The following is a 55,626-nucleotide window of genomic DNA, read 5'->3' on the forward strand; positions in this document are numbered from 1 at the left end:
GATCGACGCCCCGGGTCACCAGGGTGATCCCCTGCAGGGCATCGTCGACGGTGACCGCGAGGTGATAGGACGCCGGCGTTTCCTTGCGGGCGAGGACGACATCGCCCAATTCTTCCGGCCGCGCCTCCTGGCGGCCGGCCTTCTCGTCGTGCCAGCACAGCGCCGGGCCGACGATGCGGCGCGCCCCGGCGATATCGAGGCGAAGGGCATGGTCCTGCCCCCCGGCCAGGCGCCGGCCGCGGGCCGCCGCGGTCAGATGGCGGCAGGTGCCGGGATAGAGCGGGCCGGCCGGCCCCTGGGGCGCGCCCACCGCCTGGGCGATTTCGCTCCGGGTGCAGAAACAGGGATAGAGCACGCCCAGCGCCTCCAGCCGGGCCAGCGCCGCGCGGTAATCGTCGAAATGCGCCGACTGGCGGCGCACCGGCCCGTCGGACATGATGCCGAGCCAGGCGAGATCCTCGATGATGGCGGCATCGAAGGCGGGACGGCAGCGGGTCTGGTCGATATCCTCCATCCGCACCAGGAAGCGCCCGCCCGCCGCCCGGGCCCGGTCGTGGGCGATCCAGGCGGCATAGGCATGGCCCAGATGCAGGCCGCCGGTCGGGCTTGGTGCAAAACGGGTGGAAATGGGTGCAAATGGGACCAATGCGGTCTTTTCCTGTAACGATTCGTCTTCATGATTATGGCAGCCGTTTCAGGGGGCAGGAGTGTTTGCATGACCAGGCTTGATGGACCGCGCCTCGCGCCGCCGGAGGACCGCCCGGCGCGCCAATTGGTCGTGCTGCTTCACGGCTTCGGTGCCGACGGCGAGGACCTGATCGGCCTCGCGCCCTATTGGCGCCGCCTGCTGCCGGATGCCTATTTCGTCGCGCCCGACGGGCCGGAACCCTGCGCCATGGCGGGGTTCGGCCGGCAATGGTTCCCGCTGACCGATTTTTCCGAGACCGAGCGCTTGGCCGGGGCCCGGATCGCGGCGCCCCTGCTCGATCGTTTCCTCGACGACGAATTGACCCGCCTCGGTCTTGCCGACCGCGATCTCGCCCTCGTCGGCTTCAGCCAGGGCTGCATGATGGCGCTGCATGTCGGCCTGCGGCGGCGGGCGCCGGCGGCGGCGGTGATCGGCTATTCCGGCGCCCTGGCCGGGGCGGGCGAGGTGCTGGCGGCGGAATTGACGTCGCGTCCGCCGGTGCTTCTCGTCCATGGCGACCAGGATCCGATCGTGCCGGTCGCCGCCCTGCACCGCTCGGTCGCCGGCCTGGACGCGGCAGGGGTGACGGTCCAGCGCCACATCGAGCATGGCCTCGCCCATGGCATCGGGCCCGAGGGGCTGGCGCTCGGCGGCGAATTCCTGTGCCGCATGCTGCTGGACCAATAGGCACCGTCACGGCGGCGTAACACAGTATGTAGTATTTTACTGGCGCGGAACCGCAAGGCTTGACACTATTTCCTCGAGCCGCCGCGCGGCTCTGGAATGGTTCGGGGCCTTGACCTGAATGCGTCCGGTCGGGCTCCCGTTTACGGGTAGCCCGTTTACGGGTAGAAGGGCGAGGCGGTTCGATGAACGCGATGTCCCATCCGGTGGAGGCCTGTCCCGCGCTGGTCCTGAACGCGGATTACCGGCCTCTCAGCTATTTTCCTCTCAGCCTGTGGTCGTGGCAGGACACGATCAAGGCGGTCTTTCTCGGCCGGGTGAACATCCTGTCCGAATACGACCGCATGGTGCGCAGCCCCAGCTTCGAGATCCGCCTGCCGTCGGTCGTCTCGCTGAAAACCTATGTGCAGCCGGCCCGCCACCCGGCCTTCACCCGGTTCAACGTCTTCCTGCGCGATCGTTTCGCCTGCCAGTATTGCGGCGACGGCGACGACCTGACCTTCGACCATGTGGTGCCGCGCAGCCGGGGCGGGCGCACCACCTGGGACAATATCATCACCGCCTGCTCGCCCTGCAACCTGCGGAAGGGCGGGCGCCTGCTGAAGGAATCCGGCCTGCACCTGCGCTCGCATCCCTTCGTGCCGACGGTCGGGCAATTGCAGGAGAACGGCCGCTCGTTCCCGCCCAACTACCTGCATGAATCCTGGAACGACTTCCTCTACTGGGACGCCGAACTGGAGGCTTGAGAAAGCCGCAGGCCCAGGCGTTCGGCCAGCGCCGTGCCCATGGCCCGGCCGGACAGGAAGGCCCCCTCGATGCGGGCGCCCAGGCACCAGTCGCCGCAAGCCCCGATCGGCCGCCGCGGGTCGATCAGATAGGGCTGGCCCAGCGGCCGGGTGGTCTGGGCATGGCGCCAGCGGTGGGCGATCCTGGTCGCCGGCCACGCATCGATGCCGGTGACCGCGGCGAAGGCGGCGGCGAGGCGGGGGGCGATCGTCTCCGCCTCCTCGTCCAGATGGGCGGCGCTCCAGGCCGGGGCGGCGTGGACCACCCAGGTTTCCCGGTCCCGGGGCCGGCCCGGCTTGCTGCTGTCCCGGGCGATCCAGGCCAGCATGCCGCCGCCGAGGGCGGGATCGACGAAGGCGCCGTCGAAGGGCAGGGGCAGGGGCGCGTCGAAGGCCAGCATCAAGGCCCAGCAGGGCGCGATCTCGACCGCCGCGACCCGTGTCGCCAGGGCGGGTTCGAGGGCGAGCAGGGGGACCGCCTGGGGCGCCGGCGTCGCCACCACGATGCCGTCATAGGGGCCGAAATGTTCGCCCTGGCGGTCGGTGACCGTCAGTTTCGCGCCGCGGGTGACGATCTCGCGCAATTCGACGTCATAGACGGTGGCGCCGCTGCCCAGGGCGCCGACCAGCGCGCTCATGCGCGGGCAGCCGACGAAACGCGCCTCGCCGCCCTCGCCGGGCACGAAGCCCCCGGGGCCGAGGGTGCCGATCGTCCCGCCCCAGGGCGCGATGCTGCCTTGCGCGACCAGGGCGGCGACCCGCGCCTTCAGGGCCGGATCGCGGACGGTGAAATATTGCGCGCCATGGTCCCATTGGCGGGGGCCGTCGCGCCGGGTCGACAGGCGCCCGCCGGCGCCGCGCCCCTTGTCGAAGACGGTGACCAGGGCGCCCGCTTCCGACAGGGCCGCGGCGGCGCTTTGCCCGGCGATGCCGCCGCCGATGACCGCAACCAGGGGACCGTAGTGCATCGCCGCCTCCTCGCCTGTGCCGTGCGTCGGGATGTGGAGCGGAAAACCGATCGGACCAGAAGGGCCGGCCCGGCGTAGCGCGGGCGACCGCGACAGATGTACACCTTGCCGGGCGGCGGGGACAGACCCCTTGATTTTGATCACGCCGTCGCCAGATCATAGGGGCGCAGGTGGTGCCTTCGGGGCCCCTGCCGGGGTTTTCCCCGGTCGACGTAATCCCAGCGCGGCTGCCCGGGCTTTCGGGGGCCGCAGGTCGTGGGGCCAAGGCTTATGACTCGTCTGTCCGTCTTCAACAGTCCGCTCCTGCTCGGTTTCGACCATATGGAGCGGGTCCTCGACCGGGTCGCGAAATCGGCGACCGACGGCTATCCGCCCTATAATATCGAGCAGACGGGGCCGAACGCCCTGCGCATCACCCTGGCCGTCGCCGGTTTCGCCCGCGAGGACCTGGCGGTCACGGTGGAGGAAAACCAATTGATCGTGCGCGGCCGCCAGGCGGCCGAGGACGGCAAGCGCGTCTATATCCATCGCGGCATCGCCGCCCGCCAGTTCCAGAAGGCTTTCGTCCTGGCGGAAGGGATCGAGATCGTCCGCGCCGGCCTCGACAACGGCTTGCTCCATGTCGACCTGCGCCGGCCGGTGCCGGCCAGCGTGGTCCGCCATATCCCGATCGACGGCAGCGCCGAGGGCGGCGAAGTGCTGGAGACCGGCGAGGAAGGCTGAGCAAGGGGCGCCGGCCGGCGGTCGGCGGCGCCAGGCATACCAAGGGCGCCGGCGGCGCCAGGCATACGAGGCCGCAACGGCTCGTTAAGCAGGATGGGCCCATCATGGGGCATCCAGCGGAGGTGTGAGATGATTGGTGGAACCAAGGATACGGATATCCGGCTCATCACGCCGGAAGTGCTGGCCAACCTCGGCGGCGGGGTTCTGGTCTATGTTAAGCCGGTGACGGTCGAGGGCAAGGATGTGGTCGCCGTCCATGGCGCCGACGGCGCCCTGCTCGCCCTGCTCGAGACCCGCGACCTCGCCTTTGCCGCCGCCCTCCAGTACGAGATGCAGCCGCTCAGCGTGCACTGACCGGTCCCCGTCCCGGAAGCGGGGCGGGCGTGCTCAGGCCGCGTGGGGTCGGGCGTCGTCGGTCAGCAGGGCGTAGATCGCCTCGACCGAATCGCAATGGCGCAGCTTCTCGCAGGTTTCCTTGTCGCGCAGCAGGCGCGACACCCGGGCCAGCGCCTTCAGGTGATCGGCCCCGGCGCCCTGGGGCGCCAGCAGCAGGAACACGAGGTCGACCGGCTGCTCGTCGATCGATTCGAAGTCGATCGGTTCGGCCAGGCGGGCGAAGAGGCCGAACAGGCGGTCGATCTCGCCCAGCTTGCCGTGGGGGATGGCGATGCCCTGGCCGACCCCGGTGGTGCCCAGGCGCTCGCGTTCGAGAAGGATGTCGAAAATCGTCCGCTCGTGCACGCCGGTGATGGTGGCGGCACGCGCGGACAATTCCTGCAAGGCTTGCTTCTTGCCGTTGGCCCTGAGGTCGGCAATCACGCCCTCAGGGCTGATGATGGTGCTAAGCTCCAAGACGACTGCCTCACACCGTGGCGCCGACGGCGCGCTTGTTCGGCTCGATCCAGCCGATGTTTCCGTCAGGGCGACGGTAGACCACGTTCAGTCCGCCGTTCGCGCTGTTCCGGAACATCATCGCCGGATGGGCGCTGAGATCAAGGCGGAACACAGCCTCGGAAACGGTCAGGGTCTCGATCTCGGCTTCGTTTTCCGCGATCACCAGCGGGCCTTCGTTGCCGTTGTCGAGGGGGGCGTCGTCATCCGCATCGTCATGGGCGGGCGACAGCACATAGGCGAGCGCCGGCTCGAGGGTGCGCTGGGCGCCGTGATGGTGATTCTTCAGGCGCCGCTTGTGGCGGCGCAGGCGCTTCTCGACACGATCGGCAGCGGCTTCGAAGCCGGCGTAGATTTCGGTGCCGTCACCTTCCGCATTCACCGTAAGCCCGGCACCGAAATGCACGGTGATGTCGGTGCGGAACAGGTGCGCCTCCCGCGAGAAGGTCACCGATGCATCGATCGGCCGGTCGTAATACTTGCCGACGAGGCCCTTGAGCCGCTCGGTCACATGGGTGCGAAGGGCGTCGCCGACGTCGATCTGTTTGCCGGAAATGATCAGCTTCATGTCTTACCTGCGCTTGAGGGATGGGGCGCTTGGACGATGCTCAGGACCCGGCGGCGTCCTGTCATTGATGGGGGTCAATCTCCCCGAGGGCGCGACCGGGCCGGAGCCCCGTCCCATCATACTTACGATCTAACGCCCCGGGATTCCAGTGGTGACCGTCACCGTCACGTTTTTTCCGCAGGCGCGAAAGCCGCGTCAGCGCCCGCGCGCCGCCTTCTGACGCCGACGATCCGTGGAGGATCCGATGCCCATGGCCTCGCGGTACTTGGCGACAGTGCGGCGGGCGATGTCGATGCCGTCACGTTTCAGCAGTTCGACCAGCTTGTCGTCGGACAGGATGGCGGTGGCCGCCTCGCCGTCGATCAGCTGCTTCAGGCGGTGGCGCACCGCCTCGGCCGAATGGGCGTCGGAACCGTCGGTCGAGCCGATCGCGGCGGTGAAGAAGAATTTCATTTCGAACAGGCCGCGCGGCGTCCACACCCATTTGTTAGCGGTGACGCGGGACACGGTCGATTCGTGCATGCCGATCTCTTCGGCGATCGCCTTCAGGTTCATCGGCCGCAGGTGGGTGATGCCGAAGCGCAGGAACGCATCCTGCTGGCGCACCAGCGAGGTCGCGACCTTCAGGATGGTGCGGGCGCGCTGGTCCAGCGCCTTGACCAGCCAATTGGCCGAGGCGAGGCAATCCGAGAGATAGGCCTTGTCGTCCTTGCGCGCGCCGTCATGGGCGGACAGGCGGGCGGCATAGCGCCGGTCGATCAGCACCCGCGGCATGGTGTCGGCGTTCAGTTCGATCAGCCAGTCGCCGTCGGGCCCGCGCCGGATATAGACGTCCGGAATCACCGCATGCACCGGCGCCGTGTCGAAGGCGTGGCCGGGCTTGGGGTTCAGGGTGCGGATTTCCTTGATGATCTCGACGATCTCGTCCTCGTCGACCCCGGCAAGGCGCGACAGCTGGCCGAGATCGCGCCGCGCCACCAGGTCGAGATGGCGCAGGACCGCCGCCATGGCCGGGTCGAGGCGGTCCGCCTCGCGGCACTGGATTTCCAGGCATTCCTGGAGGCCGCGGGCGAAGACGCCGGGCGGGTCCAGGGCCTGGAGCTGGCGCAGCAGCACCTCCAGCCGGGCTTCGCCGATGCCGAGGCGGGCGGCGATATCGGCGGTCGATTCGCCGAGATAGCCGGCCTCGTCGAGGGAATCGACCAGATTGGCCGCGATCAGCCGGTCCGCCGCCGACAGCGGCAGTTCGGACAATTGCGCCATCAGGTGCTCGCGCAGCGACACGCCGGCGGCAAGACGCTCGTCGCCGGCGAAGTCGCTGTCCTCGAAATCGCTGCGCCCGCCGGCGCCGATGCCGCCCCAACTGGTCTCGGTCAATCCGTCCGGCCCCTGGGGGCCGGCGAATTCGGCCCGGTCGGTGACCGAATCGTCGCCGAAGACATTCTCGTAGCCGTCCTGCAGGCTGGCCGCCGGCTCGCCCATGTCGCGGCTGTCGCGAATGTCGCGGTCGATGCCCGCCGGGCCGTCGCCGGATGGCGCGGGTGCGTCCTCGGCCCGGGCGGCGCTCTCCGCCTCGGGTCGTTCCGCCTCGCCGCCATGGTCGTCCTGGGTGAGCAGGGGGTTGCGCTCAAGCTCCTGTTCGACGAAGGACGCCAGCTCGATCTGGCTCAATTGCAGCAGTTTGATCGCCTGCTGCAACTGGGGGGTCATCACCAGCGACTGGCCCTGCTTCAGCTCCAGCCGTTGTGTGATCGCCATGATCCTTACCTGTCAGAGACTGAATCTATCGCCAAGATAGACGCGGCGGACACCCTCGTGGGCGACCACCTCGTCGGGCGGTCCTTCCATCAGGACCTGTCCCTCGTGAATAATGTAGGCCCTGTCGATCATGTCCAGCGTTTCGCGGACATTGTGGTCCGTGATCAGCACGCCGATGCCCCGATCCTTGAGATGGGAGATCAGGTGGCGGATGTCGTCGACCGCGATCGGGTCGATGCCGGCCAGCGGTTCGTCCAGCAGGATGAAGCTGGGGCTGGTCGCCAGCGCCCGCGCGATCTCCACGCGCCGCCGCTCCCCGCCCGACAGCGCCACCGACGAGGTGTTGCGCAGGTGGGCGATGGAGAATTCCGCCAGCAGGTCGTCGAGAACAGCCTCGCGGCGGTCGCGCTCGGTCTCGACGATCTCGAGCACCGAGCGGATATTGTCCTCCACCGTCAGGCCCCGGAAGATCGAGGCTTCCTGCGGCAGATAGCCGATGCCGAGGCGGGCGCGCCGGTACATCGGCAGGGCGGTGACGTCGCGCCCGTCGAACAGGATGCTGCCGTAGTCGGGCGCGATCAGGCCTGAGATCATATAGAAGCAGGTGGTCTTGCCGGCGCCGTTCGGGCCGAGCAGGCCGACCACCTCGCCGCGCTGCAATTGCAGGCTGACGCCCCGGACCACCGGGCGCTTGCTGTAGATCTTGCCGAGCGAATGGGCGACCAGGCCGGTTTCGATCGCCGGCGGGGCGGCATCGGTCATGGGCCGGTCTTCTTCTCGGGCACGATCAGGCCCTTGACCCGGCCGTCGCCGTCGCCGGCACCGCCGGTCATGACGCTGCGGCCGGTGTTCAGGTTGACCACCAGTTCGCTGCCGCGGAGGACGTTCTCGCCCCGGGTCAGCACCACCTTGCCGGTCATGGTGACGATGCCCTTGTCGGGATCGTAGACGGCGGCGTCGCCCTGGGCCGTATCCTCGCCCGAGGTGACGAAGACATTGCCCTTCGCCGTGATCCGCTTGATCCCCGAAGGCCCGCCGCCCGCCCCATCGGCGACCGAACCGCCGGCATAGACCACTTCCAGCCGGTCGGCGCGCAGGATCATCCGGTCCTGGGTCACCTTCACGTTACCGACGAAGACGGCCGACGACGAACTGTCCGTCACTTCCAGGGAATCGGCCAGGATCTCGATCGGGGCGCCGGAATTGAAATTCAGGCGCGGGGGGCCGTTCTGGGCCGCCGCCGGCAGGCCCAGGGCCAGCCCGGCGACGAAACCAAGGGCGATCGCATGGCGCAGAACTCGTACCGCTTTCGTCATTGACCATCCCTCGGCAGGCCGGCGCCGGCGTCTTCGCTGCGTGTGATCACGGCCCTGACATTGCCGTTGAACCGCAGGCTGTGTCCACCGTCGCTGGCGCTCATGCTGTCCGCTTCGATCCGGCCGGTCGGGCCCGATCCCACCACCCGCTTGTCGCTCGAAGCCGTGCCTTTGGCAAGATCCAGGAGCACGCTTTCGAGCTTTACCACATGGCCGTCGGCCAGCGTGACCGTCACGCCGCCGTCGAGCGCCAGGGTTTCCTCCCTGATGCGGTAGATGCCGGTGGCGGCGACCACGGTCACCGGGCGGCCGTCCTCCATGGCGACGTCCGCCTCGATCTCGTGCAGGGTGACCATGGTCGGCTCCAGCCCGTCGGCGGTCGCGCCCTTGGCGGTCAGGACATAGGGCCGGCCGCGGTCGTCGGCGCCGGTCAACACCGGGGCGACCATTTCGAGGCCGTCCGCCCGGATCTCGACGTCGCTATAGGACAGGGCGATGTCGCGCCGGTTCTCGATCGAGGGCCAGATCAGCACGGCGGCCAAAAGGCCGACCGCGACCAGCGGCAGCACGATCTTCATCAGGCCGACGAAGCGGCTGTAGCTGCGCCCGGTGCGCGGCGCCGGCTTGGGCAGGGTGGCGCGGCGCGCCATCTCAGGCCACCCCGGCCCGCAGCAGGTCGTGGATGTGCAGGATGCCGACCGGCTTGCGGGCATCGTCGGCGACGAACAGGGCGGTGATCGCGTGCTTGTTCATCAGGAACAGGGCTTCGGCCGCCAGCGCGTTCGCCCGGGTCGTGCGCGGGCCCTGGGTCATGACGTCGCGGGCGGGCATGTTCAGGAGATCGGGGCCCATCTTGCGGCGCAGGTCGCCGTCGGTGATGGCCCCGACCAGATGGCCGGCCGAATCGACGATGCCGGCGCAGCCGAAACGCTTCGAGGTGATGGTCAGGATCACCTGTTCCATGCGGGCGTCGGCCGGGGCGAGGGGGACCTCGTCGCCGGTATGCATCAGGTCGCCGACCCGGATCAGCCGGCTGCCCAGCTTGCCGCCCGGGTGGAAGGACTTGAACTGCTCGGCGGTGAAGCCGCGCCGCGCCATCAGCGCGACCGCCAGCGCATCGCCGAGGGCGAGCTGCATGGTGGTCGAGGTGGTGGGCGCAAGGCCGAGCGGGCAGGCTTCCGCCGCACCCGCGGGCAGGGCGAGAAGAATGTCGCTGGCCTGGGCCAGCGTGCTCTTCGCGCCCGCGGTGATCGCGATCAGGGTGATCTGGTGGCGCCGGGTATAGGCGATGATGTCCGCCAGCTCATGGGTCTCGCCGGAATTGGACAGGCAGATCACCACGTCGTTCGGCGTGATCATGCCGAGGTCGCCGTGGCTGGCCTCCGCCGGGTGGACGAAGATGGCGGGCGTGCCGGTCGAGGCCAGGGTCGCGCTGATCTTCTTGCCCACCAGCCCGGACTTGCCCATGCCCGAGACGATGACCCGGCCCGCGGCCTCGGCGATGCGGCCGACGGCGGCGGAGAAGCGCCCGTCCAGCGACTCGGCCAGCAGGTTCAGACCGGCGACTTCGGTCGAAAGAACGCGGCGGGCTTCGGTCAGATCGGAGTCGACGGGATTCACGGTGCCTGGCTCATCATTTGGTCGTCATGCCGGAACGGGCCGGCGGGGGCCACCGGGCCCACAGGGTCCAAACGGGCAGGGCCGGGGCCGGTTCCGCGAACGACGGGGATCAGTGCGCGAATATGTCTACTTCAGGCCAGCCCGCCAGGTCGAGCAGGGCGCGGCTGGGCAGGAAGTCATAGCAGGCCTGCGCCAGCCCGGTCCGCCCCTCGCGGGCGAGCAGGACGTCGAGCTTGGCTTTCAGGGCATGAAGATAGAGAACGTCCGACGCGGCATAGGCCAGCTGCGCCTCGCTCAGGTCGTCGGCGCCCCAGTCGGACGACTGCTGTTGCTTCGAGATCTCGACCCCGGTCAATTCCTTGACCAGGTCCTTCAGGCCATGGCGGTCGGTGAAGGTGCGGATCAGCTTCGAGGCGATCTTGGTGCAATAGACCGGCGCCGTGACGACGCCGAGCCCGTGGTGAAGGGCGGCGATGTCGAAGCGGGCGAAATGGAACAGCTTCAGGACCTTGGGGTCCGCCAGCATGCGGGCGAGGTTGGGTGCCGACCCCTGGCCGAGGCCGATCTGGACCAGATGGGCGTTGCCGTCGCCCGACGACAGCTGCACGAGGCACAGCCGGTCGCGATGCGGGTTCAGCCCCATAGTCTCGGTATCGATGGCGACGACGGGACCGAGATCCAGCCCATCAGGAAGATCGCCCTTGTGGAGCGTCACGGTCACGATGGGACCTCGGTCATTACGGCGTCCGCCGCCTTGCGCGGGGATCGCGATGGTGCCCAGGAGAAGACTCGAACTTCCACGCCCTTACGGGCACTAGTACCTGAAACTAGCGCGTCTACCAATTCCGCCACCTGGGCAGGTGCGAGGCCGGTTAGATACTTTTCCCTGCCGGGGTTGTCAACGGCCTCGTCGAAAAAATTTAACGAAGGGCGGTCCGGCCGGATTCGGATGGCAGGCGGATTGCCAAGGCGGGGCGGCCCCGGCTAACGTCGCCGGCCATATCCCCTGTTTTCGAGAGAAGAGGTCCGTCATGGCCGAAGTCGTCGGCATCGCAGGCGAGCAGCTGCGCCAGTTCGTCGCCCGCATCGAGCGCCTGGAAGAAGAGAAGGCGGCACTGGCCGCCGATATCCGCGAAGTCTATGCCGAGGCCAAGGGCAACGGCTTCGACACCAAGGTGCTGCGCCAGGTCATCCGCCTGCGCAAGATCGACAAGGCGGAGCGCCAGGAGATGGATGCCATCCTCGAACTCTACCTCGAGGCGCTGGGCATGCACGAGGCCGCGCTCGGCTGATTCCCTTGGCAGCCGCGGCCCGGCACCCCATATCGGCAAAGATCAGACGTGGAAGGTTAGCCCGATGAGCGAAGCGAGCATGGCGACGAGCCTGGGGGTCCTGCCGGAATGGGACTTGAGCGACCTCTACCCCGGTCCCGATTCGCCGGAACTGGCCGAGGCTTTCGCCGCCGCCGAGGCTGCGGCCCGGCGCTTCGCCGAAGCCTATGAGGGCCGGCTCGCCGCCCTCGGGGGCGACGAGGTGGCCGCCGGCTTGCGCGAATACGAGGCGTTGCAGGATCTGCTCGGGCGGATCGGGTCCTACAGCGGCCTCGTCTATTCCGGGAACATGGCGGACAGCAGGATCGCCCAGTTCAGCCAGACCGCCCAGGAACGCCTGACCGAGATTTCCAGCCTGCTGCTCTTCTTCACGCTGGAACTGAACCGGCTGGAGGACGATGTCCTGGAGGCGAAGCTCGCCGCCTCGCCCGCCTTCGCCCATTACCGGCCCTGGCTGCGCGACCTGCGCGCCTATCGCCCGCACCAGCTGTCCGACCAGATGGAAAAGCTGCTGCACGAGAAATATGTCGCCGGCCGGGCCGCCTGGAACCGCCTGTTCGACGAGACCTTCGCCCAGCTGCGCTTTTCCATCGACGGCAAGGAACTGACCAGCGCCGAGGCGCTGCACCAGATGTCGGACCGCGACCCCGCCGTGCGCGAGCGGGCGGCCCAGGCCCTGGCGGAAGTCTTCAAGAAGAACATCCGCCTCTTCGCCCTGATCACCAATACGCTCGCCAAGGACAAGGAGATCGAGGACCGCTGGCGGAAGTATCCGGCGCCGGCCGCCTCGCGCCACCTTTCCAACGCCGTCGAGGCCGAGGTGGTGGATGCCCTGGTCACCGCCGTGCGCGACGCCTATCCCCGGCTGTCGCACCGCTATTACGCCCTGAAGGCGAAGTGGTTCGGGGTCGAGGCGCTGAACGCCTGGGACCGCAACGCGCCCCTGCCGAACGGCGACGACCGCACCATCCCGTGGGACGAGGCGCGTGACACCGTGCTCGGCGCCTATGGCGATTTCTCGCCCGATCTCGCGGCGATCGGCCGGCGCTTCTTCGACAATGCCTGGATCGATGCGCCGGTCCGCCCCGGCAAGTCGCCCGGCGCCTTCGCCCATCCGACCGTGCCCTCGGCCCATCCCTATCTGCTGCTGAACTACCAGGGCAAGACGCGGGACGTGATGACCCTGGCCCACGAGCTCGGCCATGGCGTGCATCAGGTGCTGGCGGCGGCCCAGGGCCCCCTGATGGCCGACACGCCCCTGACGCTGGCCGAGACCGCCTCGGTCTTCGGCGAGATGCTGACCTTCCAGGCCCTGCTGCGCAAGCAGAAGGACCCGGCGCTCCGCAAGATCCTGCTCGCCACCAAGGTGGAGGACATGATCAACACCGTGGTGCGTCAGACCGCCTTCTACCAGTTCGAATGCCGCGTCCACGCCGAACGGCGGACCAGCGAGCTGACGGCGGAGCGGATCGGCGAGATCTGGCTGGAGATCCAGGGCGAGAGCCTGGGCCCGGCGATCCGCCTCAATCCGGGCTATGAAACCTTCTGGTGTTACATCCCGCATTTCATCCATTCGCCGTTCTACGTCTATGCCTATGCCTTCGGCGACTGTCTGGTGAATTCGCTCTATGCCGTCTACGAGGGCGCGGAGGCGGGCTTCCAGCAGAAATATTTCGAGATGCTGAAGGCTGGCGGCACGCTGCGGCACAAGGAATTGCTGGCGCCCTTCAACCTCGACGCCAGCGATCCCGCCTTCTGGTCCAAGGGGCTCGGCGTCGTCTCCGGCTTTATCGACCAGCTGGAGGCGATGTAACATCATGGATGACGAGCGGGACGCGGAGGGAAATCGTTTCGCCAGCCGCGCCCGCCGTTACGCCAAGGTGACGGGGGCGGTCGGCGGCATGGCCCTGCGCGAGGCCGGGCGCCGCATCACCGGCACCGAAGCCGATTACGCCAAGATCGCGGGCGAATTGCGCCGCGCCCTCGGCGGGCTCAAGGGGCCCTTGATGAAGGTGGCCCAGATCCTGGCCACCGTGCCCGACGCGGTGCCCGAGGAATTCGCCAAGGAATTGGCGACGTTGCAATCCCAGGCGCCCGCCATGGGCTGGGTCTTCGTGCGCCGGCGCATGAGCGCCGAACTCGGCCCGGACTGGCGCGGCCGCTTCGCCGAATTCGCCCAGGAGGCGGTGGGGGCGGCCTCCCTCGGCCAGGTCCATCGCGCGGTCGCGCCGGACGGCACGGCGCTGGCGGTGAAATTACAGTATCCCGACATGCTGTCGGCGGTCGAGGCCGACCTGAAGCAGTTGAAGCTGGCCTTGTCCATCCACAAGCGCATGGACGGGGTGATCGACACCGCCGAGATCTACGAGGAAATCTCGGACCGCCTGCGGGAAGAGCTGGATTACACCCGCGAGGCGGCGCATATGCGGCTCTACGGGGCCGTGCTGGCCGACCAGCCGGACATTCATGTGCCGCGCCATTTTCCCGCCCTGTCCAGCCGCCGCCTGCTGGCCATGAGCTGGCTGGACGGCACCCCGATCCTCGACTGGAAGGGGGCGGCGGAAGAGGTGCGCAACCGGCTGGCCGATGTCCTGTTCCGGGCGTGGTGGCTGCCCTTCACCCGCATCGGCGTAATCCATGGCGATCCGCACCTCGGGAATTACACGGTGGCGGGCGAGGGGGCGGGGATCAACCTGCTCGACTACGGCTGCGTGCGCATCTTCCCGGCCGCCTTCGTCGCCGGCGTGATCGAGCTTTACCGCGCGCTGGAGACCGGCGACGAGGCCCGCGCGGTCCATGCCTATGAGACCTGGGGCTTCACCAACCTCAGCACCGACCTGATCGAGACCCTGAACATCTGGGCCCGCTTCATCTATGGCCCGATGCTGGACGACCGGCCGCGCACCATCGCCGACGGCATCGCCCCCGCCGAATACGGCCGGCGCGAAATGACCGAGGTCCATCGCCGGCTCAAGGCCCTGGGACCCCTGCGCCCGCCGCGCGAATTCGTCTTCATGGACCGGGCGGCGATCGGGCTCGGCGCCGTCTTCCTGCACCTCGGCGCGACGCGCAACTGGTGCGAGATGTTCAATGCCGCCCTGGACGGTTTCGACCCTGCCCTGATCACCGCGCGGCAGCAGGCGGCGCTCGATGCCGCCGGGATCCCGGGGGCTGCGGCGTCAGCCTGACGCGGCGCCTGCGATCCGCGCCGCGATCAGGGCGGCGTCGTCGCCCACCCCCAGGGCAAGGCCGGAGGCGCGGTTGCGCTGCCAGGGCCGGCCCAGGGTGTAGAGGCCGGGCACCGCCGTCTCGCCGCCACGCTGGCGGATACTGCCGTCGGCCTCCAAAAGCCCGTCGATCTCGATCCAGTCCGGCCGCTCCGGCAGCGGGCCGGTCGCCCAGATCACCGTCGCCGGGTGCCGGATGCGGCCGTCGTCCAGCCGGATCCCGCCGATGGCGGCGTCCGAAGCCCGGGGCAAGAGTTCGATGCCGCGCCGGGCCAGGGCCTTGGTCCCCCGGCCCCGGTCGGGAAACGGGTCGGCACGGCGCATGAAGCGGCCGAGCCGGCTGTCGGGCCCGACGCGCAGCAGGCCGAGGCGCGCCAGCCACCACCACAGGCTTTGCCCCAGCAGGCGTTCCGGCAGCAGCCGGCGCCGGCGCCCGCCCGCCAGCGCCACCGGCCGCGTGCCCGCAAGGTCGAGGGCGATGTCGCGCCCGGCCGCGCCGTCGCCGACGATCAGCACCGGCCCGGGGCCGAGGTCGGCAGGCCGGCGGTAGTCGTCGGCGGCGATCTGGCGGATCGCGAGGTCGAGGTCGGCGGCGAAGGCCGGCACGCGCGTGCCGGGAAAAGCCCCGGTCGCCAGTATCACGGCACGGGCCAGGATGATGCCGCCGCCCGCCCGTTCGGCCCGGAACAGGTCGCCGATCCGGGTCAGGCGCAGGATCCCGTCGCCCAGCGACAGCGGCAGGGCGAAATGGCGGGCATAGGTTTCCAGATAGGCGGCGAATTCGGCGCCGCTCGGGAAGCCTTGCGGGTCGCCCGCCAGGGCAAGGCCGGGCAGGGCGCTGAAGGCGCGCGGCGTGAACAGGCTGAGGCTGTCGTAGCGCCGATGCCAGCCGCCGCCCGCCCGCGCCGCGCCGTCGACGATCAGCACCTCCAGCCCGCGCCGTTGCAGGTGATAGCCGGCGGCAAGGCCGGCCTGCCCGGCGCCGACGACCAGAACCCCGGTCTCGACCGGCCCTGCCGCCGCCCGCGCCGCCCAAAGATCGCATAGGCCGTCCATCGCCCGCCCTCCGTCCTGTCACTGCCGGGCATCCTGATCTCTACAGTCACTGTAGGTTCAAGGGGGAATCGAGAGGGGGCGGCGCGCCCGGCCGAGCAGGTTCTAGTCCAGACGGACGGCGAGAATCGCCGGCGCCCGGCTAGAGTCGGCGGCGATGGGGGGATCGTCATGGCAATACCGGCATTGTTGCGGGGCAGGCTCACGGTGCCGGTGATCGGCGCGCCCATGTTCCTGGTGTCCTTTCCCGATTTGGTGAAGGCCCTGTGCAAGGCCGGGATCGTCGGCAGTTTTCCGCATCTGAACGCCCGCCCGGCGGCCCTGCTCGACGACTGGCTGACCGATATCCGCGAAGATCTGGCGGATTACGCGGCGGCGAACCCGGGGGCGCGGGTGGCGCCCTTCGCGGTCAACCTGGTGGTCCACCGCAGCAATGTCCGCTTCGAGCCCGATCTCGAAACCGTGGTCCGGCACCGGGTGCCGCTGGTCTTCACCTCCCTCGGCCATCCGGGCGAGGTGGTGCGCCGGGTCCATGGCTATGGCGGCCTCGTGTTCTGCGATGTCACCACTGCCGACCATGCCCGCAAGGCGGCGCAATCGGGCGTCGACGGCCTGATCTGCATCGGCGCCGGCGCCGGCGGCCATGCCTCGCAGCAGAGCGACTTTTCCCTGGTGCGCGAGATCCGGCAGTTCTGGGACGGCTGCCTCATCCTCGGCGGCGCCATCAACGACGGCTTCCAGGTGCGGGCGGCGGAAGTGCTGGGCGCCGATCTCGCCTATGTCGGGACCCGCTTCCTGGCGAGTGCGGAATCCGGGGCCGCGGCCGACTACAAGCAGATGATCGTCGATGGCGGCATCGCCGACCTGGTGAATTCCGACCGGCTGTCGGGCATTCCCTGCAACTGGCTGCGGCCGTCGCTGGAACGGGCCGGGGTCGATCTCGACAAGCTGCCGCCGAAGCGCCCGGATCTCAGTTCCCTGAACGACGGCGGCACCCGGCTCTGGCGCGATATCTGGACCGCCGGCCACGGCATCGTCACGATCCACGATACCCCGCCGGTCGCCGACCTTGCCGCCCGCCTGATCGCCGATTATGTAACCGCCTGCGGCCTGCCTGCCTCGCCGGCGCTGGGCTGACCGCCATGGCCGAACCGATCGACTTCTATTTCGACTTCGCCTCGCCCTATGCCTATTTCCTGGCGGAACCGCTGGCATCCCTGGCGGCCGCCCACGGGCGGGTGCTGAACTGGCGCCCCCTCATGCTCTGGGCCGTGCTGAAGGAGATCGGCCTGCCGCCGCCGCTCGACAATGCGGTGAAGCGCCGCTACGTCCTGGCCGACATGGCGCGCTCCGCCCGTCATGTCGGCAAGCCCTTCGCCCTGCCCGACCGTTTCCCGGTGTCGAGCCATCTGCCCGCGCGCCTGTTCCACGAACTGGCGGCGGACGACCCGGCCGGGGCGGTCCGCTTCGCCCACCGCGTGTTCAAGGCTTATTTCACCGAAGGCGCGGATCTCGGCGATGCCGCGGTGATCGAGGCGCTGGCGCTCGATTGCGGCATCGCCCGCGAACGGGCCCGGGCGGGCGAGGCCGGCCGGGCGCTGGTGCTGCGCGCCATTGATCAGGCGGTGGCCGCCGGGGTCTGGGGCTCGCCCTATGTCGTGATCGGGGCGGAGGCGTTCTTCGGCGCCGACCGCCTGCCCCAGATCGAGGCTTGCCTGCGCGGCGACCTCAGACCGTGACCCCCAGCCGGCGCAGATAGCTGACCAGATCCGCCTTCATGCCCTCGGCCTGTCCGGCCAGGGCATTGGCGGCCCCGACCATATGGGCGGAGGCATCGCCGGTGTGGCGGGCGGCGCCGTTCACGCCGTCGATATTCTGCGCCACCTCCTGGGTGCCGGCGGCCGCCTTGGCGGCGGAGCGGGCGATTTCCTGGGTGGTGGCGGATTGTTCCTCGACCGCGGCCGAGATCAGGTTGGTGATTTCCGAGGTCTTGGTGATCGTCTGGGTGATGCCGGTGATCGCGGTCATCGAGGTATTGGCCGCCTGCTGCATGGCGGCGATCTGGGCCGCGATATCCTCGGTCGCCTTGGCGGTCTGGTTGGCCAGGACCTTCACTTCCGAGGCGACGACGGCGAAGCCCTTGCCGGCCTCGCCCGAGCGGGCGGCCTCGATCGTCGCGTTGAGGGCGAGAAGATTGGTCTGGCTGGCGATATCGCTGATCAGCTTCACCACGTCGCCGATCTTCAGCGCCATCTGCTTCAGGTCGTTCATGGCGGCGGTGGTGACATCGGCCTCGGCGACCGCGCGGTTGGAGATGGCGGCGGATTCGACCACCTGCCGGGCGATCTCGTGGATCGAGGAACTCATTTCCTCGCCCGCGGCGGCGACGGTCTGGACATTGCCCGAGGCTTCGCCCGCCGCGGCGGTGACGGCCTCGGCCTGGCGGGTGGTCTCTTCGGCGGTGGCGGCGATCGCTTCCGAGGTCTGGCGCATGTCGGCGGCGGAACGGGCCACGGCCTCGGCCGCTTCGCGCATCTTGAGCGCGAGGGCGATCTGGTCGGTGATGTCGGTGGCGAATTTCACCACTTTCCACGGCCGGCCGTTCGGGTCGAGGATCGGGTTGTAGGACGCCTGGATCCAGATTTCCCGGCCGCCCTTGCCGATCCGGCGGTAACGCCCGGTGTCATATTCGCCGCGCCGCAGCTTTTCCCAGAAGGCGCGATAGGCGGTGCCGTGCACATCCTCGGGGGCGACGAACATCGAATGGTGGCGGCCCTGGATTTCCGCCAGCCGGTAGCCGACGGCATTCAGGAAATTCTCGTTCGCCGTCAGGATCTCGCCGTCGAGGGTGAATTCGATCACCGCCTGCGACTTGCCGATGGCGGCGAGCTGGCCGTCCGCGTTGGCGGCGCGCTGCTTTTCCGCGGTGATGTCGGCGGCGAATTTGATCACCCGCTCCGGCTGGCCGCGGGCATCCAGGATCGGGTTGTAGGTCGCCTGGATCCAGATTTCCCGGCCGCCCTTGGCAAGGCGGCGGTATTGGCCGGAATCATATTCGCCGCGTCGCAGCTTGGCCCAGAAGGCGAGATAGGCGGGCGCGTCGCGGTCCGCCGGCTCGACGAAGAGCGAATGATGGCGGCCCTGGACCTCGTCCAGCCGATAGCCCATGACGGCGAGGAAATTCTCGTTGGCCTTGAGGATGGTGCCGTCGAGCGCGAATTCGATCACCGCGAGCGAGCGGTTCAAGGCCGCCTCGATCGCGCTTTCGCGCGGCGCCTCGGCGGCTGGCGGGGGCGGCGCCGGTTCCCGGGCGGGCAGGATGGCAGGGGGTTTTTCTTTCGCGCGGATGCCGAACATGCACGCCTCCGGGGGGCAGGGTGGCGCCATTGTCGCCGGGGATTACTAAGGCCCGGTTAAGCCAGCGCATCGTCAGGCGAAATGGAAACCGGTTCGCCGTCCGACGATGCGCAAAACCTGGCTAGCCCCTGAAGTCGCCGGGTACCAGGCCGTGGCGGGCGAGCTTGTCGTAAAGCGTCTTGCGCGGCAGGCCGAGGTCGTCGAGCACGGCGGGGATATGGCCCTTGTGGCGTTCGAGGGCGGCGCGCAGCACGCCGGCCTCGAAGGCGGCGACCTGATCGGCAAGACTCTCCGGCGCGGCGGGGGCAGGCTCCGGCCCCGCCTCGTCCAGAAGGCCGAGGACGGCGCGTTCGGCGCAATGGGCGAGTTCGCGGACATTGCCCGGCCAGTCGTGCTCGGCGAAGCGGCGGCGGAGGTGGGGGGAAACCGCCGGCCTGCCGCGGCCGAAGCGTTCCGCCGCGCGGGCGGCGAAATGCTCGAACAGCAGGGGAATGTCGTCGCGCCGCTCGCGCAAGGGCGGAATGCGCAGGGTCACGACATCGAGGCGGAAGGCGAGGTCGGGGCGAAAGCCGCCCGCCTTGGCCGCCTGGGCGAGGTCGACCTTGGTCGCGGCGATCACCCGCATGTCGATGCGCCGCTGCTGGTTGCCGCCGAGCGGCGTCACTTGCCGGTCCTCGAGCACGCGCAGCAGCTTGGCCTGAAGGTTCAGCGGCATGCTCTCGATCTCGTCGAGGAACAGGGTGCCGCCGTCGGCCAGTTCGATCTGGCCGATGCGCTTCTTCTGGGCGCCGGTGAAGGCCCCGGCCTCGTGGCCGAACAATTCGCTGTCGATCACCGTCTCGGGCAGGGCGCCGCAATTGAGGGCGACGAGGCGCCTCGCCCGCCGCCGGCCCCATTGGTGCAGGGCCTGGGCGACCATTTCCTTGCCCGAGCCGGTCTCGCCATGGACGAGGACGTCGACATCGAGATCGGCAAGGCTGCGAATCCGTGCCCGCAGGCGTTCCATCGCCGGCGTCGCCCCCATCAGGGGGGCATCGCCCGCCGCCGCGTCGAGGGCGGCGCGGAGCGCGCGGTTTTCGAGCACGAGACGGCGCTTGTCGCCGGCGCGGCGCACGCTTTCGACCAGGCGGGCGGCGGCGAAGGGCTTGGCGATGAAGTCATAGGCGCCCTCGTGCAGGGCCGAGACCGCCATGTCGATATCGCCGTGGCCGGTGATCAGGATGACCGGCAGTTCCGGGTCGAGGGCCCGCAGGCGGCGGAACAATTCGATGCCGTCGATCCCGGGCATGCGGACATCGGTGACGACGACGCCCGCGAACCCGGCATCGAGGGCGGCCAGCGCCGCCGCAGCGCCGTCGAATTCCCGCACCGCGAAGCCGGCCAGGCCCAGGCTCTGCGCATTCGCGGCGCGCAGGTCCGGATCATCGTCGACGAAGGCGACCTCGATGCTCATGCCCGTTGCAACCTCAAGGTAAATTCGGCGCCGCCGGCGGGCCGGTTCAGCGCATGCAGCGTGCCGCCCAGATCCTTGACGATATCGCCGGAAATGACGAGGCCAAGGCCGAGTCCCGCCGCCTTGGTGGTGACGAAGGGGGTGAACAGGCGGGTCATCACCTCGGGCGGGATGCCGGGGCCGTTGTCGGCCACGGTGACCACCACCTCGTCGCCGGCGGCGCTCCCCGCGATCTCGATCGCAGCACCCTCGCCGGCGGCGTCGAGGGCATTCTGCAGCAGGTTGACCAGTACCTGTTCCAGGCGCACCGGATCGCCCTGCACCCGGGGCAGGCCGGGCGGCAGGGCCCGTTGCACCACCGCCCCCTGGCGGCGCAGCCGCGGCCCGAGCAGCAGCAAGGCGCCGTCGAGCACGGCGGCGAGATCGACCGCACTGCTGGCCCGGGGGCCGCGGCGGGCGAAATTGCGCAATTGTCCGGTGATGGCGCCCACGCGGTCGGTCAGGCGGGCGATCTGGCCAAGGTTGGCGGCGACCGCCTCCCGCTCCGCCCGGTCCAGGAAGACCGCGGCATTGTCGGCATAGGTGCGGATGGCGGCGACGGGCTGGTTGATCTCATGGGCGACGCTGGCGGCGATCTGGCCGAGAATGGCGAGGCGGTTGGCCTGGGCCAGTTCGTCCTGCAATTGCTGGCGTTCCGCGATCTCGGCCGACAGGCGGCCGTTGGCGGCGGTCAGGTCGCCGGTGCGGGCCGCCACTTCCGCCTCCAATTGCTGGCGCCTGGCCGCGTCTTCCGCCCGGTGTTCGGCCGCGCGGTGGCGCCGGCGCAGCAGCACGGCGGCGGCGGCCAGCAGCAGGGCGGCAGCAAGGCCGGCGGTCAGGGCGGCGCCGCTTTCCGCCTGGCGCAAGCCCGGTTGCAGGCCGCGCAGCAGGTGCAGGCTCCAGCCCGTGGTCGGCACCGGCAGGACGGCATCGATGTGGCGGCTGCCGCCGATGCGCAATTGCCCGTCCGGCAGCCGTTCGAAGGCCAGCGGCGCCAGCGGGGCGGCGCCGAATTGCAGGCTGGCGCGCACCGCGGCGATCGTGTCGGCATCGAGGGGCGCCAGGGTCTGGAAGCGCCAGTCGGCCCGGTCGGTGAGAAGCACCACGCCCTTGCCGTCGGTCACCATTACCGGGTCCCGGTCTTCGGCCCATTCGGCTTCCAGCGCCTCGAATTCGACCTTGATGACCACGGCGCCGAGACCATTGCCGACCTTGCGCGCGAGATAGAGCCCGGGCCGGTTCGAGCGCGTGCCCAGGGCGAAATGTTCCGCCGCGCCCTCGGCGATGGCGCTTTTGAAATAGGGCCGGAAGGCATAGTTCTGGCCGACGAAGCTGGTGTCGTCGCGCCAGTTGCTGGCGGCGACGGTCAGGCCCGTGCGGTCGACCAGATAGATGACGCCGACCCTCGTATCCCGGCTGAGGCTTTCCAGCTTGCGGTTCATCGCCTCGATCAGGCGGTCGTTGCCCGGCGCGCCCAGGGCCGCGGCGACATCCGGATCCTCGGCCAGGACGACGGGCAGGGAACGGTGTTTCTCGATCTCGGCGCGCAGCACGGCGACCTTCAGGCGCGCGGCGATCTGGGCATCGGCGGCGGCATCGTTCAGGGCCCGCCGTGCCCCCTCGCGCCCGGCGAAGACGGCGGCGGCGGCCAGCAGCAAGAGGCCGGCCAGGCCGAAGACCAGCCATTCCCGTCTGTGCGGTTTTCCGCCAGCACCCCGCCGCATCTGTGTGGACTCCCGCACAAGGGCCGCCCGGGCGATGCCGGGCCGGCAACCAAGACCAAGGAATTTCAAGCACTTGCCTACTGTGGTAGCCGCTTTCCGCGGCTGGCACAACGCTTGCCATGGGGGAGCCGTCATCACCCGAGGGGCCGCCAAGGCCCCCGGCTCATCCAGGGAGGATCCCATGGCCAGTTATGCCCCCGCTGCCGCAACCGGGCAGCGCCGTCCGTTCTACAAGGTGCTTTACGTCCAGGTCCTGTTCGCCGTGGCCGCGGGCATCCTGCTCGGCCATTTCTCGCCGCAGTTCGGCGCCGACCTGAAGCCGCTGGGCGATGCCTTCATCAAGCTGGTGAAGATGATCATCGCGCCGGTGATCTTCCTCACCGTCGTCACCGGCATCGCCGGCTCGGGCAACCTGGCCAAGGTCGGCCGGGTGGGGGCCAAGGCCTTCATCTATTTCCTGATCTTCTCGACCCTGGCACTGATCGTCGGCCTGATCGTCGCCAATCTGGTGCAGCCGGGCCACGGCCTGCACATCGATCCGGCGACGCTGGATGGCAAGGCGGTCGCCGACTATGCGCAGAAGGCGCATGAACAGTCGCTGATCGGCTTCCTGATGAACATCATCCCGTCGACCGCGGTCGGCGCCTTCGCCTCGGGCGAAATTCTCCAGGTGCTGTTCTTCTCGGTGCTGTTCGGTGTCGGCCTCGCGCTCTCGGGCGAAAAGGGCCGGCCGGTCACCGAATTCCTGAAATCGGTCACGGCCGCCGTCTTCGCCATGGTCAACGTGCTGATGAAGGCGGCCCCGATCGGTGCCTTCGGCGCCATGGCCTTCACCATCGGCAAATACGGCATCGGCTCGATCGCCAACCTGGCCCTGCTGGTCGGGACCTTCTACCTGACCTCGATCCTCTTCGTCGTCGGCATCCTGGGGCTGGTGGCCCGGGCGAACGGTTTCTCGATCCTGAAGCTGATGCGCTACATCAAGGGCGAATTGCTGCTCGTCCTCGGCACCTCGTCGTCCGAATCGGCCCTGCCGGCGGTGATGGACAAGCTGGAGCGTGCCGGCTGCTCGCGCTCCGTGGTCGGGCTGGTGGTGCCCACGGGCTATTCCTTCAACCTCGACGGCACCAATATCTATATGACCATGGCCGCGCTCTTCATCGCCCAGGCGACCGATACGCCGCTGGCGCTGGGCGACCAGATCCTGCTGCTGCTCGTCGCCATGCTGTCGTCGAAAGGGGCGGCGGGCGTCACCGGTTCGGGCTTCATCACCCTGGCCGCCACCCTGTCGGTGGTGCCCAGCGTGCCGGTCGCCGGCATGGCCCTGATCCTCGGCATCGACCGCTTCATGAGCGAATGCCGCGCGCTCACCAACTTCATCGGCAATGCGGTGGCCGCCATCGTCGTCGCCCGGATGGAGGGTGAACTCGACCGCGACCGCCTGGCCCTCGCCCTCGACGGCAAGCCGGTGCCCGAGGTCGACGCCGTCTTCGAACCCGCCCTCGCCCGCCAGCCGGCCGAATAAGCCGGGGCCGCCCGCAGGCCCCCCCGGCGCGGCGGCTTTCGGCAAAGGGGCCGGAAGGGGTGCATCCCTTCCGGCCCCGTCTTGCTTCGTCCGGCGTGCCGTCGCGGCAGCGGCGGTTTTTTTTGCTTTTCCGTGAATGCGATTCTAGTATTTTCCCAGAACTGACAATTTGTCGGAAAAGGCGCTGCCGGGGTGAGGGCTGTCCCCGCCGCCTTGACGACGGGCAGCCGGCAGAGACCGGCGCCCCGCCAGGAAACGCGAGGTCTGGGGAGAGACATGTACGACTTCATCATCATCGGCGCCGGTTCGGCCGGCTGTGTGATGGCCAATCGCCTGTCGGCCAATCCGAACACCAGGGTCCTGCTGCTCGAAGCGGGGCCGACCGACCGCCACTGGTCGGTGATGATGCCCTTCGGCGTCGTCGCGCTCATGCGCTCGAAGACCCGGAACTGGGGCTATTACACCGTCGCCCAGCGGCATATGGCCGGGCGCGAGATGTTCTGGCCGCGCGGCAAGACCCTGGGCGGCTCGTCCTCGATCAACGCCATGATCTATACCCGCGGCCACCGCGACGATTACGACGACTGGGCGGACCTCGGCCTCGAGGACTGGTCCTATGACCGCTGCCTGCCCTATTTCCGCAAGGCCGAGCACAACGAGCGCATCACCGACCAGTTCCACGGCAACCACGGCCCCCTGAACGTCACCGATCCGCGCAACCCCAACCCGCTGTGCGACCTCTACATCGAGGCGGGCAAGCGCTGGGGCCTGAAGGAAACCGACGATTTCAACGGCGCCGAGCAGGAAGGCATCGGCTATTACCAATTGACCCAGAAGCAGGGCCAGCGCTTTTCCGCCGCCCGGGCCTATCTCTGGGATGCCGAAAGCCGGCCGAACCTGACCATCCTGACCGGGGCCCATGTCATGGCCGTCGAATTCGACGGCAAGCGCGCCCGCGGCGTGCGCTTCAAGGCGAAGGGCGCCGAACGGGTGGAAGAGGCGGCGGAAAGCGTCATCCTCTGCGGCGGCGCGATCAATTCGCCCCAGGTGCTCCAACTGTCGGGGATCGGCGATCCGGCCGACCTGAAGGCGGCGGGCGTCGCCCTTCGCCATGCCCTGCCGGGGGTCGGCCGGAACCTCCGCGACCATCTGGACATCACCCTGCAGCAGCGCACCAGGACCAGCGAGTCCTATGGCTTCTCGTGGCGCATGTCCTATCGCGGCGCCATCGGCCTGATGAATTATTTCATCAGCAAGCGCGGCATCTATACCACTAATGTGGCCGAGGCCGGCTGTTTCGCCCGCACCAATCCCCAGGACCCGCGCCCCGACGTGCAGATGCATTTCATCCCGGCGATCCTGGAAAACCACGGCCTGACCACCAAGTTCGGCCACGGCTATTCGACTCATGCCTGCCAGCTGCGGCCGCGCTCGATCGGCCGGCTGTGGCTGAAGTCCGCCGATCCTTTCGCCGCCCCCGCCATCGACCCGAACTATCTGGCCGAGCGCGAGGACGTGGAATGCCTGATCCGCGCCTTCAAGCTGTCGCGCGACGTCATCCTCGACCAGGCCTTCGCGGACAAGCGCGGCCGGAACCCCGATTTCCACTGGCAGCAGGCGCAGACCGACAAGGAGATCGAAGACTACGTGCGCCGCAATGCCGAGACGGTCTATCACCCGGTCGGCACCTGCAAGATGGGCCATGACGACATGGCGGTGGTGGACGAGCAATGCCGCGTCCACGGCATCGAGGGGCTGCGGGTGGTCGATGCCTCGATCCATCCGACCCTGATCGGCGGCAATACCAATGCCCCGACGATCATGACCGCGGAAAAGGCGGCGGAATATATCCTGGAGCCGCGCGCGTCCTATTCCCGCGCCGCCTGAACCTTGCTCCCGGACTGAACCTTACCTCCAGACTGAGTCCTGACCCCGGAATGAACGTTCATTCCGGGGGCGGGCCGGTGGCGGCGCGGCTTCAGGCCGAACAGGAAGCGCACCGGCCCATAGGGCCGGATGACCAGGTGATAGGCGGCGAAGGTGACGGCGGCCGAGCCGAAGCAGATCGCCGCCGCCTTCACCCACAGGGGCAGGTCCAGCGGCACCAGCACGAAGGCGATGGCGACCACCGGCAGGTGGTGCAGGACATAGAGCGGCAGGCTCGCCTCGCCCATATAGCGGTCGAAGGCGGTTTCGCGCCGGGTCAGGCGCCGCCCGAGGCCGAGCAGGCCGAGAACCAGGCACCACGCGGCCAGCCCCCGCGCCCCCAGGGCCCAGGGCCCGAAAGCCGCCTCGCCCAGGTAATAGAAGCCGAAACTGCCGAGCCCGAGACCGAGCAGAAGCAGCGGCCGGACGGTCAGGACCGCTTCGATCCGGGGCTGGCGCGAGACGATCGCGCCCATGAAGAAGAACACCGTCTCGATCGCCAGATTGGCGAAATCGCCGAACAGGTTGGGCAGGTCGCCGAAGCGCGGCCGCAGCAGCACTTCCGCCGCCGCAAGGGCAAGGCCCGGCAGCACCAGCCAGCCGCCGTGCCCCGGCCAGCGGTCATAGGCAAGGGCGATGCGCCGGATCGCCCAGGTGAAGATCAGGCTGAACAGCAGCAGATAGGCCAGGAACCACAGGTGCGACCAGGTGAACTGGTTCAGCCGGGTGAAGAAGCGGTAGTAGAAATCGACGTAGTCGAGGGTGAAGGGCACCTCGACCGGGCGCAGCCCGCTGGGGCGGAGGTCGATGCCGCCGAGCCGTTCGAGATATTTGATCGCCGGCGCGAAGAGCAGCAGCCCGACCACGAAGGGCGGCAGCAGGCGGACGAAACGATCCACCACGAAGGGGAACGAACGGCGCGACGACAGGGCGGTCGCGGCGGCGAAACCGGCGATGAAGAAGAACAGCGGCATGCGCCAGACATGGGCGAAGGCGGCGAAGAGATCCATCGCGCCCGAGGCGACCGCACTCTTCACATGATAGGCCGGGTCGAAATCGAAGACCTTGGCGGTATGGAAGGGGAATTGGACCAGGCAGGCGAAGATGCGCAACAGGTCGAGTTCGCGGCGCCGGCGGACCGCGTCGGGCGGGTGGGCCATGGCGGTTCAGCCCTGCCGGTGCAGCCCGGGGCGCCGCAGCCGGGGCAGGAACATGCCGGTCCGCGCGCGATAGGCGGCATAGGCCCCGCCAAGGCTGCTCGCGGCGAATTTCCCCTCCTCGCGCAGGGCCGCCCAGGCGAAGCCGGCGGCCATGACCGCGACCGCCAGCAGCAGCCAGGCTTCCCGCGCGGCGATGGCGCCGCCGATCCAATAGAGCAGATAGGCGGTATAGAAGGGGTGGCGCACCAGGCGGTAAGGCCCCTCGACCAGCAGGAAGGCCGGCGCATCCTTGGAAAAGGCCAGGGACAGGCGCTGGCGCCGCGTGGTCGCGATCGCCCAGCCATAGAGCAGGGCGGAAGCGGCCAGCAGCGCGCCGGCGGCGATGAAGCTGGCCCAGGTGGCGCGGGTATCGGTGATTTCGGCGATCACGCCGGCGGTGGTCGCGCCGGACAGGACCGCCAGCACGCGCATGGGCCAGGGCGTGCCCTCGGGCCGGCGGAAGTGCAAGGCATAGCCGATGGTGAAGGCCAGGAAAATCACGCTGGCCGCGATCAGCAGAATGTCTTGGGGCAGGCGCATCGCAGCAGGGGTCTCTTGGCGAATCCATCCATTCCGGCGGCAACCGGCTGGCGCGGACTATAGGGGCAGGGGGCGGCCTTGCAAAGCCGTCGGCAAATATCCATGGTGCGGGGCAGTGAAGTTTTCCGGCGCCGGGGGATCATGCGTCTGTCTTTGCTCCGCCTGATGCTGTTGCTGCTGATGCCCCTGGTCGTGTCGGGCTGCGCCCTGCAAACCCCGGTCGCGATCAGCCGGGCCACCGATTTCGAGGATTTCGGCGCCAATCCGGCCAACCTGCGGATGAAGGCCTATGTCCCGGCCGGTCTGCGGCGGGGGGCGCCGCTGGTCGTCGCCCTCCATCATTGCTTCCAGACCGCCGAGGAATATGCGGCCGAAACCGGCTGGCTCGCGCTTGCCGACCGCTATGGCTTCGCGGTGCTGATGCCCGGCCAGATCGCCTATAATGACCCGAACTATTGCTTCCAATGGTTCAATGCCTGGCAGCAGGGGCCGGCCGGGGACGAGCCGGTGTCGATCCATTCGATGATCGTCGCCATGGTCGAAGCCTATGGGCTCGATGCGCGGCGGATCTTCGTCACCGGCCATTCGGCCGGCGGCAGCATGGCCCTGATCCTGATGGCGAGCTATCCCGACCTGATCGCCGCCGGCGGCACCTTCGGCAGCCTGCCGGTGGGCCAGACCAGCGCCATGCTGTTCGCGCCGGTGGCCATGGCCGGCTTCGGCACCGACGATCCCGAGGATCTGGCCCGCCGCATCCGCGACGAGGTGGACTGGCCGGGGCCCTGGCCCCGCCTCTCGGTCTGGCAGGGGGCGGACGACGCCATGGTCGCGGCCTCGAACGGGCCGCGGGTGCGCAACCAATGGCTGGGCCTGATGGGCCTCGCCGGCCGGCCGCCGGCGGTCGACAGGGTGGGCCCCTATGTCCGCGAGACCTGGGTGGACGGCCAGGGCCGGCCGGCGGTGCAATTCGTCGACCTGACCGACGTCGGCCATTCCGTGCCGGTCGATTCGAAATCGGGCTGCGGGGTGGCGCCGAAGGGGCTGGCCCAATTGGTCAGCGACGTCGGCGTCTGCTCGTCGCTCGAACTGCTGAAATTCTGGGGCGTGGTCCGCTGAAGGCGGGATCGGGGCACAAAAAAGCCCCGGCGCGAACCGGGGCTCTCAAGCGGGGGGCGCCGCGTCAGCGGATATAGAGCCGGACCTCGGGCACCGCGGCATCGGCGCTGGTGGTCGCCGCGACCGAAACCCGGTCGGACGGCAGGCCCATGTCGGTCAGGGTGCGCAGCACGCCCTGGGCATTCTGCTTCGACTTGGTCTGGTTCATGGCCACTTCGGCGGCGGTGCCGGCCGAGGGGGTGATGGCGATGAGGTCGAAGCCGGTCTGCGGCCGCTGGTCCAGGACCTTGGAGACGGCGGTATAGAGCGCCTGCTGATAGGCGACGTCCGGCTGGTCGAAGCGGATCACCACCAGGGGGCGGCGGTCGTCGATCGCGGCGGCGGAACCGCCGGCGGCCGGGCGATAGGCCGGCGTCTCGTCGTAATAGGTCGGCGTGGCGGAAACCCGGCCCGGCGTGAAGGTGCGGGTGGTGATCGAGGCGCCGTAAAGCTCGCCGTTCTTGATCGCCAGGGCGAGGGTGGTCAGGTTGCCGCGCTCGCCCGAGACATAGACGGTCTGGCGCGAGACCTGGTCGGAAAGGGCGGTCAGCAGCCGGTCGATTCGGACCACGAGGCGCGCGGTATCGTCCTCGATCATATTGAGGGCGATGCGGTCCTGGTCGATGCCGCCGGACAGGCCGAGGGCCGCCTGGGTCGATTCGAGCAGATAGGCGGCGGAGGACGACGAGCCGGCAACCGAATTGGCCAGCTGGCCGAGGGCCGTCACATTGCCGGTGACCGCGTCCAGCTCGCGCTGGGCCTGGTTCCACTGCTGGACGAGAAGCGGGTTGCCCGGCGTGGTGCCCAGCTGCAGGCGGGCCTGAACGGCTGCGACGACGCCGTGATAGGCCTCCGACGAGCGCACGGTCTGGGCCAGCAGCACGTCGAAATTCTGCTGCTGCGCGTCGACATTGGCCTTCAGGCGGGACAGGTCGCCGCGCAACTGCTCGACCTTTCGCCCGACCACGGTGCCGGTCGAGGTGACCTCGAAGCCGGCCAGGGGCGCGCTGCCCGCGCTGCTGCCCGGCGTCGACGACAGCCAGCTGCACCCGCCGAGGCCGCCTGCAGCCGCGAGCAGGAAGGCGAGGGGAAGGACGCGGCGGCGCCCCGACGAAATCAAACCGCCGGGCGCGGATGCCGCGCCAGCGTTGAACGCACGATCGGTCGCAAAAGCCATCCCGGTCCACTCGTCATTATCTGCTGGGACGCTACTGCCCGAAGATGCGAATCCGGCGGCGCCTGCACGCGCGAGCCCGTCCACACCCCGATGTCCCCCGAAGCCAGGGGCGATACTAGCCACAGCGGCGAGGCCGGACAAGCGCCCAAAGCCGAAAGAATTCAGTTCGTTGCATATGTGTCGCGGGGTCCTGCGCCGGGCCCGCCCGACGGCCGCGCATTTTTCCGAATTTCCCTGTTGCAAGCCCCGGACCCTTCGGTTAGGTTCCCGGCCTCCGAAGCGGTCGACACCGCATGAAGGACAGCGCGCCCGTAGCTCAGCTGGATAGAGCATCAGACTACGAATCTGAGGGTCAGGAGTTCGAATCTCTTCGGGCGCGCCAATCCATCTTACTGATTTCATTGCGAAATCTGCGACCGCCGGAAGGCGGTCGAGCATGATCGATTCGGCGGCTTCGTCACCGAAACCGCGATGCTTTGGTATCCTGCAAGCTATTGCGTGACCGTGATCGGGCCATTCGGCGAATCGCGCCATCGTCCGGTTCCGGCATCCGGATGGACCGGTGGCATCCGTCGGAGGCCCTGGCCGGCAAGGCGATCCGCACCGCGTTCCGGCGTGCGGATGATTATACGCGCGTGCCACGCTTCCGGCAGCGTGATCTGATAGGGAAAAGGGTGCAGGCCGGACCCTGGATGCGTGTCTGAACGGCGGGACCCGCGATCACCTTGTCGGTGCTTGAGGCAGGGTTCCTTCTTCTGCGTCTTCCTGGTCGTGAGAGGTTCCAGCCAGGCCTGCATCTTGACACCCGGATGGGCTTGTCGAAGGCAGCGAAGGATCGGATTGCCCCGATGACCGCCGAGAGCATCTCCGGACAAAGGGGGGATGCCATATAGATGGCATTGCAATCATCGCTTAATATGCAGCCATCGAGTTTGGGAGGCCGCCATGGCGAGCATCACGATCCGCAACTTGGACGACGAGCTAAAGCGCCGCCTCCGCGTGCGTGCAGCCGAGCACGGGCGCTCGATGGAAGAGGAGGTGCGGGACATCCTGCGCCGCGTGGTGACGGAACCTTCGCCGCCGCTCGACTTGGCTGCTGCAATCCGCGCCCGTATCGCCCCTCTTGGTGGTGCCGAATTGAAGATCCCGCCGCGCGAACCGATGTGCGAGCCGCCGAAGTTCGATTAAGGCGCCCCGATGATCATTCTCGACACCAACGTCATCTCGGAACTGCTGCGCCCATCGCCGGAGCCCAAAGTCGAAAACTGGCTGGCGGCATAGAACGGCGCCGACGTCTATCTGACGGCAATCACGGAAGCCGAACTCCGTCTTGGTGTCGCGATCATGGCCGACGGAAAGCGTCGGTGGGCGCTGACGGCGGCCATCGACGGCCTGCTACGCGAGGAGTTTCGCTCGCGCATACTGCCTTTCGACAGCGCTGCCGCCGAAGCCTATTCAGAAATCGGCGCCCTCCGCCGTTCCGCCGGGCGACCCGCAATATAAAGGACTTCGAAGGCTGTAGGGTGGCGACTGCCGATCCTTGGTAGAAGCTCTTGGAGATCCGCAGCGCGCAGGGCGGATATCTCGCGCTCTGGCCTCGCGGCCGCGCAGCGCCGAAGAGCACGCCGGGGCTGGCAAGGGCCAGGGGCTATCCGGCGGCGGCCGGCCGGGACGGCCGGGTGATTCGCGCCGTCACTTCAGGGCGAGCACGACCGGGCCGGAGGCGGGATCGGTCAGGCCCAGGCCGCCGCCGAGGTCGTCCAGCGTGGCGCGGAAGCCGTCGAGGGTGGCGATCATGTGCGGGCGGGCGGCGGCCAGGGCTTCGGCACTGTCCCATTCGGCGATGATGCAATAGCGCCCGTCGCCGGTCTTGATGATGTTGGCGTGGCGGAGCCCCGGCCAGCCGGCGACGCTGTCCCGGTGCGCGTCGAGGAAGGCATCGTCCATGCCCGGTTTGACCTTGAAGCGCACGACATTGAACGCGGTCATCTCATCCTCCACAAGAGTTGGAGCGCTGGCGACGGCAGGCTGCGGAGACTCTGAACGGGAAGGGCCGGGGAGCAGGGGCCGGCTGTGACGACTTTGCGCCAGGACGCCGAATAGAGACAAGGGGAATCGGGGCCGCCTCTCGGGGCCTCTTGCCTTGCCGGCGCCTCGCGTATAATCGCCTGACACCGGGGCGCCTGGCCCCTCGAGGTGGCGGCATCATGAAAGTCCTGGTCACCGGCGTGATCACGGTTGCGGTGGCGGCGCTGGCCTGGGTGGCCCTGTCCCACCTGGCCGCGGAGATTTCCTACGACGACGTCTCGGCGGCCCTGCGCTCGGCCTCGCCGGGGACGCTGGCCGCCGCCCTCGGCTGCACCGCGGCGAGCTTCCTGGCCCTGACCCTTTACGACGGCACCGCCCTTGCCTATGTCGGGCGGCGGATTCCGCCGGCGGTGGTCGGCGTTGCCTCCTTCTGCGCCTATGCGGTCGGCAATACCGTCGGCTTCGGGCCGCTGACCGCCGGGGCCATCCGCTATCGCTTCTATACCCCCCACGGGCTGGAGCCGGAGGATGTGGCCAAGGTCGTCGGCTTCGTCACCGCCACTTTCGGCCTCGGCCTGCTTGCCACCACCGGGCTCGGCCTCGTGGTGGCCGGGGCAGCGCCGGGCCTCGATCTGCCGGCGGGCCTGCTGCGGCCGGCCGGCCTCCTCTTGCTGGCGGTGCCGGCCGTCCTGCTGGTGCTGGCCGCGCGCGGGGCGCGGCTGAAGCTCCGTGGCCTCGTCCTGGCCTTGCCGCGGCCGCGCCTTCTGCTGGTCCAATATGCGGCGACGGTGGCGGATATCGCCGCCGCCGGTTCCGTCCTCTATATCCTGCTGCCGCCGGTCGACACCGGCTGGACCGGCTTCATCGCGGTCTATGCGGTCGCCATCGGGCTCGGCGTGCTCAGCCATGTCCCGGCCGGGCTCGGCGTCTTCGAGACGGTGATCGTCGCCCTGGTCGGTCCCGCCGCCGACACCGGGCAGGTGCTGGGCGCCCTGCTGCTCTACCGGGTGATCTATCATGTCGTGCCGCTGCTGCTGGCGGCGGTGCTGGTCGCGGCGATCGAGGCGCGCCGGGCCGCCCTGAAGCTGGCGGCGAGCGGGCTGTTCGGCACCGGCCGCTGGCTGGTCCCGACGGTGCTCGGCGCGCTGACCCTGGTCCTCGGCGGCATGCTGGTCTTTTCCGGCGTCACCCCGGCCGTCGACGGCAATCTCGACCTGCTGGCCGCCTACCTGCCCCTGCCGATCGTCGAGGGGGCGCATTTCCTGTCCAGCGTGCTCGGCCTCCTGCTGATGATCGCGGCGCGCGGCCTGGTCTACCGGCTGGACGGCGCCTGGCTGCTGGCGGCGGTGCTGGCGCCGGCCGCCATGGTGCTGTCGCTGGTCAAGGGCATCGCGCTGGTCGAGGCCGGCCTGCTCGGCCTGCTGTTCCTCCTGTTGCTGGCGACCCGCGCCGCCTTCGACCGGCCGGCCTCGCTGATCCACCAGGCGCTGGGGGCGCGCTGGCTGATCGCCGTCGCCGTGCTGCTGGTGACCGCGCTTGCCGTGCTGCTCTTCGTCTATAAGGACATCGACTACGCCCACGAGCTTTGGTGGCAGTTCGAATTCTCGGCCGAGGCGCCGCGCGGCCTGCGCGCCCTGCTTGGCCTTGCCCTGGCCGCCGGGGCGGTTGCCGCCTGGTCGCTGCTGCGCCCCTTCGCGCCGCGGGCGGCGCCGGCCTCGGCCGCCGACCTCGCCCGGGCCCGCGCCATCGTCGAAGCCCAGCCGCGCACCCAGGGGCAATTGGCCCTGATGGGCGACAAGAGCCTGATGTTCTCCGACGACGGCAAAGCCTTCATCATGTATGGCCGCCAGGGCCGCTCGTGGATCGCCATGGGCGATCCGGTGGGCGCGCGGCCGTCCTGGCCCGGGCTGATCTGGCGCTTCGTCGAGGCGGCCCGCTTCGCCGGCGGGCGCGCCGCCTTCTATCAGGTGGCGCCGGAAAACCTGGCGCTCTATGCCGATGCCGGGCTCAATGCCTTCAAGCTGGGCGAGGAGGCGATGGTCGAGCTGGCCGGCTTCGACATCAAGGGCTCGAAACGGGCCAACCTCCGCCATGCCTACAACCGGGCGGAACGCGAGGGCCTGGGCTTCGCCCTGCTGCCCGCCGCCGAGGTGCCGGACCATCTGCCCCTGCTGCGGCGGATTTCCGACCAATGGCTGGCGGCGCACGAGGTGCGCGAGAAGCGCTTCTCGCTCGGCGCCTTCGATCCCGCCTATCTGGCCCTGCAACCCGTCGCCATCCTGACCAGGAACGGCGAGCCGGTCGCCTTCGCCAGCCTGATGATGACCGGCCAGAAGGACGAGGCGAGCGTGGACCTGATGCGCTTCACCCCCGACGCTCCGCCCGGCAGCATGGATTATCTGTTCCTGCGCCTGCTGTTCCATTTCAAGGACCAGGGCTACCGCCGCTTCAGCCTGGGCATGGCGCCGCTGTCCGGCCTTTCCGAAAGCAGCGCGGCCAGCCTGTGGCACCGGGTGGGACGGGCGGTGTTCGACCATGGCGACCGCTTCTATAATTTCGCCGGCCTGCATCACTTCAAGGCGAAGTTCCAGCCGGTGTGGGAAGCGCGTTACCTGGCGGTGGCGGGCGGCATCAACCCGATGCTGGCGCTGACCGATGTTACGGTTCTGATCAGCGGCGGCTGGCGCGGGGTGGTGGCGAAATGAGGCGAATGATCCTGCTGGTCCTGGCGCTGGTCGCCCAGATCCTGGCCGGAGCGGCGTCGGCGCGGGCGGACGACGGCGCCCTCGACGCCGGCCTGCTGGCCAGGGCGCGGCTGCTGCCGGCGCTGGGCGAGACCCGGGCCGTCGCCATCCTGATCTCCGACCGCGAGGGCTGGGACGAGCGGGCGATGGCCGTCGCCCGCTTGCTCACCCAGGGCGGCGTCCTCGTCATCGGCATCGACCTGCCGGCAGCACTCGCCCGCATGGGCGGGGAGGGCGATGCCTGCGTCTCGCCCCAATGGTCGGCCCAGGACGTCAGCCATGAGGCGCAGCGCCGGCTGGACCTGCCGGCCTATGACCTGCCCTGGCTGGCCGGCATCGGCGAGGGCGCGACGCTGGCCCTGAACATCGCCCGCCAGGCCCGCGCCGCCACCTTTGCCGGCGTCGTCGCCGTCGATGCCGAACCGGCCCGCGCGACGGACAAGCCGGTCTGCCCGCCCACCGAAGCGGTCGATATCGGCGGGGCCGCGGTCTCGTCGCAGCGCCGCGGCTTCGTCGATGCGGTGCATGCCGCCGCCGGCCTGCCCGGGGTGAAGCCCGGCAAGATCTCGCTCCCCCCGGGCGAGGCGCTGGCGGTCCGCCTGCTCCAGGAGGTGGAGAAGACGCGGCCGGGCGACGGCACCGCCGCCCTGCCGGTGACCGAATTGCCGGCGGCGCCGGCCCATGGCTTCCTCGCCATCGTCTATTCCGGCGACGGCGGCTGGCGCGATCTCGACAAGGACGTGGCGCAATATTTCCAGGACCATGGCGTGCCCACGGTCGGCCTCGACATGCTGCGCTATTTCTGGAGCCGGCGCAGCGCCGCGGAGGCGGCGGCCGACCTCGCCCATCTCATCACCCATTACCGCCGGGTCTTCGGCGCCGACAAGGTGGTGCTGGTCGGCTATTCCTTCGGCGCCGACCTCTTGCCCGCACTCTATAATCTCCTGCCCCCGGAGGTGCGGGGCAGCGTGTTCCAGCTTTCCCTGCTCGGCCTCTCGGACAAGACCAGCTTCGAGGTCACGATCGGCGAATTCCTCGGCGGCAACGACGATACCGCGCCGACGCGGCCGGAAATCGCCCGCATCCCCGCCGCCGCCGTCCAATGCCTCCAGGGCCGGGACGACGAGGAGGCGATCTGCGGCAGCCTGGCCGCCGGCGGGGTCGAGGTGGTGGTCACCGAGGGCAGCCATCATTTCGACGGCGACTACGGCCATCTGGCCGAGGTGATCCTGGCGGGCGCCCTGCGCCGGCTGGGCCTGCCGGCGCAGTGACAGGGGGCGGGGGATGCCGCGCTTCGCCGCCAACCTCAGCCTCATGTTCACCGAATGGCCATTCCTCGACCGCTTCGCGGCGGCGGCGGACGCGGGTTTTTCCGCCGTCGAATACCTCTTTCCCTATGATCATCCGGCAGCGGCGATCGCCGCCCGCCTGGCCCGCCACGGCCTGACCCAGGCCCTGTTCAACCTGCCGCCGGGCGATTGGGCGGCGGGGGAGCGGGGGCTGGCCGCGCTGCCGGGCCGCTTGACCGAGATCGGGCGGGGCGTCGACCTTGCCCTTTCCTATGCCGCGGCCACCGGGGCCCGGCGCCTGCACCTGATGGCGGGAATCGCCGACCGGGCCGATCCGGCCGCGGTCTCGGCCTATCGCGCCGCCGTTGGCCATGTCGCCGAACGGCTGGCGGCGGCGGGGATCGAGCTTTTGCTGGAGCCGATCAACCGGCGCAGCATGCCGGGTTATTTCCTCGACGATTTTCCCTATGCGGAGGCGCTGATCGCCGATCTCGGCCTGCCCAACCTGCGCCTTCAGTTCGATATCTTCCACCGCCAGATCCTGCACGGCGACGTGACCGCGGCGCTGCGCCGGCTGCTGCCGGTGATCGGCCACATCCAGGTCGCGGGTGTGCCGGAGCGCCACGAACCGGACAGCGGCGAGTTGCGCGACGGCCATATTTTCCGGCTGCTGGACGACATCGGCTATGGCGGCTTCGTCGGCTGCGAGTATGTGCCGCGGGCGGGAACCCTTGCCGGGCTGGGCTGGTTTGCCGCCCATCTGCGGGCACGATAGAGCCTGTGCCTATTCCGCAACAGGGAGCGGAGGATGGCGGCAGTGTGATCGCCGTTACTTGCAATGTTCAAGTGATGTTCCAGAATGCGCTGTCGCCGAAACCGGCACTGTCACCCGAGGCCTGACCATGCGAACCGCTGGAGCTTTCACCGTTGCCGCCCTCAGCCTGGGGATCGCCGTCGCCGGCCCCCTGGCCGCCGCCCGGGCGGAAGGGGTGCAGCCGGTCGAGTCCGGGCCGCTGATCCTCACCCCGGAGAGTGCGCCGGCGCCTGCCGTCGTCGCCCCCGTGGTCGAGCCCGTGCATCCGCCGACCGTCGCCACCGCCGTGCCGGTGCCGCCGCCGGCGCTGCCCGCCGCGGCCGATCCGGGCCAGGGCGACTCCGACGAACCGCGCACCACCGGCATCGACGAGGCCGAGCCCGATGCGGCAGCGCCCGCCGCCACGGCCGCCGCGCCGGTGCCGGCCCTGCCCGGCGGCGCCACCTTGGAAGGCGCCTTCGCCTTCGATCCGGCCCGCGCCGGCACCATCGACCGCGCGGCCGTCGAACGTTTCTACGCCCAGGCCGGGGTGGCCCCGCTCTGGACCGGCAGCGGCCGCCTGGCTGCCAGCGTGCCGGCCCTGCTGGCGCTGGTCGCCGGCGCCGGGGAGGAGGGGCTGGACCCCGCCCGCTACCCGCTCGGCCGCCTGGCCGGGCTGCTGGCCGAAGGGGCGCAGGGCACCTATGAAGTGCTGCTGACCGATACGCTGATCCGCTATGTCGCCGACCGCAACGGCGCCGGCCTTGCCGCCGTGCGCCTGCCGGTGGACATGCGCGAACTGGGCAAGCCGGTCGATGCCGTCGCCGTGCTGCTGGCGGCCGTTACCGCCGCCGATCCGGTGGCCGCCGTCGCCGCCACCGGTCCCCAGGACGCGGATTACCGGGCGCTGCGGCAGTTGCTGGCCGATTACCGCGCCCTTGCCGCCGCCGGCGGCTGGCCGTCGGTGCCGACCGGCGGCGCCAAGATCGAGCCGGGCGCGCACGACGGCCGCATTCCCGCCATTCGCGCCCGCCTTGCCGTGACCGACGGGGCGGGCCCCGCGGCCGGCGGCGCCAATCACTACGACCCCGAGCTGGTGGCCGCGGTCAAGCGCTTCCAGAGCCGGCACGGCCTGAAGACGGACGGCGTCATCGGCAAGCTGACCCTCGATTACATGGCGGTGCCGGTCGAGGGGCGGATCCGCCAACTCCTGGTCAATCTCGAACGCAAGCGCCAGCATCTGGCCGACCTCGGCCCCAACCGCATCATCGTGAACGTGCCGGAATTCACCCTGCGCTATTACGAGGACGGCGTGCTGGCCATGACCGTGCCCGTGGTCATCGGCCGCAAGGAGCGCAAGACCCCCCTGCTGGAAAGCAAGGTCACCAACCTCGTGCTCAACCCGCCGTGGAGCGTGCCGGCCCGCAATGCCGGCGAGGATATCGTCCGCAAGCAGATCAACGACCCGACCTATCTGCAATCCCACGGCTATACGGTCTATTACGGCGGCCAGCCGGTCGATCCGGCGACCATCGACTGGACCCAGGTGCCGCGCAGCCGCTCCATCCCCTATCGCCTGCGGCAGGCGCCGGGGGCCGGCAATTCGCTCGGCCGGCTGAAGATCAATTTCCAGAACGATTACGCCGTCTATCTGCACGATACGCCGGACAAGCATCTCTTCGCCCGCGACATGCGCGCGCTCAGCTCCGGCTGCGTGCGGGTGCAGGATCCCTTCAGCCTGGGCGCCCGCCTGCTGCGCGACGTGCCGGGCTGGGATCGGGCCCGGATGGACAGTCTGGTCGCCACCTCGACCTCCACCACCCATGTCAGCGTCGTGCATGATATCGGCGTGCGCCTGACCTATGTCACCGCCTGGGTCGATGCGGCGGGGACGCCCCAGTTCCGCGACGACCTTTACGGCATCGATGCCCGCATCGACAAGGGGCTGGCCCGGCCGGCCCTTCTCGCCGAAAATATGTAAGGCGGCTTGACGCAACCGCCGCCGCGGCCTGCGGCTCGCGGTTGCGCCTCGGGTTCATTCCTATCCCTCGTTGCGTTTTTCGTCCGCGGCCGCGACCCCCTGAATGGGTGTGGCGCGAATGGCGCAGTTGCGGGGAAAAATTTCTCCCAAATTTAACGTTTGTTCACTGTATCAGGGTTGCCACACCGCAAACCGTGAGTACTCTCATGACGTCGCTGGCCCAGACCGGCGATTCGATGGGAAAAACAAGGCGTCGCGCGAGACGCTGATACGGGCAGGTGGTCGCACGGTCGGGCAACCGGCGATCGGTAACAGAGGGTGCAGGAAATGGCGTTCGAGCGACTGTTCCGCCGCGTGGATGCGTTTGCGTCCAGGCAAAAGGCCTTGGCCTCCGAAACCGTCGCGCCCCTCAGTTCGCTGCCGTGCAGTTCCCTGGACAAGCCGGTGAAGGTCAGCGCTGCTGCCGAAACCGTCGACCATTCCCGCCGCCGCCTGCTGGGCGTCGGCCTGGGTCTGGTCGCGGCGACCGCTGCCGGCGGCCTGCTGAAGCCGGCCGAGGCGCTGGCGGCGATCGGCGGCCCGCGCAAGCTGTCGCTGAAGAACATGAACACCGGCGAGAGCTTCACCAGCGTCTATTGGCGCGACGGCCGCTATGTTCCCGATGCCCTGCAGAAGCTGAACATCCTGTTGCGCGATCACCGGGCGAATGAAGTCCACCGCATCGACCCGCAGCTTTTCGATCTTCTCGCCGCGATCAGCCACAAGATGGATATCGCCGGCACCCAGATCCAGATCGTCTCGGCCTATCGGGCGCCGCGCACCAATGCCCAGCGCGCCTCGGAAAGCCGCGGCGTGGCGCGCAATTCCTATCACATCCAGGGCATGGCCCTGGACATCCGCCTGCCGGGCCGGGATCTCCGCGGCATCTACAATACCGCCGTCGCCATGGGCGAGGGCGGGGTCGGCTTCTACCGCCGCTCGGGCTTCGTCCATGTCGACACCGGCCCGGTGCGCACCTGGGGCGCCAAGGGCCGCGCCTGATCTTTTCCAGCGAAACGCGCTATGATGGACGGGGCCTGCGGGCCCCGTTTGCCGTTTCGGGGGGACGATATGACATCCTGGTTTGCTCGGGGCAGCCTGGTCGCCGCCCTGGCGCTGGCGGGGCCGGCGGCGGCCAATGACTCCTCGGCGGCGCTGGGTGCCGGCGGCCTGACGCTGATCGAAGCCGGCGATATCGTGATGGCGGAGGAAGACCTCTACATCAGCCCGGCGGAGATCCGGGTCCATTACGTCTTCGACAACCCGACCGCGGCCCCGATCGAGAAACTGGTGGCCTTTCCCCTGCCCGCGATCGACCTCGGCGCGGGCGATGCCCAGCCGGTAACGCTGCCCGCGCCGGGACAGGCGAATTTCATCGATTTCACCGTCGCCGTGGCCGGCCGGCCGGTGGTGCCCGCGGTCGAATATCGTGCCGTCTTCAAGGGCGCCGAGGTGACCGGGCGCCTGAAGGCGGCGGGTCTCCTGGACCTGGTGCCGGATCTGCTGGACCGCTCGGGGCCCCTCTACCGCCTGGCGCCGGCCACCCGCGACGACTTGATCGCCGCCGGCCTGCTGGCGGCGGAGACATTCGATGTCGGCCAGGGCCTGCAAACCTTCTACGTGCCGCAATGGACCTTGCGCACCACCTATTACTGGCCGCAAGTCTTCCCGCCCGGCCGGCTGGAGGTGGAGCACCGCTACCGCCCGGTGGTCGGCATGTCCTTCCTCTACGAGGGCATGCTCGACGAGAAGGAATTCATCGCCCCCTTCTGCGTCGACGCCGGCACGCGGGCGAGCATCCTCAAGCGCTTCAAGCTGGACGAGGTCGAGGCCGGGGTCTGGATCGTCGATTACGTGCTGTCGTCCGGGGCCAATTGGGCGGGGCCGATCGGCCGTTTCCGCCTGACCGTGGACAAGGTCCGCCCGGATGCCATCGTCTCCTTCTGCGGTACCGGGGTGAAGAAGACGAGCCCGACCACCTTCACCCTGGACTATCGCGATTTCGAGCCGGCGGAAGATCTCGCCATCCTCTTCATCCAAGCGTTCGAGCCATAGGCCGGCCGGCGACCGGCGCCGGGCCCAGGATGAAATCGACCGCCTGCATGAAGGCCGGCGGCGGCGCCCGGACATGGGCGCCGGGCACTTCGTCGTAGAAATGGGCGATGCCCTCGTCCGCCAGCAGGCGGCGGGCGGCGGCCATGCCCCCGGCCCTGGCGCCGGATTCGTCCGCGCCCCGGATCAGGGCGAAGCGAAAGCCGCGAAAGGCCAGCAGGCTGAGGGCATGGGGCGCGCGATAGCCGCAGCGGCTGCCCATGACCACGGCGCCGCAATAGGCTTCGGGCGAAGTCTGGGCCAGGGCCCAGGACAAGTCCCCGCCCAGCGAAAACCCGGCCAGGCCAACCCGGGCCGGATCGACGGCGAAGCGCCGGCGATGGCGGCCCATGAGTTCCCGTACCCGCTCGTCCCAAAGCGCGACGGTGGCGGCGAAACGCTCGCCGCTGCCGTAGTCGGCGGCACTGCTCGAGCCGGGCGGCAGGAAGGCGACGAAGCCGCCCCGGGCGGCATGCATCTCGGCGTAATAGCGGTAAAGCTGGGGCGCGGTGCCGTCGGTCGCCGGCAGGAAGACCACGGCGGCCCGGCCCTCCGGCTCCAGGCCGGCGGGCACCACCACCCTGGTGCCGTCGTCCATCTCTTCCCCGAAGTCGAGGCGGCGGCCGCCGGCGGTGACCGGCGGCGGCGTGCCGGCACAGGCCCCGGCCAGCAGGGCCAGCCCCCCGGCAACGAGATGGCGGCGGTTGATTCCCATGGCGGCCCGTCTCCGCGAATTGCGCCGGAGCCGATTCTGAATCAGCCGGGCCTGATTCGCATCATTTTGCCGTCAGCACCGCATCGCAGGCGGCGGGCAGCACGGGCAGGCGCGGCTTCGGCGGCTTCGGCGCATTGGGATCGGGCGGCGGCGCCGGGCGGAACCAGGCTTCCAGCGAGTCGTCGCAGCCGTCGCCCGCCGGGATCGGGTCCTGGTCCTCGCATTGCGCGCTGCCGGCCGGGCAATGCAGGCGGATGTGGAAATGCTCGTCATGGCCGGCCCAGGGGCGGACCTTGCCCAGCCATTCGGCGCGCTCGGCCGGCGGCAGGCTCTGGCACAGGCGCTTCTTCAGGTGGAAATTGACGAAGATGCGGGCGATGGCCGGATCGCGGGCGGCATGGCGCAGCATGGCGACCTGGGTCGGGCCGAAGCGCTTGAGATCCACCCCCTTGCCGCCCGGCAGCAGCATGGAGGGGGGCGCGGTCAGGCTTTCCCGCGCCGCCGGCGCCATCGGCCCGGGGGTGAACAATATATCGGCATCGATCCCGGTCTGATGGCTGCGGTGGCCGGTGGCCATGGGGCCGCCGCGCGGCTGGGCCATGTCGCCGATCAGCAGGGGGCCGAATTTCGCCGCCGCCTGCGCCTTGCCGAGGCGGGTGAGGAAGGCGAGAAGATCGGGATGGCCGTAATAACGGTTGCGCCACCGGCGCAGGACCTGAAAGCCCTCGCCCTCCGCCGCCAGGGGCCTGGCGCCGGCGATGCAGCCGCGCGACGGGCCGCCGATCGCACGTGCCGCGCCACCGCTCGGCGCCGTGACATCGGCCCAGGGCGTGTCGTAGCGGGTTTGCGCCACTGCCGGCAGGGGCGCCAGCGCGGCCAGAAACACGATCGCAAGGACAGGAGGCAGGCGCAGGCGACGAGGCCGCCATAGCGCCTGGAACCAAAGGGCCGGGGCGATCATCGGTATTTCTCCCTCATCCGGGGGGCGCGCGGCGGAACCGGCGCCGTCACCCCGCGCTGCGGCGCTGGTCGATGCGGCGCTGGAACGAGCGTAACACGATGCGGTATAGCTCGTCCTTCAGCACCGCATCCTCGACCCCCATGTCGATGTTCGGGTTGTCGTTGATCTCGATGACGTGGACGCCGTTGCCGTTCTGCTTCAGATCGACGCCATAGAGGCCGTCGCCGATCAGGTTGGCGGCCTTCAGGGCGGTGTCGACCACCGCCCGGGGCGCCTCGGCGACCGGCCAGCTGCGGGCGGCGCCGGTGGCGAAATCGCCGCCCTTCTCGTGCTTCACGATCTGCCAATGGGCTTTCGACATGAAATACTGGCAGACGAAGATCACCTGGCGGTCGAGAATGCCGACCCGCCAGTCGAATTCGGTGAACATGAATTCCTGGGCCAGCACCATCTGGCTGTCCTGGAACATGGATTTCAGGATGGCGTTCAGCTCGTCCGCGTCATTCGCCTTCTTCACCCCCAGGCTGAAGGCGCCGTCCGGGATCTTGAGGACGACCGGATAGGCGAATTCCTTCTCGATGTCGTCGATGCGGTTCTTCGCGAAGATCATGGTCTTCGGCGCCTTGATGCCGTTGGCGCGCAGCAGTTCGGCCAGATAGACCTTGTTGCCGCAGCGAAGGATGGAGGTCGGATCGTCGATCACCGGCATGCCTTCCTCCTCCGCCCTCTTGGCGAAGCGGAAGGTGTAATGCGGGACCGAGGTGGTATCGCGGATGAACAGGGCGTCGAACTGCGGCAGCTTGGCGAAATCCTTCCGCGTGATCAGTTCGACGTCCATGCCGATCTCGGCGCCGATGCGGCAGAATTTGGCCAGCGCCCGGGCATCGCTGGGCGGCAGGCGGTCGTCCGGATCGTGCAGGATGGCAAGGTCGTAGCGCGGCACCGCGCGCAGGCGCGGCTTCACCCAGCGCTTCTGGGTATAATCCGCCAGCGCTTCGACGAAGAGCGCGTCGAGGGCGGCCGGAATCTCCTTGGGCGACAGGGCGTGGATGGCGCCGATCCGGTATTTGCCGCTCTCCGCCAGCTGGATTTCGAGCTTCAGCAGGGGCACGCGGAAGCGGTCGAAGATTTCTTCGGCCAGGTCCTGGAACTGGGCATCGTCGGTCTTGCCGAACAGGATGTGCAGGACATCGGGCGGCACCGCCGCCGGCCCGTGCTTCAGGCCACGGCGCAGGTGCTGGTCGAGGGCGGCCAGCGCCCCCTTGTAGATCGGCCGCTGGTCGAGTTCGAGAATGGTCGAGACCGAGGGGATCACCCGGTCGCGCCGGGCCTCGGCCAGCAGCGAGCAATAATAGCCGACCGAGAGATAGGCGAAGTCGCGGCAGAGGTTGACCACCTTCACGTTGCGGAGCTTCAGCTCTTCCGCATGGTCGAGATAGTCGAGGACGGTGATCACCCGCTGGCCGGGGTCGTCCCAGCGGAAATCGCTGCGCTTCTCGACGACGATCGCATGGGACGGCATGAAACCTCCGGGGTTCTATCGGTCAGGAACGGCGGCCCTTGACCAGGACCGCCGCGCGCTGCTGGCCGCGGCCGAAACGGGCCATGCGGGCGAATTCGGCGCGGGGCAGCGGCATGCGGATGGAATCCGACGCCGAGCGTCCGTCATAGACGGTCGGGTCGTTGACATAGACGAAATGATCGTCGAGGTCGGAAACGGCGATCCAATGGGGCTGCTTCTGCCCCGCCAGGCGCCAGGTCGAGATCAACACCAGAGGAACGGCGCCGGCGGCGACCTGTTCCTCCAAGGCCGCCAGTTGCAGCATGCCGTGATGGATGGGGATGCCGGCGGCCTGGGCCTGTTCGGCCATATCCTCGTGCACCAGGCGGACGACGTCCTTCTTCTCGTCGCCGCGGACGGAATCGAGCAGCAGGGCGCCGACGTCGTTGACATAGATCTCGACCGCGAAGCCGCGCCGCCAGGCGGCCAGGGCCAGCCCGTGGGGGCCGCAGCCGCCGTGGCCGGCGGTCATGAAGATGGTGGTCGCCTCGCGCCACAGGCGCAATTCCTCCCGCCGGTCGAGGGCGGCGTCCGGGTCATGGGCGCGCATCGCCATCATCAGGGCGGCGGGGCCGCAGGTGAATTCCAGGGTCTGGGCGTAATAGGGCAGAAGGCGGGCGGCCGGCGCCGGCGCCTCGGCCAGCGACACTTCGAGGCGAAGCGCATTGGCGCCGTCCTGGTAATAGCGGGCATGGGCGCCGAACTGGCGAAAGCCCAGGGATTCGTAAAGCCGCCGGGCGGCGAGATTGTCCTCGCGCACTTCGAGGCGGAGGACGGCGCAATCCTCCTGCCGGGCGGTTTCGACCACCGCATCCATCAGGCGGCGGGACAGGCCCCGGCCCCGGGCCTCGGGCGCCACGGCCAGGGAATAGAGCCGGGCGATCCAACTGCCCTCGTGGAACAGCAGGCTGGCATAGCCGAGCAGGCGCTCGCCCTCGGCGGCGACCAGGGTGCGGGCATGGGCCTTGGTCAGCAGGTGGCGAAAGCTCCGCTCCGACAGGCGGTCGCCGGAAAAGGCACGCGCTTCGATGTCGAGCAGGGCCGGCAGGTCGGCCTTGGTTGCCGGGCGGATCATCTTACTGTTGAATCACGGAAAATGGGCGCCTTCAAGGCCCGTTGGCGGCAGGGCAGGGCTGTCTGCCGCGCCGCTTGCGAAGCCTCCGGCCGGCGGACAGACTGCCGGGCCTTTCGGGGAGAAGATGATGCTGCGATCCTTGGCGGCAGTGGCTGCGGTACTGGTGGGCATTGCGTTCGTTTCGGCCAGCACCGGCCTCGTCGCGACCACGGTCGGCATCCGCCTCGGGCTCGACAGGGTGCCGTCCTATCTCGTCTCGATCGTGCTGACCGGCTATCCGCTCGGCTTTCTCATCGGCTGCCTGTTCGGGCGCCAGGCGATCGGCGCGGTCGGCCCGGTGCGCGCCTTCGCCGCTTTCGGCGGGCTGGCCACCGCCTGCGCCCTCGGCCTGGCCCTGGTCGACAGTCCCTATGTCTGGGCGGTGCTGCGCGCCGGCACCGGCTTTTGCGCCGCCGGCCTTTATACCGTCACCGAAAGCTGGCTGAACGCCCGCTCGACCATGGCGACCCGGGGCGCCGTGCTCGCCAGCTACATGATCACGGACAAACTGTCCTATGCCGGGGGACAGGCGCTGGTCGCCTCCGCCGATCCGACGGCGCCGACCCTGTTCATGGTCGCAGGCGTACTGCTGGCCCTCTGCCTCGTGCCGGTCTCCCTGTCGCGGGCGGAGGCGCCCCGGGTCTCGGCCACCAGCCGCTATGGCCTGCGCCGGCTGATGGCGGTGTCACCGGTCGGCGTCGTCGCCACCATCGCCTGCGGCGCGGCCAATTCCGCCGTTTCCATGGCGGGGCCGACCTTCGCCTCGTCGATCGGCCTCGATACCGGCGAGATCGCCGTGTTCATGACCCTGCTGTTCATCGGCGGCCTGACCCTGCAATGGCCGATCGGCTGGGCCTCGGATCATTTCGACCGCCGCACCGTGCTGTTCGGCGCCCTGGTCGCGACCACGCTGGCGGCGGTCGCCATGGCCCTGGTCGGCAAATCGGCCGAGGCGCTCTATGTCCTCGGCTTCATGTACGGCGGCGCGGCCTTCGTCATCTATCCGCTCGCGGTCGGCCATGCCAACGACTTCATCGAGCCGGACCAGGTGGTCGGGGTTTCCGCCGGCCTGTTGATGTGCTGGGCGATCGGCTCGGTGGTCGGGCCGCCGCTGGCCAGCCAGCTGATGGGGGCGATGGGGCCGGCGGGCCTGTTCCTCTTCGTCGCCGTGGTCTATGCCCTGGCGGCCAGTTTCACCGCCTATCGCATGCGGGTGCGGGCGGCGCCGCCGACCAGCCGCCAGGGCCCCTTCGTGCCCATGCCGACGACGCCCTCGGTCGCCACCCTGAACCCCCGTTCCGCGAGCGCCATGCCCCAACCCGGCGACATTCGCGACGGTCCCTGACCAGAAGCGCGTTGATCGCCGCCGCGCGGCCCGCTACCCCTAAGCTAAATGGGCCGCGGGCCCCCGGGGAGAGAGCATGGAACGACTGAGCGGCCTGGACGCATCCTTTCTCTATCTGGAGACGCCGACCAACCACATGCATGTGGGTGGGCTGCTGATCCTGGAACCGCCGGCCGATGCGGGGGCGGGCTTCTTCGAGAAGGTGAAGGCCCTGGTCGCCGGCCGCCTGCATCTGGCCCGGGCCTATCGCCGCCGGCTGCAGTTCGTGCCGCTCGACATCGATCATCCGCTCTGGGTCGAGGATGCGGATTTCGACCTCGATTTCCACATGCGCCATATCGCCGTGCCGCCGCCGGGCACCGAGGCGGCCCTGATGGAACTGGTGGCGCGGCTGCATTCCCGGCCGCTCGACCGTTCCCGGCCCTTGTGGGAATTCTATGTCGTCGAGGGGCTGAGCGGTGGCCGGGTCGCGGTCTATACCAAGATCCACCATTGCTGCATCGACGGCGTGGCAGGCACGGAACTGATGGTCTCGCTGCTCGACTTCGGGCCCGAACCGCGCGAGACGCCGCCGCCCGACCGGCCCTGGGTGCCCGACCGCGCGCCCAACGAGATCGAAGTGCTGGCCCGCGCCGCCGTTCACGGCGTGGTCCAGCCGGTCGCCATGCTGCGCCGCCTGCCCAAGGTGCTCGGCACCGTGCTGAATGTCGGCCGCCGGGCGCTGGAACCGGGGGCGAAACTGCCGCCGGCCCCCTTCCAGGCGCCGCGCACCCCGTTCAACCGGGCCCTGACCCCGCACCGGCGCTTCGCCATCCGCACCCTGGCCCTGGGCGAGGTGAAGGCGGTGAAGAACCTGCTGGGCTGCACGGTGAACGATGTCGTGCTGGCGGTGTGCTCGGGGGCGCTGCGCCGGTTCCTGGCCGGGCGGGACGAATTGCCCGACCGGCCGCTGATCGCCATGTGTCCCATTTCCGTGCGCAGCGAGGCGGAGAAGGGCGAGATGAACAACCGCGTCTCCGCCATGCTGGTCTCGCTCGCCACCGATGTCGAGGATGTGATCGAGCGGGTGGCGACGATCAAGGATTCGACCCGCGACGCCAAGGAAAGCTACAAGGCCCTGCCGGCCGACATGCTGCGCGACTGGTCGCTGTTCGCCGCCCCCCTGGTGGCGGCGCGGGCGGCCCGGCTCTATTCCCGCTACAAGATCGCCGACCTGCACCGGCCGGTGTTCAACGTGGTGATTTCCAACGTGCCGGGGCCGGGTTTCCCGCTCTATCTGGCCGGGGCCCGGCTGGAACATATCTTCCCGGTCTCGATCCCGGCGGACGGGGTCGGCATCAACATCACCGTGCAGTCCTATATCGACCACATCGAATTCGGCGTGATCGGCGACCGCGAGATCCTGCCCGACATCGAGGATTTCGCCGATCTCCTGGCGCTCGCGCTCGGCGAGCTGAAGCAGGCGGCGACGACGCGGGCGGACGAGGCGGCGGAAATCGCGGCCCGCGTCGCCGCCCGCCCGGCCAAGGCGCTCGGCGCCGGCCGGATCAGGGCGACGGTCGAGGAAATTGTGAGCAGGGCGCGGCGCGCCGGGCCCTGAGCCCAGGGTGCCGCGACGTAACCGAACGCGAACTTGAGCCGGGCCCCCGGCTCGGCCATTCTGTGCCCCGACAACAAGAACACGCACAAGGGAGAGCGGGGCCATGGACCTGCGTTTCAGCGACAAGGACGAAGCCTTCCGCGCCGAGGTGCGGGCATTCCTGGCCACCCGCCTGACCGACGACCTGCGCGCCGCCGGCCGGGCCGCGACCAGCGCCTTTTCGGAAAAGGACTGGAATATCGGCTGGCTGAAGGTCCTGCACGCCCGGGGCTGGGCGGCGCCGCATTGGCCGGTCGAATACGGCGGCACCGGCTGGTCGGTCACCCAGCGCTATATCTTCGATACCGAATGCGCGCTGGCCCAGACCCCGCACCTCAGCCCCATGGGGCTCAAGATGGTGTCTTCGGTGATCATGGCCTATGGCCGCCAGGACCAGAAGGATTTCTACCTGCCGCGCATCCTGTCGGGCGACGACTACTGGTGCCAGGGCTATTCCGAGCCGGGCTCGGGCTCCGACCTCGCCTCGCTGAAATGCCGGGCGGTCAGCGACGGCGACGATTACGTCATCGACGGCACCAAGATCTGGACCACCCAGGCGCAATTCGCCAACCGCATGTTCGCCCTGGTGCGCACCGACAATACCCGCAAGCCGCAGGAAGGGATCACCTTCCTCCTGCTCGACATGGATACGCCGGGGATCACCATCCAGCCGATCATCACCATCGCCGGTGACCACGAGGTAAACCAGGTCTTCTTCGACGGCGTGCGCGTGCCGAAGGCCAACCGCCTGGGCGAGGAGGGCGACGGCTGGACCGTGGCCAAATATCTGCTGGCGCATGAGCGCGGCAATACCTGGGGCGCCGGCATCACGGTTTCCCTGCGGCGGGTCCGGCGCATCGCGGCCGAGACCGGCGTCCTGGACGAGCACGGTTTCCGCCACCGCCTGGTCGAGGCCGAGATCGCCCTCGAAGCCCTGACCATGACCGAGCACCGGGTGATGGCGGCCATCAGCCGGGGTGCCCTGATGATGGCCGAATCGTCGATGCTGAAGACGCAAGGGACGGAATTGATGCAGCGGGTGAACGAACTGGGGCTCGAAGCGCTCGACCACGCGGTCATGCCCTACGAGCACCGCTGGACGCGGCCGGGCGCCAACGACACGCCCTTCGGCCCGGGCGAGGCGCCGATCCTGATCGCGCAGTACCTGAACAACCGCGCCATGTCGATCTATGCCGGCACCAACGAGGTCCAGCGCAACATCATGGCGAAACTCGCCCTCGGCCTATAGTGCTATTGGCACCGCCCCGTTCCCCGCGTTCCATGGATCGGCCATGACAGAAGCACCAAGAGCCCTGCCGCGGGCCTATACGCCGGCAAAGACGACGGAACTCGGCATCGCCGCGCGGCTCGGCCTGCGCCGGCTGGCCAAGCGCTTTCGCGGCGGGCTCGAGCCCGCGCCCGACCTCGAGGGCTTCCGCCGCTTCTTCTCCAAGGTTCTGAAGCAATTGCCGGCGGGCACATTGGTCGATGCCCGGCTGGTGGAACTGCCGGCGACCCGCGCGCCCTGGACCGGGACCGGTATCACCCTCGACGCCGGCGACCGCGTCACCACCTTCGCCATCGGCCGCACCGACATGGCGAAACCGCTCGACATCTGGGTGGCGCCGCCCTTCCAGATGTGGCTGCGCATCGGCGCGGGGCCGGTCTTTCGGGGCACCCGCGACAGCCATTCCACGGTGGTCACCGGGGCCGGGGGCGAATTGTCCCTGGCCAGCTATTTCCCCGGCGAATGGGCGACGCCGGACGGCCGGCTGGGCACCGATCCGGCTGAATACGCCAAGGTCTCGGGCACCATCCTGGTCGCGGTCCTGGTCTGGGCCGTCCCGATCGAGGAAGGCTTGCAGCGCCTTGCCGCGCTCGGCGATTTCGCCGGGCTGGTCGCGGGCGAACTCGACCGCCTCGGCAACGGCCGCCAGCCGCCGGCCGGCTGGAAACATCTGTGGTTCCTCGGCGACAGCGAGACCTTCTTCCGCTGCGAGGAACCGGGCAAGTCCCGGGCCATCGCCTGCCATACGCGGCGCGACGTCGCCATTCTGCAATATGATGCCGATGCGGCGCTCGAACCTGGGCTGCGGCTCGAATGGAACTGGCGGGTCGACCGGCTGCCGACCGATCTCCGCGAGGATTCGCTGCCCAGCCACGACTATATGTCGATCGCGGTCGAATACGACAACGGCCAGGACCTGACCTATTACTGGAGCGCGGCGCTGCCGGTCGGCACGGTCTACCGCTGCCCGCTGCCGACCTGGAAGAGCCGCGAGACCCATGTCGTGCTGCGCAGCGGCCCGGACGGCCTAGGCCGCTGGCAGGCCGAGAGCCGGGACATTCATGCCGACTACGGCGCCGCGATCGGCGGGGCGGTGCCGGCACGGGTGAAGCGCGTCTGGCTGATCGCCAACAGCCTGTTCGGCCGGGGCGAGGGGATTTCGGTCTTCGCCGACATCACCCTGGTCGCGGGCGAGCGGCGCATCCCGATCGGCTGACCGCGGTCAGGCCGCCGGCCGCGCACCGACGGCGCGGCCGAGGGCGGTCATCAGGTCCGCGGCCGAGGTCGGCTTGCGGCAGAATTCGACCCCGGCCCCCGAGCGCGCGAGGTCGGCGACATCGGGGCCGTCGCGATCGATATTGGCCGACCACAGGACGACGGGGATGGCCAGCCCCGCCTGGCGTAGGGCCCGGATCAATTCGGTGCCGCGCATGGCCGGCATCAATTCGTCGGTCAGGAGGAGATCGAAGGCGCCGGGCGCGGCCACGAGGCGGGCCAGGGCTTCGGCCCCGTCATTCGCCATTTCGATGGCGTGGCCGGCGCGGGCCAGGGCTTCCGCCGTCGCCTCGCGCAGCATGGGGTCGTCCTCGGCGATCAGGATGCGCCAGGGGGCACTCGCCGGGGCCGCCGCTACCCCGGTCCGGCCGGCCTCGGGATCGGCAAGGGGCAGGATCAGGTCGCAGCGCGTCCCCTGGCCCTGGCGGCTGGACAGCACGACTTCGCCCCCGGCGCCGCCGACGATGCGGTGCACCGCGGCAAGGCCGAGGCCGGTGCCCTTGCCCACCGGCTTGGTCGTGAAGAAGGGTTCGAACACCCGGGCCAGCTGGGCTTCGGGAATGCCGGTGCCGTCGTCCTCCACCCGCAGCCGGATGAAGCGGCCCTGGCCCGACCGGCTGCCTCGCCGGACCGAGGGCCAGTCGCCGCAGTCGAGGTCGTCGGCGATGGTCAGGCGGATCAGGCCCGGCGGCTTGCGGATGGCGTCCCCGGCATTGACGCCGAGGTTCATCAGCACCTGCATCAGGTGGTCCGACGACAGCGCCACCGTCCGCGGTGCGCGCTCGCCCTCGACCAGGATGCGGATGTCATGGGGCAGGGCGCCGGTCAGCAGGCCCGCCCATTCCTCCACCGTCGCCTGAAGCTCGCAGGATTGGTTGGTCTCGGCCGCGGGGCGGCTGAAACTGAGGACCCGGTCGACGAGCACGCGGCCGCGCTTCGCCGCCGCCAGGATCTGGCCGCTGAAGCGCCGGGCGGGCGAGCCCGCCGCCGCATCCTCGTGCAGCAGTTCGGCATAGCCGTTGATCGAGGCGAGCATATTGTTGACGTCATGGGCGAAGCCGCTGGCCAGCCGGCCCACCGCCTCCATCTTCTGGGCGACCAGGAATTGTTCTTCCAGCAGGCGGCGGCTCCGGGCGTCGGCCAGCGTCTGGGTGATGTCGCGGGTGATGCACAGGATGCCGCCGTCGATCATGCGCGACAGGCTGATTTCCTGTTCGACCGGCCGGCCCAGGCGATTGACCCCGCTCGCATTGCCGCGCCAATGGCCGTCCCGCATGACGATCGGCATGACCTCGCCGGCGATGCGGTCGCGTTCGGCGGCGTCGTAGAGCGTGCTCCAATGCTTGCCCACCGCCTCGGCCTCGCCGGCGAAGCCGAACAGGCGCCAATGGGATTCGTTCATCGAAGTGAAATAGCCCGCGGCATCGGTCAGGGCGATGCCGTCGTTGGAGATGGCGACGGCAAGGTCCAGGCGCTGGTTCTGCAACTGCGCCGTCTCGGCCTCGGCCAGCAGCCGGCGTGCGCGCGAGGTCTGGGTCAGGGCGACCAGGATCAGGCCGCTGCCGAGCGCCAGCAGCGCTCCCAGCATCACCGCGATCTGGGTCGCGGAGCGATGCAGCGTATCGCGGTTGTAGACGAATTCGTCCTGATTCAGGCTGCGGCGCACGATTTCGCGGACCGGGGAGTCGAAGGCGGCCAGCGTCTCGTCGACCAGGCGGGGCGCGTCCTCCGCCCGGGCGAGCCCGTCCCGGCCGGCGCCCAGCCGGCGGTCGAGATCGACGAGGGCCGCGCGCAGCGCCTGGAGCGTGGCGTCGACGCCGGGCATGTTGCGCACGCCCTGGGTCTCCACCCCCTTGCCCAGGACTTCGACCCGGCTCCAGAAAATCTCGTAGCGCATCTGGAAATCGTCGCGGGCTTCCGCCGTGTCGCTCAACTGCTGGCGCAGGCCGGCAAGGCGCAGGCGGTCGAATTCCTGTTCCAGCTGGACGGCGGCCCAGCTGCCGGTGCGATAGGTGTGCTCGATCAGGCCGCGGGCCTCGCCCACCTCGCGGACGAGGTAGACCGAGGCCCCGGTATAGGTCGCCGCCAGCACCACGATGGCGGCCAGGACGAGACGGTTGCGCCGGGCCCGGCTCATGCGCGGCCGGGCATCATGAAACGGCGATGCGGCGCAACTGCCAGATCATGCGGGCATGGATCTCGTTGCGGGCAAGCGCGGGATATTCGGCCAGGGGGTAGTGCAGCCACAAGGGTCCCTTGTCGCGCACCGGCATGGCCTCGCCGTCGCAGGTCATGGCCAGCAGCAGGTCGTAAGCCCTGACGTCCGCCATCGGCACTTCGACCGCATAATCGTTGAGGGCGGTCATGGTCAGGGTCTCGCCCGCCGCCACCCCGCCTGCGGCGAGGACCGCGCGCAGCCGGGGGCCGCCATAGGTATTCACCGTCTCGGTCCAGGGGGTGATCTGCGCGATCGTGCCCTGCGGCAGCGCCCTGAGTGCGGCGAGGTCGAAGTCGCTGGTCCGCCCGGCCCTGTCGGTCAGGCTGAGCAGGGTTCCGCCCGCCGCCCGCGCCGGCGCGAACAGCGACAGGGGCACGAGGCCGGCGGCCCCGCCCGCGGCGAGCCCGAGGCCCAGCATCAAACGGCGCCGCGATCCGTCCATGGCAGATCCACTTTTCCCTTGAGCAGGTGGCGGGCGAAACCGGCGACATCGACCGGCCCGCCGAACAGAAAGCCCTGGCCGCGATCGCAGCCGAGATCGCGCAGGGCGGCCGCGGTCGCCTGGTCCTCCACCCCCTCGGCGACCGAAACCAGGTCGAGGTTGCGGGCGAGGTCGACGATCGCCCGGACGATGATGCGGGCGTCGCGGTCGGTGGTCATGCGCCGCACGAAGGACTGGTCGATCTTCAATTCCGAAAAGGGCATGGCGTGCAGCACGGCGAGAGAGGAAAAGCCGGTGCCGAAATCGTCGATCGCGAGGTCGAAGCCGCGGATGCGCATCCAGGTCAGGGCGCGGAGCGCGGTGGCATGGTCGCCCATCGCCGTCTGTTCCGTGATCTCGAAGCGGATCAGGCTGCGGTCGATGCCGGCGGCATCGAGCAGGGCGGCGGCATGGGGGCCGAAGCCGGGGTCGACGGCGATGCCGGCCTCGAGATTGATCGAGACCTTGCAGGGGGCGGCGCCCAGGTCCTGCCAGTGGCGGATCGCCTCGGCGGTGCCGGCCAGCATGTGGTCGGTCAGGGGGCGCCACAGGTTCTCGGCCTCGACCACCGGCATGAAATTCCGCGGCGCCGCCACGCTGCCGTCCAGCTTCACCCAGCGGGCCAGCGCCTCGGCCCCGACCACGGTCCCGGTCGCAAGGTCGATCTGCGGCTGGAAATAGGGCCTGATCTCGCCCCGTTCGAGCGCGGCCAGCAGATCGTCCGCCGCGGCCGGGCGGACGGCGCCGACCGCCGCCGCGATCGCAGCCGACAGGTCGGCCAGGGGAAAGGGCTTGCGGAACACGGCGGGCAGCAGCAGGCCCTGGGCCTCGGCATGGCGCCGGGCCGCGGTCAGGACCCGGTCGTCGGAGCCGCTGATCAGGAACACCGGCCCGCCATAGGCGGCGGTCGCGAGGAATTCGGCGGCCTGCAAGCCGTCCTGCTGGCCGAGGTTGAGGTCCATGACCACCGCCGAAGGGCAACCCTGGCCGCAGATCGATTCGAGTTCGGGCACCGAGCGCGCGGTCTCGACCGCGAAGCCGTCCCGCTCCAGGCGCAGGCGCAGAACCTCCGAAAGATCCGTGTCATCGTCGAGGATGAGCACGGAGGTGGGGGGCTTGCCGGCGCTGGGGGAGGTCGTAATCGAGGACATGATCCTATGCTGCCTTGATTTGCTTAACCCGGCCTTTCTCGGCCGGAGACCTTTTGGCGGCATTTCGCCGCAATTTGACCGAGTCTATACACAAAAACGGCCCTGGTCGCGCCAGGGCCGTTTAATTCTTAGGTCGAAAGCCGGGGGAGGGCGATCAGCCGGTATAGGGCCGGATCAGCACTTCGACGCGGCGGTTGCGCTGGCGCCCGAAGTCGGTGTTGTTGTCGGCGATCGGCTGGGTTTCGCCCATGCCATAGGCGTTCACGCGCTGGGGCACGACGCCGCGCGACATCAGATAGCTGGCGACCGAAGACGCCCGGCGCTCCGACAGCTGCTGGTTCATCTGGTCCGAGCCGACATTGTCGGTATGGCCGATGATGTCGATCAGGGACTGCGGATATTGGTTCAGGGTGGCGGCGACCTGGTCCAGCGGGCTGTAGAACTGCGGCTGGATCTCGGACGAACCGGTGCGGAAGGTGACGCCGCCCGGCATGATCAGGCGGATGCTGTCGCCCACGCGCTCGACCTCGACGCCGGTGCCGGCCATCTTCTCGCGCAGCTGGCGCTCCTGCTCGTCCATGTAATAGCCGACGGCGCCGCCGGTCAGCGCGCCGATGCCGGCGCCGATCAGGGCGCCTTGGCCGCGGTTGCCCGCGACCGCGGCACCGATGCCCGCGCCGACCAGCGCGCCGATGCCGGCGCCGGCGCCCGTGTTGGAAATCCGGCCGTCCTGGGCGCAGCCGGCCAGCAGGCCGCCGGCCAGGGCGATGATCAAGGCGTGCTTCAACATGGGATGCTCCCTCATGGCGCGGCACCGTTGCCGGTACCGGTTTCGCTCCATACTAGGTCCGGGCGCGGCCGCTTGCCAGACCGGTGCTGTGACCCTGGTCACAGCGCCTCGGATTCGGGCTTAGGAACGCCGTCCGGGCGCCGGCGGTTCCCCTATTTGTTCTGCAGGATCGGGCCGAGCTTCATGGCGACGCCCATATTGCCCTGCACCTTCAGGCGCCCGGTCATGAAGGCGGTGGTGCCGTTCAGCTTGCCGTCGGTCATGGCGCGGAAATCGTTCAGCGTGACCGAGATGGTGCAATCGGCCGGCCGGTCCTCGTTGGTCACCGTGTTCGGCTTGACGGTGCCGTCGATATAGACGAAGCCCTCGCCTCGGAAATCGACTTTCAGCGTCGCATCGAGGCTCGAATCGGCCCC

50 protein-coding genes and 2 tRNA genes (2 of these 52 only partly in view) are annotated in these 55,626 nt (G+C 69.2%); 24 read left to right on the top strand and 28 right to left on the bottom strand.

Translation table 11 applies throughout. From position 1 onward, the window contains the following. Positions 1 to 646, bottom strand: partial view of a tRNA glutamyl-Q(34) synthetase GluQRS gene (gene gluQRS, locus DKG75_RS09235; RefSeq protein WP_109920788.1) — the 5' portion only. It extends 203 nt beyond the left edge of the window; only the first 646 of its 849 coding nucleotides appear in the window; it begins with the start codon at positions 644 to 646; the stop codon falls past the left edge of the window. A 69-nt stretch (positions 647 to 715) separates the two neighbouring features. On the opposite strand from gluQRS, the gene DKG75_RS09240 reads away from it, so the two are divergent. After that, entirely contained in the window at positions 716 to 1,375 is a 660-nt protein-coding gene (locus DKG75_RS09240) for an alpha/beta hydrolase (RefSeq protein ID WP_109920789.1), read from the top strand. Positions 1,376 to 1,566: 191 nt separating this feature from the next. Further along, on the top strand, positions 1,567 to 2,118 hold the full coding sequence (locus DKG75_RS09245) for an HNH endonuclease (RefSeq protein ID WP_208111998.1): 552 nt from the start codon (positions 1,567 to 1,569) through the stop codon (positions 2,116 to 2,118). Here the strand turns inward: DKG75_RS09245 and DKG75_RS09250 are convergent. Continuing rightward, complete coding sequence (locus DKG75_RS09250) at positions 2,091 to 3,125, bottom strand: NAD(P)/FAD-dependent oxidoreductase (RefSeq protein ID WP_109920791.1); 1,035 nt, start codon at positions 3,123 to 3,125, stop codon at positions 2,091 to 2,093. The two genes, DKG75_RS09245 and DKG75_RS09250, sit on opposite strands and share 28 nt — an antisense overlap. A 270-nt stretch (positions 3,126 to 3,395) precedes the next feature. Here DKG75_RS09250 and DKG75_RS09255 point away from each other — a divergent pair, with 270 nt between their 5' ends. Both DKG75_RS09255 and DKG75_RS09260 read left to right on the top strand, forming a co-directional pair. After that, positions 3,396 to 3,848 carry an Hsp20 family protein gene (locus tag DKG75_RS09255; RefSeq protein WP_109920792.1) on the top strand — a complete coding sequence of 151 codons (453 nt, stop codon included), beginning with the start codon at positions 3,396 to 3,398 and terminating at the stop codon, positions 3,846 to 3,848. A gap of 129 nt (positions 3,849 to 3,977) precedes the next feature. After that, positions 3,978 to 4,202, top strand: a complete 225-nt coding sequence (locus DKG75_RS09260; protein WP_109920793.1) for a DUF1150 family protein — start codon at positions 3,978 to 3,980, stop codon at positions 4,200 to 4,202. A gap of 33 nt (positions 4,203 to 4,235) precedes the next feature. Here DKG75_RS09260 and ptsN read toward each other — a convergent pair whose 3' ends face one another. The 9 genes from ptsN to DKG75_RS09305 form a co-directional block, all read right to left on the bottom strand. Further along, complete coding sequence (ptsN, locus tag DKG75_RS09265) at positions 4,236 to 4,700, bottom strand: PTS IIA-like nitrogen regulatory protein PtsN (RefSeq protein ID WP_109920794.1); 465 nt, start codon at positions 4,698 to 4,700, stop codon at positions 4,236 to 4,238. Positions 4,701 to 4,710: 10 nt separating this feature from the next. After that, on the bottom strand, positions 4,711 to 5,307 hold the full coding sequence (hpf, locus tag DKG75_RS09270; RefSeq protein ID WP_109920795.1) for a ribosome hibernation-promoting factor, HPF/YfiA family: 597 nt from the start codon (positions 5,305 to 5,307) through the stop codon (positions 4,711 to 4,713). A gap of 195 nt (positions 5,308 to 5,502) precedes the next feature. Further along, positions 5,503 to 7,065, bottom strand: a complete 1,563-nt coding sequence (gene rpoN / locus DKG75_RS09275; protein WP_109920796.1) for an RNA polymerase factor sigma-54 — start codon at positions 7,063 to 7,065, stop codon at positions 5,503 to 5,505. Between the two features lie 12 nt (positions 7,066 to 7,077). Next, positions 7,078 to 7,827, bottom strand: coding sequence for an LPS export ABC transporter ATP-binding protein (gene lptB / locus DKG75_RS09280; RefSeq protein WP_109920797.1), 750 nt, complete (start codon positions 7,825 to 7,827; stop codon positions 7,078 to 7,080). After that, the gene (locus tag DKG75_RS09285) at positions 7,824 to 8,381 is read right to left on the bottom strand and encodes an LptA/OstA family protein (RefSeq protein ID WP_109920798.1); all 558 of its coding nucleotides are present in this window, start codon (positions 8,379 to 8,381) and stop codon (positions 7,824 to 7,826) included. Before DKG75_RS09285 ends, lptB begins: the two co-directional genes overlap by 4 nt. Beyond that, the gene (gene lptC, locus DKG75_RS09290) at positions 8,378 to 9,031 is read right to left on the bottom strand and encodes an LPS export ABC transporter periplasmic protein LptC (protein ID WP_166646390.1); all 654 of its coding nucleotides are present in this window, start codon (positions 9,029 to 9,031) and stop codon (positions 8,378 to 8,380) included. The genes DKG75_RS09285 and lptC overlap by 4 nt, the downstream gene beginning before the upstream one ends. A 1-nt stretch (position 9,032) precedes the next feature. Further along, complete coding sequence (locus DKG75_RS09295; protein ID WP_109920800.1) at positions 9,033 to 10,001, bottom strand: KpsF/GutQ family sugar-phosphate isomerase; 969 nt, start codon at positions 9,999 to 10,001, stop codon at positions 9,033 to 9,035. 109 nt (positions 10,002 to 10,110) lie between these two features. Continuing rightward, positions 10,111 to 10,722, bottom strand: coding sequence for a ribonuclease D (locus tag DKG75_RS09300; protein WP_109920801.1), 612 nt, complete (start codon positions 10,720 to 10,722; stop codon positions 10,111 to 10,113). Positions 10,723 to 10,772: 50 nt separating this feature from the next. Then, positions 10,773 to 10,859, bottom strand: a tRNA-Leu gene (locus DKG75_RS09305). 173 nt (positions 10,860 to 11,032) lie between these two features. Between DKG75_RS09305 and DKG75_RS09310 the strand changes: the two genes are divergently transcribed. From DKG75_RS09310 to DKG75_RS09320, 3 genes are all read left to right on the top strand, one after another. After that, positions 11,033 to 11,293: a DUF2312 domain-containing protein gene (locus DKG75_RS09310; RefSeq protein ID WP_109920802.1), complete on the top strand. Its 261-nt coding sequence runs from the start codon at positions 11,033 to 11,035 to the stop codon at positions 11,291 to 11,293. Positions 11,294 to 11,357: 64 nt separating this feature from the next. Next, positions 11,358 to 13,145 carry a M3 family oligoendopeptidase gene (locus DKG75_RS09315; protein ID WP_109920803.1) on the top strand — a complete coding sequence of 596 codons (1,788 nt, stop codon included), beginning with the start codon at positions 11,358 to 11,360 and terminating at the stop codon, positions 13,143 to 13,145. Between the two features lie 4 nt (positions 13,146 to 13,149). Next, on the top strand, positions 13,150 to 14,520 hold the full coding sequence (locus tag DKG75_RS09320) for an ABC1 kinase family protein (protein WP_109920804.1): 1,371 nt from the start codon (positions 13,150 to 13,152) through the stop codon (positions 14,518 to 14,520). Here DKG75_RS09320 and DKG75_RS09325 read toward each other — a convergent pair. Next, the gene (locus tag DKG75_RS09325; protein ID WP_109920805.1) at positions 14,512 to 15,615 is read right to left on the bottom strand and encodes an NAD(P)-binding domain-containing protein; all 1,104 of its coding nucleotides are present in this window, start codon (positions 15,613 to 15,615) and stop codon (positions 14,512 to 14,514) included. The genes DKG75_RS09320 and DKG75_RS09325 overlap by 9 nt on opposite strands. A gap of 168 nt (positions 15,616 to 15,783) precedes the next feature. On the opposite strand from DKG75_RS09325, the gene DKG75_RS09330 reads away from it, so the two are divergent. Continuing rightward, positions 15,784 to 16,749, top strand: a complete 966-nt coding sequence (locus DKG75_RS09330) for an NAD(P)H-dependent flavin oxidoreductase (RefSeq protein WP_109920806.1) — start codon at positions 15,784 to 15,786, stop codon at positions 16,747 to 16,749. A 5-nt stretch (positions 16,750 to 16,754) separates the two neighbouring features. After that, a complete protein-coding gene (locus DKG75_RS09335; protein WP_109920807.1) occupies positions 16,755 to 17,351 on the top strand; it encodes a 2-hydroxychromene-2-carboxylate isomerase in 597 nt (198 codons plus the stop codon). Here DKG75_RS09335 and DKG75_RS23750 read toward each other — a convergent pair. The 3 genes from DKG75_RS23750 to DKG75_RS09350 all read right to left on the bottom strand — a co-directional run bounded on the left by DKG75_RS23750 (position 17,341) and on the right by DKG75_RS09350 (position 22,185). Continuing rightward, positions 17,341 to 18,969, bottom strand: coding sequence for a methyl-accepting chemotaxis protein (locus DKG75_RS23750; protein WP_109920808.1), 1,629 nt, complete (start codon positions 18,967 to 18,969; stop codon positions 17,341 to 17,343). The two genes, DKG75_RS09335 and DKG75_RS23750, sit on opposite strands and share 11 nt — an antisense overlap. Before the next feature lie 121 nt (positions 18,970 to 19,090). Beyond that, on the bottom strand, positions 19,091 to 20,422 hold the full coding sequence (locus DKG75_RS09345) for a sigma-54-dependent transcriptional regulator (protein ID WP_109920809.1): 1,332 nt from the start codon (positions 20,420 to 20,422) through the stop codon (positions 19,091 to 19,093). Next, a complete protein-coding gene (locus tag DKG75_RS09350) occupies positions 20,419 to 22,185 on the bottom strand; it encodes a sensor histidine kinase (RefSeq protein WP_211315708.1) in 1,767 nt (588 codons plus the stop codon). The genes DKG75_RS09345 and DKG75_RS09350 overlap by 4 nt, the downstream gene beginning before the upstream one ends. A 181-nt stretch (positions 22,186 to 22,366) precedes the next feature. Between DKG75_RS09350 and DKG75_RS09355 the strand changes: the two genes are divergently transcribed. Beyond that, positions 22,367 to 23,710: a dicarboxylate/amino acid:cation symporter gene (locus tag DKG75_RS09355; protein ID WP_109920810.1), complete on the top strand. Its 1,344-nt coding sequence runs from the start codon at positions 22,367 to 22,369 to the stop codon at positions 23,708 to 23,710. Positions 23,711 to 23,986: 276 nt separating this feature from the next. After that, on the top strand, positions 23,987 to 25,597 hold the full coding sequence (locus DKG75_RS09360) for a GMC family oxidoreductase (RefSeq protein ID WP_243746471.1): 1,611 nt from the start codon (positions 23,987 to 23,989) through the stop codon (positions 25,595 to 25,597). Here the strand turns inward: DKG75_RS09360 and DKG75_RS09365 are convergent. Together DKG75_RS09365 and DKG75_RS09370 are read right to left on the bottom strand one after the other, a co-directional pair. Further along, positions 25,579 to 26,796: an acyltransferase family protein gene (locus DKG75_RS09365; protein ID WP_109920811.1), complete on the bottom strand. Its 1,218-nt coding sequence runs from the start codon at positions 26,794 to 26,796 to the stop codon at positions 25,579 to 25,581. The two genes, DKG75_RS09360 and DKG75_RS09365, sit on opposite strands and share 19 nt — an antisense overlap. Positions 26,797 to 26,802: 6 nt before the next feature. Further along, positions 26,803 to 27,375 (bottom strand): methyltransferase family protein, encoded by a 573-nt coding sequence (locus DKG75_RS09370; RefSeq protein ID WP_109920812.1) that lies wholly within the window; start codon positions 27,373 to 27,375, stop codon positions 26,803 to 26,805. Positions 27,376 to 27,516: 141 nt separating this feature from the next. On the opposite strand from DKG75_RS09370, the gene DKG75_RS09375 reads away from it, so the two are divergent. After that, positions 27,517 to 28,491, top strand: a complete 975-nt coding sequence (locus tag DKG75_RS09375) for an extracellular catalytic domain type 1 short-chain-length polyhydroxyalkanoate depolymerase (RefSeq protein ID WP_166646388.1) — start codon at positions 27,517 to 27,519, stop codon at positions 28,489 to 28,491. 64 nt (positions 28,492 to 28,555) lie between these two features. On the opposite strand, the gene DKG75_RS09380 is transcribed toward DKG75_RS09375, so the two are convergent. Next, positions 28,556 to 29,707, bottom strand: a complete 1,152-nt coding sequence (locus tag DKG75_RS09380) for a hypothetical protein (protein WP_133636827.1) — start codon at positions 29,705 to 29,707, stop codon at positions 28,556 to 28,558. Between the two features lie 305 nt (positions 29,708 to 30,012). Between DKG75_RS09380 and DKG75_RS09385 the strand changes: the two genes are divergently transcribed. Together DKG75_RS09385 and DKG75_RS09390 are read left to right on the top strand one after the other, a co-directional pair. After that, positions 30,013 to 30,089: transfer RNA gene (locus DKG75_RS09385), tRNA-Arg, on the top strand. Positions 30,090 to 30,652: 563 nt separating this feature from the next. After that, positions 30,653 to 30,895, top strand: a complete 243-nt coding sequence (locus tag DKG75_RS09390) for a FitA-like ribbon-helix-helix domain-containing protein (protein ID WP_109920815.1) — start codon at positions 30,653 to 30,655, stop codon at positions 30,893 to 30,895. 504 nt (positions 30,896 to 31,399) lie between these two features. Here the strand turns inward: DKG75_RS09390 and DKG75_RS09400 are convergent. Further along, positions 31,400 to 31,696: an antibiotic biosynthesis monooxygenase family protein gene (locus DKG75_RS09400; protein WP_109920816.1), complete on the bottom strand. Its 297-nt coding sequence runs from the start codon at positions 31,694 to 31,696 to the stop codon at positions 31,400 to 31,402. A 218-nt stretch (positions 31,697 to 31,914) separates the two neighbouring features. Between DKG75_RS09400 and mprF the strand changes: the two genes are divergently transcribed. The 6 genes from mprF to DKG75_RS09430 all read left to right on the top strand — a co-directional run bounded on the left by mprF (position 31,915) and on the right by DKG75_RS09430 (position 40,636). Further along, entirely contained in the window at positions 31,915 to 34,440 is a 2,526-nt protein-coding gene (mprF, locus tag DKG75_RS09405) for a bifunctional lysylphosphatidylglycerol flippase/synthetase MprF (RefSeq protein ID WP_109920817.1), read from the top strand. Positions 34,441 to 34,445: 5 nt separating this feature from the next. Continuing rightward, entirely contained in the window at positions 34,446 to 35,750 is a 1,305-nt protein-coding gene (locus DKG75_RS09410) for an AcvB/VirJ family lysyl-phosphatidylglycerol hydrolase (protein ID WP_133636825.1), read from the top strand. Positions 35,751 to 35,763: 13 nt separating this feature from the next. Continuing rightward, positions 35,764 to 36,543, top strand: coding sequence for a 2-oxo-tetronate isomerase (gene otnI / locus DKG75_RS09415; protein ID WP_109920819.1), 780 nt, complete (start codon positions 35,764 to 35,766; stop codon positions 36,541 to 36,543). Positions 36,544 to 36,670: 127 nt separating this feature from the next. Next, positions 36,671 to 38,542 (top strand): L,D-transpeptidase family protein, encoded by a 1,872-nt coding sequence (locus DKG75_RS09420; RefSeq protein WP_109920820.1) that lies wholly within the window; start codon positions 36,671 to 36,673, stop codon positions 38,540 to 38,542. Between the two features lie 384 nt (positions 38,543 to 38,926). Next, entirely contained in the window at positions 38,927 to 39,583 is a 657-nt protein-coding gene (gene mepK, locus DKG75_RS09425; RefSeq protein ID WP_208111978.1) for a peptidoglycan L,D-endopeptidase MepK, read from the top strand. Between the two features lie 69 nt (positions 39,584 to 39,652). Then, entirely contained in the window at positions 39,653 to 40,636 is a 984-nt protein-coding gene (locus tag DKG75_RS09430) for a DUF4424 family protein (protein WP_166646387.1), read from the top strand. Here the strand turns inward: DKG75_RS09430 and DKG75_RS09435 are convergent. The 4 genes from DKG75_RS09435 to rimI form a co-directional block, all read right to left on the bottom strand. Beyond that, positions 40,614 to 41,387 carry an alpha/beta hydrolase gene (locus DKG75_RS09435; RefSeq protein ID WP_109920823.1) on the bottom strand — a complete coding sequence of 258 codons (774 nt, stop codon included), beginning with the start codon at positions 41,385 to 41,387 and terminating at the stop codon, positions 40,614 to 40,616. The genes DKG75_RS09430 and DKG75_RS09435 overlap by 23 nt on opposite strands. Before the next feature lie 61 nt (positions 41,388 to 41,448). Further along, positions 41,449 to 42,348, bottom strand: coding sequence for a penicillin-insensitive murein endopeptidase (mepA, locus tag DKG75_RS09440; RefSeq protein ID WP_109920824.1), 900 nt, complete (start codon positions 42,346 to 42,348; stop codon positions 41,449 to 41,451). Between the two features lie 46 nt (positions 42,349 to 42,394). Beyond that, positions 42,395 to 43,870, bottom strand: coding sequence for a RimK family protein (locus DKG75_RS09445; protein ID WP_109920825.1), 1,476 nt, complete (start codon positions 43,868 to 43,870; stop codon positions 42,395 to 42,397). 22 nt (positions 43,871 to 43,892) lie between these two features. Then, a complete protein-coding gene (gene rimI, locus DKG75_RS09450; protein WP_109920826.1) occupies positions 43,893 to 44,984 on the bottom strand; it encodes a ribosomal protein S18-alanine N-acetyltransferase in 1,092 nt (363 codons plus the stop codon). A gap of 124 nt (positions 44,985 to 45,108) precedes the next feature. On the opposite strand from rimI, the gene DKG75_RS09455 reads away from it, so the two are divergent. The 4 genes from DKG75_RS09455 to DKG75_RS09470 all read left to right on the top strand — a co-directional run bounded on the left by DKG75_RS09455 (position 45,109) and on the right by DKG75_RS09470 (position 50,511). After that, the gene (locus tag DKG75_RS09455) at positions 45,109 to 46,368 is read left to right on the top strand and encodes an MFS transporter (protein WP_166646386.1); all 1,260 of its coding nucleotides are present in this window, start codon (positions 45,109 to 45,111) and stop codon (positions 46,366 to 46,368) included. A 76-nt stretch (positions 46,369 to 46,444) separates the two neighbouring features. Then, positions 46,445 to 47,968 (top strand): WS/DGAT/MGAT family O-acyltransferase, encoded by a 1,524-nt coding sequence (locus DKG75_RS09460; protein WP_109920828.1) that lies wholly within the window; start codon positions 46,445 to 46,447, stop codon positions 47,966 to 47,968. A 103-nt stretch (positions 47,969 to 48,071) separates the two neighbouring features. Further along, entirely contained in the window at positions 48,072 to 49,256 is a 1,185-nt protein-coding gene (locus tag DKG75_RS09465) for an acyl-CoA dehydrogenase family protein (RefSeq protein WP_109920829.1), read from the top strand. Between the two features lie 43 nt (positions 49,257 to 49,299). Then, positions 49,300 to 50,511, top strand: a complete 1,212-nt coding sequence (locus tag DKG75_RS09470; RefSeq protein ID WP_166646385.1) for a DUF3047 domain-containing protein — start codon at positions 49,300 to 49,302, stop codon at positions 50,509 to 50,511. A 6-nt stretch (positions 50,512 to 50,517) separates the two neighbouring features. Here DKG75_RS09470 and DKG75_RS09475 read toward each other — a convergent pair whose 3' ends face one another. The 5 genes from DKG75_RS09475 to DKG75_RS09495 form a co-directional block, all read right to left on the bottom strand. Then, on the bottom strand, positions 50,518 to 52,707 hold the full coding sequence (locus DKG75_RS09475; RefSeq protein WP_109920831.1) for a hybrid sensor histidine kinase/response regulator: 2,190 nt from the start codon (positions 52,705 to 52,707) through the stop codon (positions 50,518 to 50,520). A gap of 13 nt (positions 52,708 to 52,720) precedes the next feature. Then, positions 52,721 to 53,230: a putative pterin-binding protein gene (locus tag DKG75_RS09480; RefSeq protein ID WP_133636823.1), complete on the bottom strand. Its 510-nt coding sequence runs from the start codon at positions 53,228 to 53,230 to the stop codon at positions 52,721 to 52,723. Beyond that, the gene (locus tag DKG75_RS09485; protein WP_166646384.1) at positions 53,206 to 54,420 is read right to left on the bottom strand and encodes an EAL domain-containing response regulator; all 1,215 of its coding nucleotides are present in this window, start codon (positions 54,418 to 54,420) and stop codon (positions 53,206 to 53,208) included. Before DKG75_RS09485 ends, DKG75_RS09480 begins: the two co-directional genes overlap by 25 nt. Before the next feature lie 154 nt (positions 54,421 to 54,574). Continuing rightward, a complete protein-coding gene (locus tag DKG75_RS09490) occupies positions 54,575 to 55,210 on the bottom strand; it encodes a YiaD family glycine zipper/OmpA-like lipoprotein (protein WP_109920834.1) in 636 nt (211 codons plus the stop codon). A 152-nt stretch (positions 55,211 to 55,362) separates the two neighbouring features. After that, positions 55,363 to 55,626: the 3' portion of an SCP2 sterol-binding domain-containing protein gene (locus DKG75_RS09495; protein WP_109920835.1), read on the bottom strand. The gene runs 51 nt beyond the window's last position; only the last 264 of its 315 coding nucleotides appear in the window; its start codon lies beyond the right edge, outside the window; the stop codon is at positions 55,363 to 55,365.

Origin of the sequence: Zavarzinia compransoris, assembly GCF_003173055.1 — a bacterium.
Lineage (GTDB): Bacteria > Pseudomonadota > Alphaproteobacteria > Zavarziniales > Zavarziniaceae > Zavarzinia > Zavarzinia compransoris.

Excerpts from the sequence above, each read along its gene's own strand:
- DKG75_RS09485 (WP_166646384.1), bottom strand. The coding sequence starts at position 54,420 with ATGTCCTCGATTACGACCTCCCCCAGCGCCGGCAAGCCCCCCACCTCC.
- DKG75_RS09465 (WP_109920829.1), top strand. The coding sequence starts at position 48,072 with ATGGACCTGCGTTTCAGCGACAAGGACGAAGCCTTCCGCGCCGAGGTG.
- DKG75_RS09370 (WP_109920812.1), bottom strand. The coding sequence starts at position 27,375 with ATGCGCCTGCCCCAAGACATTCTGCTGATCGCGGCCAGCGTGATTTTC.
- lptB (WP_109920797.1), bottom strand. The coding sequence starts at position 7,827 with ATGACCGATGCCGCCCCGCCGGCGATCGAAACCGGCCTGGTCGCCCAT.
- DKG75_RS09255 (WP_109920792.1), top strand. The coding sequence starts at position 3,396 with ATGACTCGTCTGTCCGTCTTCAACAGTCCGCTCCTGCTCGGTTTCGAC.
- rimI (WP_109920826.1), bottom strand. The coding sequence starts at position 44,984 with ATGATCCGCCCGGCAACCAAGGCCGACCTGCCGGCCCTGCTCGACATC.
- DKG75_RS09445 (WP_109920825.1), bottom strand. The coding sequence starts at position 43,870 with ATGCCGTCCCATGCGATCGTCGTCGAGAAGCGCAGCGATTTCCGCTGG.
- DKG75_RS09335 (WP_109920807.1), top strand. The coding sequence starts at position 16,755 with ATGGCCGAACCGATCGACTTCTATTTCGACTTCGCCTCGCCCTATGCC.
- rpoN (WP_109920796.1), bottom strand. The coding sequence starts at position 7,065 with ATGGCGATCACACAACGGCTGGAGCTGAAGCAGGGCCAGTCGCTGGTG.
- DKG75_RS09470 (WP_166646385.1), top strand. The coding sequence starts at position 49,300 with ATGACAGAAGCACCAAGAGCCCTGCCGCGGGCCTATACGCCGGCAAAG.
- DKG75_RS09490 (WP_109920834.1), bottom strand. The coding sequence starts at position 55,210 with ATGTTGAAGCACGCCTTGATCATCGCCCTGGCCGGCGGCCTGCTGGCC.
- mepA (WP_109920824.1), bottom strand. The coding sequence starts at position 42,348 with ATGATCGCCCCGGCCCTTTGGTTCCAGGCGCTATGGCGGCCTCGTCGC.
- DKG75_RS23750 (WP_109920808.1), bottom strand. The coding sequence starts at position 18,969 with ATGTTCGGCATCCGCGCGAAAGAAAAACCCCCTGCCATCCTGCCCGCC.
- DKG75_RS09320 (WP_109920804.1), top strand. The coding sequence starts at position 13,150 with ATGGATGACGAGCGGGACGCGGAGGGAAATCGTTTCGCCAGCCGCGCC.
- DKG75_RS09410 (WP_133636825.1), top strand. The coding sequence starts at position 34,446 with ATGATCCTGCTGGTCCTGGCGCTGGTCGCCCAGATCCTGGCCGGAGCG.
- DKG75_RS09365 (WP_109920811.1), bottom strand. The coding sequence starts at position 26,796 with ATGGCCCACCCGCCCGACGCGGTCCGCCGGCGCCGCGAACTCGACCTG.
- DKG75_RS09455 (WP_166646386.1), top strand. The coding sequence starts at position 45,109 with ATGATGCTGCGATCCTTGGCGGCAGTGGCTGCGGTACTGGTGGGCATT.
- DKG75_RS09430 (WP_166646387.1), top strand. The coding sequence starts at position 39,653 with ATGACATCCTGGTTTGCTCGGGGCAGCCTGGTCGCCGCCCTGGCGCTG.
- DKG75_RS09260 (WP_109920793.1), top strand. The coding sequence starts at position 3,978 with ATGATTGGTGGAACCAAGGATACGGATATCCGGCTCATCACGCCGGAA.
- DKG75_RS09350 (WP_211315708.1), bottom strand. The coding sequence starts at position 22,185 with ATGCGGCGGGGTGCTGGCGGAAAACCGCACAGACGGGAATGGCTGGTC.
- DKG75_RS09330 (WP_109920806.1), top strand. The coding sequence starts at position 15,784 with ATGGCAATACCGGCATTGTTGCGGGGCAGGCTCACGGTGCCGGTGATC.
- lptC (WP_166646390.1), bottom strand. The coding sequence starts at position 9,031 with ATGGCGCGCCGCGCCACCCTGCCCAAGCCGGCGCCGCGCACCGGGCGC.
- DKG75_RS09245 (WP_208111998.1), top strand. The coding sequence starts at position 1,567 with ATGTCCCATCCGGTGGAGGCCTGTCCCGCGCTGGTCCTGAACGCGGAT.
- hpf (WP_109920795.1), bottom strand. The coding sequence starts at position 5,307 with ATGAAGCTGATCATTTCCGGCAAACAGATCGACGTCGGCGACGCCCTT.
- DKG75_RS09250 (WP_109920791.1), bottom strand. The coding sequence starts at position 3,125 with ATGCACTACGGTCCCCTGGTTGCGGTCATCGGCGGCGGCATCGCCGGG.
- DKG75_RS09400 (WP_109920816.1), bottom strand. The coding sequence starts at position 31,696 with ATGACCGCGTTCAATGTCGTGCGCTTCAAGGTCAAACCGGGCATGGAC.
- DKG75_RS09480 (WP_133636823.1), bottom strand. The coding sequence starts at position 53,230 with ATGGACGGATCGCGGCGCCGTTTGATGCTGGGCCTCGGGCTCGCCGCG.
- DKG75_RS09475 (WP_109920831.1), bottom strand. The coding sequence starts at position 52,707 with ATGAGCCGGGCCCGGCGCAACCGTCTCGTCCTGGCCGCCATCGTGGTG.
- DKG75_RS09240 (WP_109920789.1), top strand. The coding sequence starts at position 716 with ATGACCAGGCTTGATGGACCGCGCCTCGCGCCGCCGGAGGACCGCCCG.
- DKG75_RS09345 (WP_109920809.1), bottom strand. The coding sequence starts at position 20,422 with ATGAGCATCGAGGTCGCCTTCGTCGACGATGATCCGGACCTGCGCGCC.
- otnI (WP_109920819.1), top strand. The coding sequence starts at position 35,764 with ATGCCGCGCTTCGCCGCCAACCTCAGCCTCATGTTCACCGAATGGCCA.
- DKG75_RS09360 (WP_243746471.1), top strand. The coding sequence starts at position 23,987 with ATGTACGACTTCATCATCATCGGCGCCGGTTCGGCCGGCTGTGTGATG.
- DKG75_RS09380 (WP_133636827.1), bottom strand. The coding sequence starts at position 29,707 with ATGGCTTTTGCGACCGATCGTGCGTTCAACGCTGGCGCGGCATCCGCG.
- DKG75_RS09460 (WP_109920828.1), top strand. The coding sequence starts at position 46,445 with ATGGAACGACTGAGCGGCCTGGACGCATCCTTTCTCTATCTGGAGACG.
- DKG75_RS09310 (WP_109920802.1), top strand. The coding sequence starts at position 11,033 with ATGGCCGAAGTCGTCGGCATCGCAGGCGAGCAGCTGCGCCAGTTCGTC.
- DKG75_RS09325 (WP_109920805.1), bottom strand. The coding sequence starts at position 15,615 with ATGGACGGCCTATGCGATCTTTGGGCGGCGCGGGCGGCGGCAGGGCCG.
- DKG75_RS09375 (WP_166646388.1), top strand. The coding sequence starts at position 27,517 with ATGCGTCTGTCTTTGCTCCGCCTGATGCTGTTGCTGCTGATGCCCCTG.
- mprF (WP_109920817.1), top strand. The coding sequence starts at position 31,915 with ATGAAAGTCCTGGTCACCGGCGTGATCACGGTTGCGGTGGCGGCGCTG.
- DKG75_RS09355 (WP_109920810.1), top strand. The coding sequence starts at position 22,367 with ATGGCCAGTTATGCCCCCGCTGCCGCAACCGGGCAGCGCCGTCCGTTC.
- DKG75_RS09315 (WP_109920803.1), top strand. The coding sequence starts at position 11,358 with ATGAGCGAAGCGAGCATGGCGACGAGCCTGGGGGTCCTGCCGGAATGG.
- DKG75_RS09390 (WP_109920815.1), top strand. The coding sequence starts at position 30,653 with ATGGCGAGCATCACGATCCGCAACTTGGACGACGAGCTAAAGCGCCGC.
- DKG75_RS09420 (WP_109920820.1), top strand. The coding sequence starts at position 36,671 with ATGCGAACCGCTGGAGCTTTCACCGTTGCCGCCCTCAGCCTGGGGATC.
- DKG75_RS09285 (WP_109920798.1), bottom strand. The coding sequence starts at position 8,381 with ATGACGAAAGCGGTACGAGTTCTGCGCCATGCGATCGCCCTTGGTTTC.
- DKG75_RS09435 (WP_109920823.1), bottom strand. The coding sequence starts at position 41,387 with ATGGGAATCAACCGCCGCCATCTCGTTGCCGGGGGGCTGGCCCTGCTG.